This is a genomic window from Pseudomonas fulva (genome assembly GCF_023517795.1).
In the GTDB taxonomy this organism is placed as follows: Bacteria; Pseudomonadota; Gammaproteobacteria; order Pseudomonadales; family Pseudomonadaceae; genus Aquipseudomonas; species Aquipseudomonas fulva_D.
Genome location: NZ_CP082928.1, coordinates 4,308,385 through 4,366,055 on the forward strand (window position 1 = coordinate 4,308,385; position 57,671 = coordinate 4,366,055).

Annotated in this window: 44 protein-coding genes and 5 pseudogenes (2 of these 49 only partly in view); 23 read left to right on the plus strand and 26 right to left on the minus strand. The window is 58.8% G+C overall.

Annotated features, from left to right (window positions below):
• A protein-coding gene (locus K8U54_RS19885) for an IS5 family transposase (protein WP_249906677.1) occupies window positions 1-570 on the plus strand; the annotation gives its coding sequence in 2 pieces (ribosomal slippage) (window positions 1-65 and window positions 65-570; 855 coding nt in all); it begins 284 nt to the left of the window's first position.
• Window positions 571-873: 303 nt separating this feature from the next.
• On the opposite strand, the gene K8U54_RS19890 is transcribed toward K8U54_RS19885, so the two are convergent.
• Complete coding sequence (locus K8U54_RS19890; RefSeq protein ID WP_249907424.1) at window positions 874-1,767, minus strand: LysR family transcriptional regulator; 894 nt, start codon at window positions 1,765-1,767, stop codon at window positions 874-876.
• Between the two features lie 94 nt (window positions 1,768-1,861).
• On the opposite strand from K8U54_RS19890, the gene K8U54_RS19895 reads away from it, so the two are divergent.
• The 5 genes from K8U54_RS19895 to K8U54_RS19915 all read left to right on the plus strand — a co-directional run bounded on the left by K8U54_RS19895 (window position 1,862) and on the right by K8U54_RS19915 (window position 6,790).
• Entirely contained in the window at window positions 1,862-3,031 is a 1,170-nt protein-coding gene (locus K8U54_RS19895) for an MFS transporter (protein ID WP_249907425.1), read from the plus strand.
• Window positions 3,032-3,464: 433 nt separating this feature from the next.
• Window positions 3,465-3,767: an ArsR/SmtB family transcription factor gene (locus K8U54_RS19900; protein WP_070885386.1), complete on the plus strand. Its 303-nt coding sequence runs from the start codon at window positions 3,465-3,467 to the stop codon at window positions 3,765-3,767.
• Window positions 3,768-3,925: 158 nt separating this feature from the next.
• A complete protein-coding gene (locus tag K8U54_RS19905; RefSeq protein ID WP_249907426.1) occupies window positions 3,926-4,930 on the plus strand; it encodes a zinc-dependent alcohol dehydrogenase family protein in 1,005 nt (334 codons plus the stop codon).
• A gap of 10 nt (window positions 4,931-4,940) precedes the next feature.
• Entirely contained in the window at window positions 4,941-5,291 is a 351-nt protein-coding gene (locus tag K8U54_RS19910) for an antibiotic biosynthesis monooxygenase family protein (protein ID WP_249907427.1), read from the plus strand.
• 284 nt (window positions 5,292-5,575) lie between these two features.
• Window positions 5,576-6,790, plus strand: a complete 1,215-nt coding sequence (locus K8U54_RS19915) for an aldose 1-epimerase family protein (RefSeq protein ID WP_249907428.1) — start codon at window positions 5,576-5,578, stop codon at window positions 6,788-6,790.
• Window positions 6,791-7,017: 227 nt separating this feature from the next.
• Here the strand turns inward: K8U54_RS19915 and K8U54_RS19920 are convergent, their stop codons facing one another.
• The 3 genes from K8U54_RS19920 to K8U54_RS19930 all read right to left on the minus strand — a co-directional run bounded on the left by K8U54_RS19920 (window position 7,018) and on the right by K8U54_RS19930 (window position 8,713).
• Window positions 7,018-7,986, minus strand: coding sequence for an alpha/beta fold hydrolase (locus K8U54_RS19920; protein ID WP_249907429.1), 969 nt, complete (start codon window positions 7,984-7,986; stop codon window positions 7,018-7,020).
• A 189-nt stretch (window positions 7,987-8,175) separates the two neighbouring features.
• Complete coding sequence (locus K8U54_RS19925; RefSeq protein WP_249907430.1) at window positions 8,176-8,478, minus strand: LasR-specific antiactivator QslA; 303 nt, start codon at window positions 8,476-8,478, stop codon at window positions 8,176-8,178.
• Window positions 8,471-8,713, minus strand: coding sequence for a hypothetical protein (locus K8U54_RS19930; RefSeq protein WP_249907431.1), 243 nt, complete (start codon window positions 8,711-8,713; stop codon window positions 8,471-8,473). Before K8U54_RS19930 ends, K8U54_RS19925 begins: the two co-directional genes overlap by 8 nt.
• 504 nt (window positions 8,714-9,217) lie before the next feature.
• On the opposite strand from K8U54_RS19930, the gene K8U54_RS19935 reads away from it, so the two are divergent.
• The 4 genes from K8U54_RS19935 to K8U54_RS19950 all read left to right on the plus strand — a co-directional run bounded on the left by K8U54_RS19935 (window position 9,218) and on the right by K8U54_RS19950 (window position 13,158).
• On the plus strand, window positions 9,218-9,487 hold the full coding sequence (locus K8U54_RS19935) for a hypothetical protein (protein ID WP_157139337.1): 270 nt from the start codon (window positions 9,218-9,220) through the stop codon (window positions 9,485-9,487).
• Window positions 9,488-9,634: 147 nt separating this feature from the next.
• Complete coding sequence (locus K8U54_RS19940) at window positions 9,635-10,012, plus strand: hypothetical protein (RefSeq protein WP_249907432.1); 378 nt, start codon at window positions 9,635-9,637, stop codon at window positions 10,010-10,012.
• Window positions 10,013-10,140: 128 nt separating this feature from the next.
• Window positions 10,141-10,980, plus strand: a complete 840-nt coding sequence (locus K8U54_RS19945; RefSeq protein ID WP_249907433.1) for a hypothetical protein — start codon at window positions 10,141-10,143, stop codon at window positions 10,978-10,980.
• 1,170 nt (window positions 10,981-12,150) lie between these two features.
• Entirely contained in the window at window positions 12,151-13,158 is a 1,008-nt protein-coding gene (locus K8U54_RS19950; protein WP_249907434.1) for a hypothetical protein, read from the plus strand.
• A gap of 291 nt (window positions 13,159-13,449) precedes the next feature.
• On the opposite strand, the gene K8U54_RS19955 is transcribed toward K8U54_RS19950, so the two are convergent.
• From K8U54_RS19955 to soxR, 4 genes are all read right to left on the minus strand, one after another.
• Window positions 13,450-15,168: a hypothetical protein gene (locus tag K8U54_RS19955; RefSeq protein ID WP_249907435.1), complete on the minus strand. Its 1,719-nt coding sequence runs from the start codon at window positions 15,166-15,168 to the stop codon at window positions 13,450-13,452.
• A 203-nt stretch (window positions 15,169-15,371) separates the two neighbouring features.
• Window positions 15,372-16,532, minus strand: a complete 1,161-nt coding sequence (locus tag K8U54_RS19960) for an IS30 family transposase (protein WP_249906380.1) — start codon at window positions 16,530-16,532, stop codon at window positions 15,372-15,374.
• Window positions 16,533-16,697: 165 nt separating this feature from the next.
• Window positions 16,698-18,731, minus strand: coding sequence for a TonB-dependent siderophore receptor (locus tag K8U54_RS19965; protein ID WP_249907436.1), 2,034 nt, complete (start codon window positions 18,729-18,731; stop codon window positions 16,698-16,700).
• Window positions 18,732-19,058: 327 nt separating this feature from the next.
• Window positions 19,059-19,460, minus strand: coding sequence for a redox-sensitive transcriptional activator SoxR (gene soxR, locus K8U54_RS19970; protein ID WP_249907437.1), 402 nt, complete (start codon window positions 19,458-19,460; stop codon window positions 19,059-19,061).
• Between the two features lie 68 nt (window positions 19,461-19,528).
• On the opposite strand from soxR, the gene K8U54_RS19975 reads away from it, so the two are divergent.
• Entirely contained in the window at window positions 19,529-19,939 is a 411-nt protein-coding gene (locus K8U54_RS19975) for a RidA family protein (protein WP_249910483.1), read from the plus strand.
• Window positions 19,940-20,169: 230 nt separating this feature from the next.
• On the opposite strand, the gene K8U54_RS19980 is transcribed toward K8U54_RS19975, so the two are convergent.
• The 3 genes from K8U54_RS19980 to K8U54_RS19990 all read right to left on the minus strand — a co-directional run bounded on the left by K8U54_RS19980 (window position 20,170) and on the right by K8U54_RS19990 (window position 23,258).
• Window positions 20,170-21,093 (minus strand): LysR family transcriptional regulator, encoded by a 924-nt coding sequence (locus K8U54_RS19980; protein WP_249907438.1) that lies wholly within the window; start codon window positions 21,091-21,093, stop codon window positions 20,170-20,172.
• A gap of 12 nt (window positions 21,094-21,105) precedes the next feature.
• Window positions 21,106-22,083 (minus strand): MBL fold metallo-hydrolase, encoded by a 978-nt coding sequence (locus K8U54_RS19985; protein ID WP_249907439.1) that lies wholly within the window; start codon window positions 22,081-22,083, stop codon window positions 21,106-21,108.
• Between the two features lie 278 nt (window positions 22,084-22,361).
• Window positions 22,362-23,258, minus strand: a complete 897-nt coding sequence (locus K8U54_RS19990; protein WP_249907440.1) for a LysR substrate-binding domain-containing protein — start codon at window positions 23,256-23,258, stop codon at window positions 22,362-22,364.
• 221 nt (window positions 23,259-23,479) lie between these two features.
• On the opposite strand from K8U54_RS19990, the gene K8U54_RS19995 reads away from it, so the two are divergent.
• From K8U54_RS19995 to K8U54_RS20015, 5 genes are all read left to right on the plus strand, one after another.
• On the plus strand, window positions 23,480-24,229 hold the full coding sequence (locus K8U54_RS19995; protein WP_249907441.1) for an SDR family NAD(P)-dependent oxidoreductase: 750 nt from the start codon (window positions 23,480-23,482) through the stop codon (window positions 24,227-24,229).
• An 81-nt stretch (window positions 24,230-24,310) separates the two neighbouring features.
• Window positions 24,311-25,609: an MFS transporter gene (locus tag K8U54_RS20000; RefSeq protein ID WP_249907442.1), complete on the plus strand. Its 1,299-nt coding sequence runs from the start codon at window positions 24,311-24,313 to the stop codon at window positions 25,607-25,609.
• Window positions 25,610-25,620: 11 nt separating this feature from the next.
• Window positions 25,621-26,469, plus strand: a complete 849-nt coding sequence (locus tag K8U54_RS20005) for a transketolase (protein WP_249907443.1) — start codon at window positions 25,621-25,623, stop codon at window positions 26,467-26,469.
• Window positions 26,466-27,464, plus strand: a complete 999-nt coding sequence (locus K8U54_RS20010; RefSeq protein WP_249907444.1) for a transketolase family protein — start codon at window positions 26,466-26,468, stop codon at window positions 27,462-27,464. The genes K8U54_RS20005 and K8U54_RS20010 overlap by 4 nt, the downstream gene beginning before the upstream one ends.
• 159 nt (window positions 27,465-27,623) lie before the next feature.
• Window positions 27,624-28,526: an alpha/beta hydrolase gene (locus K8U54_RS20015; protein ID WP_249907445.1), complete on the plus strand. Its 903-nt coding sequence runs from the start codon at window positions 27,624-27,626 to the stop codon at window positions 28,524-28,526.
• A gap of 177 nt (window positions 28,527-28,703) precedes the next feature.
• Here the strand turns inward: K8U54_RS20015 and K8U54_RS25405 are convergent, their stop codons facing one another.
• The 3 genes and pseudogenes from K8U54_RS25405 to K8U54_RS20025 all read right to left on the minus strand — a co-directional run bounded on the left by K8U54_RS25405 (window position 28,704) and on the right by K8U54_RS20025 (window position 32,122).
• Entirely contained in the window at window positions 28,704-29,144 is a 441-nt protein-coding gene (locus K8U54_RS25405; protein ID WP_434060035.1) for a methyl-accepting chemotaxis protein, read from the minus strand.
• A 150-nt stretch (window positions 29,145-29,294) separates the two neighbouring features.
• Window positions 29,295-30,023: pseudogene (locus tag K8U54_RS25410) on the minus strand (PAS domain-containing protein); the annotation flags it as partial.
• A 311-nt stretch (window positions 30,024-30,334) separates the two neighbouring features.
• Window positions 30,335-32,122 (minus strand): sensor domain-containing phosphodiesterase, encoded by a 1,788-nt coding sequence (locus K8U54_RS20025; protein ID WP_249907447.1) that lies wholly within the window; start codon window positions 32,120-32,122, stop codon window positions 30,335-30,337.
• A 259-nt stretch (window positions 32,123-32,381) separates the two neighbouring features.
• Here K8U54_RS20025 and K8U54_RS20030 point away from each other — a divergent pair, with 259 nt between their 5' ends.
• The 3 genes and pseudogenes from K8U54_RS20030 to K8U54_RS25420 all read left to right on the plus strand — a co-directional run.
• Entirely contained in the window at window positions 32,382-34,301 is a 1,920-nt protein-coding gene (locus K8U54_RS20030; protein ID WP_249907448.1) for an ATP-binding protein, read from the plus strand.
• 598 nt (window positions 34,302-34,899) lie between these two features.
• Window positions 34,900-35,514 (plus strand): annotated as a pseudogene (locus K8U54_RS25415) (PAS domain-containing protein); the annotation flags it as partial.
• Between the two features lie 153 nt (window positions 35,515-35,667).
• Window positions 35,668-35,844, plus strand: a pseudogene (locus K8U54_RS25420) (methyl-accepting chemotaxis protein); the annotation flags it as partial.
• Between the two features lie 512 nt (window positions 35,845-36,356).
• Here the strand turns inward: K8U54_RS25420 and K8U54_RS20045 are convergent.
• From K8U54_RS20045 to K8U54_RS20065, 5 genes are all read right to left on the minus strand, one after another.
• Complete coding sequence (locus K8U54_RS20045) at window positions 36,357-37,739, minus strand: TolC family protein (RefSeq protein ID WP_249907449.1); 1,383 nt, start codon at window positions 37,737-37,739, stop codon at window positions 36,357-36,359.
• Window positions 37,736-40,831, minus strand: a complete 3,096-nt coding sequence (locus tag K8U54_RS20050; protein WP_249907450.1) for an efflux RND transporter permease subunit — start codon at window positions 40,829-40,831, stop codon at window positions 37,736-37,738. The genes K8U54_RS20045 and K8U54_RS20050 overlap by 4 nt, the downstream gene beginning before the upstream one ends.
• Window positions 40,831-42,000, minus strand: a complete 1,170-nt coding sequence (locus K8U54_RS20055) for an efflux RND transporter periplasmic adaptor subunit (RefSeq protein WP_249907451.1) — start codon at window positions 41,998-42,000, stop codon at window positions 40,831-40,833. The genes K8U54_RS20050 and K8U54_RS20055 overlap by 1 nt, the downstream gene beginning before the upstream one ends.
• Window positions 42,001-42,622: 622 nt before the next feature.
• The gene (locus K8U54_RS20060) at window positions 42,623-43,030 is read right to left on the minus strand and encodes a DoxX family protein (RefSeq protein WP_249907452.1); all 408 of its coding nucleotides are present in this window, start codon (window positions 43,028-43,030) and stop codon (window positions 42,623-42,625) included.
• A 79-nt stretch (window positions 43,031-43,109) separates the two neighbouring features.
• Window positions 43,110-43,484 (minus strand): hypothetical protein, encoded by a 375-nt coding sequence (locus K8U54_RS20065; RefSeq protein ID WP_249907453.1) that lies wholly within the window; start codon window positions 43,482-43,484, stop codon window positions 43,110-43,112.
• A 177-nt stretch (window positions 43,485-43,661) separates the two neighbouring features.
• Here K8U54_RS20065 and K8U54_RS20070 point away from each other — a divergent pair, with 177 nt between their 5' ends.
• On the plus strand, window positions 43,662-44,333 hold the full coding sequence (locus tag K8U54_RS20070; RefSeq protein WP_249907454.1) for a response regulator: 672 nt from the start codon (window positions 43,662-43,664) through the stop codon (window positions 44,331-44,333).
• On the plus strand, window positions 44,330-45,652 hold the full coding sequence (locus tag K8U54_RS20075) for an ATP-binding protein (protein WP_249907455.1): 1,323 nt from the start codon (window positions 44,330-44,332) through the stop codon (window positions 45,650-45,652). Before K8U54_RS20070 ends, K8U54_RS20075 begins: the two co-directional genes overlap by 4 nt.
• Before the next feature lie 515 nt (window positions 45,653-46,167).
• Here the strand turns inward: K8U54_RS20075 and K8U54_RS20080 are convergent.
• Entirely contained in the window at window positions 46,168-46,950 is a 783-nt protein-coding gene (locus K8U54_RS20080) for an SDR family NAD(P)-dependent oxidoreductase (RefSeq protein WP_249907456.1), read from the minus strand.
• A 193-nt stretch (window positions 46,951-47,143) separates the two neighbouring features.
• Between K8U54_RS20080 and K8U54_RS20085 the strand changes: the two genes are divergently transcribed.
• The gene (locus tag K8U54_RS20085; protein ID WP_249907457.1) at window positions 47,144-47,887 is read left to right on the plus strand and encodes an SDR family oxidoreductase; all 744 of its coding nucleotides are present in this window, start codon (window positions 47,144-47,146) and stop codon (window positions 47,885-47,887) included.
• A gap of 308 nt (window positions 47,888-48,195) precedes the next feature.
• Here K8U54_RS20085 and K8U54_RS20090 read toward each other — a convergent pair.
• Window positions 48,196-49,308, minus strand: a pseudogene (locus tag K8U54_RS20090) (efflux RND transporter permease subunit); the annotation flags it as partial.
• Between the two features lie 70 nt (window positions 49,309-49,378).
• Here K8U54_RS20090 and K8U54_RS20095 point away from each other — a divergent pair.
• Complete coding sequence (locus K8U54_RS20095; RefSeq protein ID WP_249906380.1) at window positions 49,379-50,539, plus strand: IS30 family transposase; 1,161 nt, start codon at window positions 49,379-49,381, stop codon at window positions 50,537-50,539.
• Window positions 50,540-50,549: 10 nt separating this feature from the next.
• Here the strand turns inward: K8U54_RS20095 and K8U54_RS20100 are convergent.
• From K8U54_RS20100 to K8U54_RS20120, 5 genes and pseudogenes are all read right to left on the minus strand, one after another.
• A pseudogene (locus tag K8U54_RS20100) lies at window positions 50,550-52,583 on the minus strand (efflux RND transporter permease subunit); the annotation flags it as partial.
• 34 nt (window positions 52,584-52,617) lie between these two features.
• Window positions 52,618-53,820: an efflux RND transporter periplasmic adaptor subunit gene (locus K8U54_RS20105; RefSeq protein ID WP_249907458.1), complete on the minus strand. Its 1,203-nt coding sequence runs from the start codon at window positions 53,818-53,820 to the stop codon at window positions 52,618-52,620.
• Between the two features lie 226 nt (window positions 53,821-54,046).
• Window positions 54,047-55,162: a metallophosphoesterase gene (locus K8U54_RS20110; protein WP_249907459.1), complete on the minus strand. Its 1,116-nt coding sequence runs from the start codon at window positions 55,160-55,162 to the stop codon at window positions 54,047-54,049.
• 545 nt (window positions 55,163-55,707) lie between these two features.
• On the minus strand, window positions 55,708-56,493 hold the full coding sequence (locus K8U54_RS20115) for an SDR family NAD(P)-dependent oxidoreductase (protein WP_249907460.1): 786 nt from the start codon (window positions 56,491-56,493) through the stop codon (window positions 55,708-55,710).
• A 390-nt stretch (window positions 56,494-56,883) separates the two neighbouring features.
• On the minus strand, window positions 56,884-57,671 hold the 3' portion of the coding sequence (locus tag K8U54_RS20120) for an FG-GAP repeat domain-containing protein (RefSeq protein WP_249907461.1). The gene runs 553 nt beyond the window's last position; only the last 788 of its 1,341 coding nucleotides appear in the window; its start codon lies beyond the right edge, outside the window; the stop codon is at window positions 56,884-56,886.

Genomic DNA, 57,671 nt, shown 5'->3' on the forward strand with positions numbered 1-57,671 from the left:
CACCTGGATGATCGATTCCACTGCGATACGTGCAACCCGAGCCTCTTCAGGCGCCGGGAAAAAAGGGGGCCTGAAGAACCGCTAGATCATGCTTTGGGGCGTAGTCGAGGCGGCCTTACTACCAAGATTCACATGATCTGTGACGCCAATGGTGTTCCATTACGCTTCATTCTTTCGCCGGGGCAAACCAGCGATATCGCTCATGCCCAGCCGTTGCTGGATCAGGTGCGAATTCCCGGTAAGCCGGGGCGTCCACGCAAACGCAGTCGCTGGTTACTGGCTGACAAAGGCTATGACGCGCAACACTTGCGCCATTACTGCGACCGCTACCGAATACAGCCGGTGATCCCGCTGCGTGCCATGCCCCGCAAGCCTCGGCCTGGCCTGCCCCGACTCTTTGATCGTCCAAAGTATCGGCAGCGGAACATCATTGAGCGGATGTTTGGCTGGCTGAAAGAGAACCGCAGAATAGGTACTCGCTACGACAAGCTGGCGAGAAGCTTTTCAGCCATGGTCACGCTGGCCTGCAGCCTGCGTTGCATGCGTCAGTACTTTTCGTACAAAACCTAGAACAGTGATTCAACTGTACGGCCTGTGGGAACGGGCCATGCCCGTGTTTTCGGGCGCATGGCGCCCTCCCACGAAAGGCGCATGCCGAGTGCGTAGGGTGGACGACGCTTTATTCGTCCACCATGGGGTGGTCGTGGCGCTGAATCATTAGAGCGTGATCCACAGTGCGGCCTGTGGGAACGGGCCATGCCCGTAACTCGCGCGCATGGCGCACTCCCACAAGGGCGGGGCAGCCATCAGCCCACTCAACTCTAGGTTAGGATCGCTCGCACGCTGGAGCATCAGGAGCGATCAGTTCTGCGCTTACAGCCGGTGATGCTCGATCAAAAAATCCACGAACAACCGCACCCGCGCCGGCATCGTCGGGCCGCCGACGAACACGGCGTGAATCGGTTCCCGTTCGCCGGGGTTGAAGGCCTCGAGCAGTTGCACCAGGTCGCCGCGCCCGATGTCTTCATTGACGGTGAAGGCGCCGATACGGGCGATGCCGGCACCCACCCGTGCTAGCTGCGCCAGGGCCTCGCCGCTGCTGCATTCGATATTGCCGCACACCTTCAGGGAGAACACTTCGCCGTCGCGTACGAAGGGCCAGTTGGGCTCGGCGCGGCGGAAGTTGAAGCGCAGGCAGTTGTGCTGCAGCAGGTCTTCCGGCGCCTGGGGCGTGCCGTGGCGCGCCAGGTAATCGGGCGAGGCCACCACGATCTGGCCGGTGTCGCCGATCTTGCGCGCGGTCAGCGGGCTGTCCGGCAGCGGGCCGAAACGCACCGCCACGTCGGCCTGGCCGCCGAGAATATCCACCACCTCGTCGCCCAGGGTCAGGTCGACGACGATATTCGGGTAGCGCGCACTGAACGCCGCCACCAGCGGCACGATGGCCAGCCGGCCGTGGCCAAGTGCGGCACTGACACGGATGCGGCCCTTGGGCACGCTCTGGTCGGCGATGGCGTCCTCGACCTCCGCCAGGTCGGCGAGGATGCGCCGGGCGCCACGCAGGTAGGCCTCGCCTTCGGCGGTGAAGGTGATCGCCCGGGTGGTGCGCAGCAGCAGGCGGGTGCCCAGGCGCTGCTCGGTGCGGGCGATGATACGGCTGACCGCCGAGGGCGTCATGCCCAGGGTGCGTGCCGCCGCCGACAGGCTGCCCTCCTGCGCCACGCGCACCAGCACTTCCATCTCGCCTGATCGGCCACCTACGTCCATTTGTGCCTCTGCAGCAAAGGTGTTTGCCAGAAAAGCGGTCTACCGCCCGTGAGAGCGGGATCGTAGCATTTGCGGCATAGATAAGGAGCCCTTCATGCGTATCAATCCACCTCTCGTCGCGCTCGCCATCGGTGCCTTCGGCATCGGCGTTACCGAGTTCGCCCCCATGGGCATGTTGCCCGGCATTGCCAGTGACCTTGGCGTGTCGATTCCCGCCGCCGGCCTGCTGGTCAGCGCCTATGCCATCGGCGTGCTGATCGGCGCGCCGCTGATGACCCTGACCACCGGCAGGATTCCCCGGCGCTATCTGCTGATCGGGCTGATGGCCATCTTCACCCTCGGCAACCTGATGTCCGCCCTGGCCACCGACTACACCAGCCTGCTGATCGCCCGGGTGGTCACCTCGCTCAACCATGGCGCCTTCTTCGGCGTCGGCTCGGTGGTCGCCGCCAGCCTGGTCGCCCCGGACAAACGGGCCGGCGCGGTGGCGGCAATGTTCATGGGCCTGACCCTGGCGACCATCGGCGGTGTGCCGCTGGCTGCCTGGTTCGGTGAGTTGCTCGGTTGGCGCACGGCGTTCTGGGGCATTGCCGGCCTCGGTGTGCTCACCATGCTCGCGCTGTGGTTCGCCCTGCCCAACGTCGAGCTGCCGAAGAGCGATGGCGTGCTCGCCGAAATCCGCGTGTTGGGCCGTGGCCCGGTACTCGCCGCGCTGGCGCTGACCGTGGTCGGCTCCAGCGCGATGTTCACCGTGTTCACCTACATCGCGCCGATCCTCAGCACCCAGACCCATGCCTCCACCGGCTTTATTACCGCCATGCTGGTGCTCTACGGGGTGGGCCTGACCCTGGGCAACATGTGGGGCGGCAAGGCGGCGGATCGCTCCATCGACCGTACCCTGATCGCTTCGTTGGGCGCGCTGATTCTGGTGCTGCTGGCCTTTACCGTGCTGATGCGCTGGCCGCTGCCGGCCGCCGTGGCCATCCTCATCTGGGGCATCGCCAGCTTCGCCATCGTGCCGCCGCTGCAGATGCGCGTGATGGAAGCCGCCAAGGACGCTCCCAACCTCGCTTCGGCCGTGAACATCGGCGCCTTCAACCTGGGCAATGCCGTTGGTGCCGCCCTGGGCGGCGCGGTGATCAGCGCCGGGCTGGGCTACCCGGCGATCTCCCTGGCCGGCGCGGCGATGGCAGCGCTGGGGCTGCTGATGGTGCTGGGGTTTGCCTGGCGAGCCAGAGCGGTGGCGCTGGCGGTATGCCGTTGATTTGAGTGTAAGAACCTGTCCAAAGTCTGCTGCGCGTCGGCACTGCGGCGTTAAAAACAGGCTGGATTGCCAGCCCAGTCGGGCTGCTCATTTACAGCTCGTAAACTCCGCGTCCTCGCCTGTTTTTGTGGGGCCGCCTAGGCCTTGCATTGCTCTAGCTCGCGAGACTTTGAACAGGCTCTAAGGTTGCTAGGGCGTACCTGGCAGCGTTGCGTTCGCGAAGCCGTCTTGGCAGGTGGACTGTTCGCTGGCGCTACGAGCAGCCGGCGTTCCGATCCACCCTAGGCGCCGCTGTGAACAGGGTAGGGGCCGCGGTTCGAGATGAACCGGGGCCCTTTGCGTTTGTGGCGAGGCGTGTAGCACACCAGAGCGACGGCAGTCGCCAGAAGAATCCTTAGATTGACATATCGGTAAATCTCGATATTATCGCGCCATGGACTTGATCGACGTATTCAAAGCACTCTCGAACCGCACGCGCCTTGAGATTCTCAAGGGCCTGAAGGATCCCGCGAAGAACTTCCCGCCACAGGATGAAGGCGACGTTCACACGGTGGGGGTGTGCGTGAGCAGCATTCAGGAAGGGGTGGGGCTGTCGCAGTCGACGGTGTCCGACTACCTGGCGACGCTGCAGCGAGCGGGCCTGGTGGAAGTCAGGCGCATCGGGCAGTGGACCTATTACAAGCGCAACGAGAAAGCCATCAGCGCGCTGGCCGAGCTGATAGGCAAGGAACTGTAGTTTTTCTTCATTCCTGAATATCGGTAAATCCCGATATTCCTTTTTATCGAAGTGAGGGCTTGCCATGGGCTGAGCGCGGAGCGAAATCGTCGTAAATTTTTTGTCTCAATATATCGAAAAATCCCGATATCCCTTTTTCCAGAAACGAGGAATCAGCAATGAAAGCGCAGATACTCAACGCCTTTGGCGGCCCGCAAGCATTCCAGCTGGTCGAGGTGCCCAAACCCGTGCCGCAAGCGGGGCAGGTGCTGGTGCGGGTGCACGCCACCTCCATCAACCCGCTGGATTATCAGGTACGCCGTGGCGACTATCCCGACCTGGTGCCACTACCGGCGATCACCGGGCACGACGTTTCCGGCGTGGTCGAAGCGGTCGGGCCGGGCGTGACGGGCTTCGCGCCGGGCGACGAAGTCTGGTACACGCCGCAGATCTTCGAGGGCCCCGGCAGCTATGCCGAGTATCACGTGGCTGACGAAAGCATCGTCGGCAGCAAGCCTTCCTCGCTGAGCCATCTCGAGGCGGCCAGCCTGACCCTGGTCGGCGGCACCGCATGGGAAGCGCTGGTGGTGCGCGCGGCGCTCAGGGTGGGCGAGAGCGTGCTGATTCACGGTGGGGCGGGTGGCGTCGGCCATGTGGCGATCCAGCTGGCCAAGGCCATGGGCGCCAAGGTGTTCACCACCGTACGTGAAGCCAACTTCGAATTCGCCCGCAGCCTGGGGGCCGATGTGGTGATCGACTACGCACAGGAGGATTACGCCCAGGCCATCCTGCGGGAAACAGGCGGGCAGGGCGTCGACGTGGTGTTCGACACCATCGGCGGCGACACCCTGGCGCGCAGCCCCGACGTACTCGCCCAACTCGGCCGGGTGATATCGATCGTCGACATCGCGCTGCCACAGAACCTCCTGCAGGCCTGGGGCAAGAACGCCAGCTACCACTTCGTGTTCACCCGGCAGAACCGCGGCAAGCTCAATGAGCTGAGCGCCTTGATCGAGCGCGGCCAGCTGCGGCCACACCTCGGTGCGGTGTACTCGCTGGCCGATATTCCGCTGGCCCATGCGCTGCTGGAAACGCCCAACAACGGCCTGCGCGGCAAGATCGCCATCGCCGTGGTGCCAGAGGCGCACTCGGGCACCCACACCCAACCGTCGAACCCACGCTGAGGAGGTGCCCATGGTTTATGAAATCGCGCTGCTGCCCATCCACGAGCAACACCTCGAACGCTTCAGGCAGGCATTCGCCGAGGTGGTGCCATTGCTCTGCCGGGCCCAGGGCTACGGCGGCCACCTGCTCGCGCAAGGCATCGAAAACCCGCTGCACTTCAACCTGATCGTGCGCTGGCGGTCCCTGGAGGACCACACGCAGCGCTTCGAAGTGAGTGACGACCACCAGCTGTTCATGCAGGCCCTGGAGCCGTGCTTCTCGGCAGAGCCGACCCTGTACCACATCGAAGGCGCCGCCTTTGCTAGTGAAACGTCGGGCGAGCAGGGCGGCCCCTTCGGCAGTGAATGGCCGGTGGGCTGAGGGTGTGGGCATACCGGGCGGCGTTCCGTTCGCGAAGCAGCACGCCTTTTTGTCCCGGCAGGCGGCCGTTCGCTGGCGCTACGGGCGGCCGGCGTTCCGGTCCGCCCTAGGTTCTGCTTCCGGCCGGCAGGAGCCTGTTGGGGGAGGCAGCCAGGAGCTGTCGGCGAGGTTAGGCGTGTGCCCTGCGCTCAGTGCCGAGCCCGTCGTAGCTGTCGATCTTTTAGCTTGCTGAAACGTTTCATCAAGTCTATAAAAATGGCACAACTTCAAGAAAGGCTGCTCCCATGACCCCACGCAAATTCTTCGTTGCCCTCAGCGCATTGTCCGCCGCCTCCCACGCCATGGCCTGGGATTACGTGCTGCTCGACACCGACAAGGCCGCCCAGAGCTGGCAGATCACCAGCCAGCAACTCGGCATAAAAACCGACAAACCCTTCAGCGTTAGCCTGCGCACCTTGCACGGCGGGCGGCAGGAGGGCGTCAGCATCGTCGACATCGATAACGGCACGATGAAGCTCTCAGTCGTGCCGACTCGCGGAATGAACGTCTTGCAGGCCTCGGTCGGCGATGTGCGCATGGGTTGGGATTCTCCGGTCAAGGAAGTGGTCAACCCGGCCTTCATCGAACTCAATGGCCGCGGTGGCCTGGGCTGGTTGGAAGGCTTCAATGAACTGGTCACCCGCTGCGGATACGAATGGGTCGGCCACCCCGGCGTCGACAACGGCGAACTGCTGACCCTGCACGGTCGAGCTGCCAACATTCCGGCGAGCAAAGTCACCCTGCATATCGATGAAAAACCACCCTACGCCATCACCCTGCGCGGCGAACTGAAAGAGCAGGCGTTCAAGAAGGTCGACTTCTCGGTCGTGACCGAACTGGTCACCGAACCCGGCAGCGTCGCGTTCGCGCTCAACGACACCCTGACCAACAACGGCGACTATCCCAAGGAATACCAGGCGCTGTATCACAGCAACTTCAGCACCCCGTTCCTGGAGCAGGGCGCTCGTTTCGCCGCGCCGGTCAAGCAGGTGTCGCCGTTCAACGACAAGGCCAAGGGCGATCTGCCCGACTGGCAAACCTACCGCGCACCGACCAGGGACTACGACGAAACGGTTTACAACCTGGTGCCGTATGCCGATGCGAAGGGCGATACCTTGACCGTATTGCATAACAAGGCCGGCAGCCTGGGCGTTGCGGTCGGCTTCAATACCCAGACCCTGCCGGTATTTTCCCTGTGGAAGAACACCGATACCCAAGGCCAGGGCTACGTCACGGGGCTGGAACCGGGGACGAGTTTTTCCTACAACCGCCGCTATCAGCGGCCGCTGAACCTGGTACCGACAATTGGGCCCAAGGAGCACAAGCAGTTCCACATCCGCTACAGCCTGCTGGCGGATAAGGCGGCGGTGGACAAGGCCTTGAAGCAGGTGAGCGCGATTCAGGATGGGCGGGAGACCGAGGTGCGGCAGACACCGTTGGTTGACCTGACCAAGGAGTGACAGCGGCTGGAGCACTGTCGACCGACAGTGCAGCCCTCGGCCAAGCGTTCGCCTCTGATCCCGTCGGCTTGTTCAAGGTTCGCCAGCGAGCGACCGTGAGCAGTCGACGGGCTGCTTGCAGCCATTCGGTCACTGCCCGGTTAGCAGGGCGGCCAGAAGGCGAGGCGGCTGCTAAGCCATGGCCGACATGCTTGTAACAGGGCCGGCGTTCCGGTCGGCCCTACGCGCTAATGCCTGGGAAACAACCGCTCGGCGACGACATCCCGCGTGAGCAGCCTGGCCGCGTCATGCCCCACGCCAGCGACGGTGATCTGCGGGTGATGGATGGCGACGCCCCACTGTTGCGAGAGAAAGGCCTCGTAGCGCAGGTAGTTGAGCTGGCGTTGCAGCCGATTGGGGCCTTGCAGAGCGGCGGCGCAGGAACGGTCCAGCACACGATGCCCGGGATCGTTGTCGTGCTCGCCGACCATGAGGGTCACGTCGCGCGCGGCGTAGCGGCGAAACAGCTGCTCGGCGCTCAGGTGTTGGCGCGACAGGTAAGGCGGTGCGGCCTCCAGGCCGTAGCGGTAGCGGTTGTAGTCCGGGCAGTCGGCAGCAGAAGCAGGTCCTACAGTGCCCGCCTGCACGCGGTTGCCGTCGAGATACACATACGAAGACGGGCTGGAAATCACGTAGCGCACCGCAATGCCCTGGCTCGCCAGGTGTGCATCACCCTGGCCCAATACGGCGTAACGCTGCATCAGCTGGCCGCCGGCCGAATGGCCGATCAGCACCACCTCTTCCAGCGCGGGGAAGCGCTTGCGATCCGCCAGGTACGCCAGCACATCATCCAGCACCGCGAACGCCTCGATGCCCGACCGGCCTTGCTCCGAGGCCGTGCCATGCATCCATTTGTCCCGCGCCCACAGGGGCATGTCCTTAGCGGCGCGGCGATCCTCGGCGGTGAGGAAGTTGAGCGACAGCAGCAGGTTGTCGCGGCCATCGAGGCCGGCCCTGCTCAACAACTGCAGGCCCGTTTCAAAGTAGTCGTCGGCATTGCGCCGCACACCATGCACAAGCACCACGGCCCGTGAGGCCTGGCTGGCGCCCGTCATATCGGCATTGGCGTAGGCGAGGAAGTGATAGGGCGCCTCCTGGCCCAGGCGCAGTACATAGGGTTTGGCGCTGCAGAGCCCGCCATATAAGGCCGTTGCCAACAGCGAGAGGGCCAGCAGTACCCCTTTGCAATGGCCTGGCTTGTGCCTGGCGCATCGGCACCCCGGATCGTTACGCGGCATATCCACCTCGGGAAAAGAGCTGCCTCACTCTAGCGCTTGGATGGCGGCGCCGATACCCGAGCGAGCAGCAAGCGGTGGGCTACCTACCGCAGCCCACCGCTTGCCGGCTTACAGGCGCAGCTCCGTTCGCCTGGCCAGGTGCCCGCCACCCAGGGGCGAGCACAGGCGCTGGTGGATACGGCTGAGAAAGCCCAGCTCGAAGGCATGGCGCTGCGCACCGGCCGGGAACTGCTGGCGCTCCAGCAGCAGGCCCGTCCATAGCCAGCCGCTGTTGCCGTCGTCCAGCCAGGCCTGGGCCTGTTGGGCGCCGTGGGTGAAGCTCGCCTGGCAGTTCTCGCTCAAGCCGAAGGTGGCCGCCTCGTGGCCATCATGGGCCGGCAGGTAGGCGAAGTGTTGTTGGCGTTCACTCATGCCCGGCCCTCCCTTGCGCCTGGTTGATGGCCTGGCGATACAGCACCACCAGCTCGCTGAGCATCGCGTTGCTGATATCCGCCAGCTCCTGCTCCGGCATACGCCTGAGCAACTTGGCCAGCAGCGCAGCCCGGTACTCGGCGGCGGCCAGCACCGAATAATCATCGGCCACATGGCTGAGCAGTGGGTTTGGCGGTGTAGGGAAGGGGATAACGACGGATTCAGATCGGCTCATGCGGCACCTCCAGAATGGAGGCGGACAAGACGACGTGCAGCCCAGGGCGGTGCCCTTGGGTAAAAGGGGGATAGTGCATTTTCCTTATGCTCCTTCGTGAATTTAAGGAGCCGCGTTCCATTCGCTACCACACGATATGGAGGCGGACCGTGCAAGGGTGGTAGACCGACTCACGAAGGAAGGCCGGCCAGGCCGAAGCCTGCCTCACACGGCCCGCCATAACTGCACGAGAAAGCAACAGGCACAAAAAAGCGCCTGCTCTCGGCTATGGCGCTACCGCGCCTTCGTGTGAATCGGGCTACCACACCCGGTCACGGGATTTACCGTGACGGGTGGGACTGTAGCGTGGGGGGGAGGGAGGAGGCAAGTTTGGGCAGCGACGTTATGACTGGCTGCTTTCGGCCAGGAGCTGCCCCTTCATGGGCGAGTTATCTGTGAGCGCTTGTGGATGAAAAAGAATGACAGAGCCACTACTCTCAGACGTACCTAGCCTCAGGTCATGCCATGAACCTTAACCCGATTGAGTCCTGTCCACGCTGTGGCTCCTTCCAGCATGTCAGATCAAAAAGAATTCTGATTGGAGCAGCAAGCCCGAAGAAACGTTTCGATGGGGAAGAAAAAGTAGGCTACCAACGCTTGGATCAGCTAGCGGTTGATGAATGCAAGCCCGCCCTCCTGAATGCGACACCGCTCGAGCAGCTAGTAGATGGTTTTTACTGCGATCATTGCGGGGTGGGGTTTGTAACAAGCGAACTTTTACGAGGTTTAGAATGATCTTGAGCGACCGCATTTGGCCGATTGCAGCTAGTAACCACGGGCCGCTATCGGCCAATAGCTGCCTATCGTAATGACCGCTGCCAGACAGTAGCTATTCATCAAATGCTTTGGCACTCTGCATCTAACCAGAAAGGATGATCAGCCATGGAGCACAAAAAGTTGCGCAATGCTGGGGACTTCAAGAACAAGTCGGTTGTCGAGTACGCCACGATTAGAGTCGAAATTCCCAGTAGATTGGTTCCTTCGAACCTACGTGATGGTCACTATCGGGACGACGACGTTGTGAAAGGCTTGTATTCGACACCTACTGGCCGGCTCTCATACAAGACGCTTTATCTCGATAGTCGTGAGCTGGCAGAGCAGTTCGCTGAGCATCTAAACCGTCTCTTTCAAAGCAGGCCTTACAGTGACGACTTTGAGATAAAGCTTGAGGTTCTGACGACTACGCAGACGGTCACAGCAACAAAGGGAAAGATGAAACATTCTGCAATTGTAAGGGAGAGAATCTCCAAGCCTGAATGAGATGAGAGTAGCTTCGATTGGAGCTGCCACTATCCACAAGAAGCAGCTATATATGCAGTGCCATATATCGGAGCCTGCTAGTAAAGTCCGATACATTTCGCTCAATACGTTTAGTGGAGAATTGGTTGGTGAGCCTACTAGATAACGCCATTCGCTCAATTCAAATTGGTCTAGATGACTATCAATCTGATGAGCGATTAGTCTCTAGTGTTAGGAATATTTACGCAGGTATTTTACTACTCTTCAAATACAAGTTATTTTTATTAAGCGGAAAGGAAACCAATGCGGCTTTGATCAAACAAAGTGTCGCGCCTACTATAGATTCTCAGGGAGCGGTGATCTGGAAGGGGGTTGGTAGCAAAACTATTGATGTTGCTGGAATTAAAAGTCGATTTAAATCTCTTGGAGTTCATGTCGAGTGGAATATATTTGATCGTATCAGCAAGCATCGCAATGAGATAGAGCATTTCTTTAGTCATCTGTCCGAAGATGAAATCTCTGAGCTATTGGCGGACTGCTTTATAATAATCAGTCGATTTTTATCGCAAAATTTAAATCTAGATGCTAGGGAAGTACTTGGTGACGAAGCTTGGCAGATCCTTCTGCATGCCTACGAGGTATATGATTATGAAATTGAAAAAAACTCTCGAGCCATAGAGCTTCTAGAATTCCATCACGAAGTTATCAAAAAAATATTCTTGGAATTTTGCTGTATTAGCTGCTCGTCGCCCCTTGTGCAGCCAACTCAACCAGGAGCGGCAGAAGAAGTAAGTTTTTGCTGCGCTGAGTGTGAAAGCAAATACAGCTACGATGATATTTGCAATATGGGGGTGTCTGACTTGTACATAAGCTCATTTCAGGCTGAGTTCGAAGAGCTTAACCGCCCTTTTTCTAACTGTAAAATTTGTAGCCAAGGGTTATATTTAAAAGAGTATCGCGTCTGCACCGCATGCGGATGCATCGACTAAGTGTGTAAGCGCGGTGGCCTGGGTAGCCGTTGGTGGAAAACACTTCTCTGTATACCACCTTGCACGTACTTCAGAGCTATGTAGGGTGGACAACGCTTTATTGTCCACGATTTTCTACGACTGACTGCGAAGGGGCGTATCCTGCCACTCGCGACCAGCAGCAGTCGGCCAGGAGCGGACGCTCACAGGTTGGAGCGCTTAATCCATACCCGACCATAGACACACTACCCAGCGATTACGTAGCCTCGGAGCAGGTCTTGTCGCTTCTGCTCCATGATTCATTGTCACGCTTCAGACGTTCAACTTAATGGGATCAAGGGGTTACGCAGGGACAGGGAGCGTTATGCGACAGAAGTGGCGTAATTTATTACGCCACTTCTGTCGCCTACTTATGGTTAGCTTCCTCATCGAGAATCACGGAGAAACCAATGGCCCAAGTTCAAATTGAAGAGATCGTTGATCATCTAGGTACTGAGATGCGCAAAGCGCTAGAAGAAGCCGTTCGCAGTGTTGCGCCAACAGCGTAGTTTGACTCAACAGCCTTATTTAAAGCCTTCCGAAAAGCGGTTGGCCGAAAGTGCAATACATGGGGGGTCTGTAACAGACTTCTATGTTAAGAATTAATTACTGTAGGAGTGTATAAATGGAGTGAGCATAGGAGCGCGGGAGAGTGGTTTTTGCTGTTAGTCGTTGCTTATGATTTCTGGGTAACACTCATCATCAACAATCCGCTCTACGGTTCAATTCCGTCAATCAAGGAGGTCTTTATGGCCAAGTTCAATGTGCTGTTCAATACCGCTGTGAAAACTTCTCATGCTGTCTTGTCTCACTGGGTAACAAAAGCCTCTCTCCTTGCGCTGGGTATCTGGTGCTTCCCCCCGCGACCCTATGCTCATTCCTGCATATCAGAAGCTAACAACTGGTTCAAGCCGTTCGCTGCGCTCACTCGGGACCGGCTAAAGCCGGCCCCTTAACCAAACGTTAGTGTCCGCTATTGGCCGAAGCTGGACAAGTCATCCACTTCGCTTCACTGACAATTAAGAATACGGTAGGCTGGACGGTGTGCCGTCTCGGGCAGCAATATTTCAGCGAGATCCAGCGCTGGCTGTGTGCCCCGTCCTCCTATCGCGACGCCTGTAGCGAGAGGCAAATTTAACCTAGCGAGCATCAATGAACAGAGGCTTCTTTTCTTTTGTGGCCACGACTGAGGCCTATAGAAATGCGGAAAAGGAGTGGGTCGTCGAATTGCAGCGATACCACATGTATTGGTATGACTTGGTAGTAAACCCCCAAGAGGTGGCCGAATACTTCGATACCAGGCAACTGATTGTGGATTATCTCAAGCGCGTGAAAGCGGAAGTCGAGGCCGAGCTAGAAAAGCGTTTCGTATACTTGATTTGCTCCCGAGAGCGGGTTCGGTTTAATACCGCAAAAGCGACTTCCTATAATCCATTCACTCGGGCCACCAAGCTGCACGTGTTGATAGGGCGAGAGCGAACGAAAAAAACTATTCGCTGCAAATTTTTTGACGTGCAACGCCAGAGGTTCTGCAACCCGAGGGTAGAACTAAGCGAAAAATACATTACCATCACAGACGCGCGGGGCGACCAGGTCACGCTCTCGATCCACGACTTCCTAGAGGCCACGGATATTTCCCTTGGCTTGGATAGCCGCGTCGAATACGTAGGTTATACGAAGAACCCTGAGTCACGGCCCACGAATGGCGGGCATACCGGGCTCAGCGATACGCTCCATAGGCTGGCGGACGATAGCCGGGATTCGTTTATCTACTTCAATCTCTTCAAGGTCATCACGCGGGCGAGCGACGAGATGTCCATGCTCAACTTCGCGTTTGCAAATGCCATGACAGATGAGGTTGGCGTGGAGCTGGAGGGTAAGATCCTCGAAAAATGCCTTATCTTTTATTTTGACGCGGCAGGCCAAAACAGAAACAAAAAAAATGAGCTAGCAGAGCTTGAGAAAAGCCTTCGAAAAATATTTAAAGAGCAAAAAATAAATAAAATCCGTGTGCACTACGAATTTGAAAAACCGACGGAATATGGGTTTTTTTCTTCTTCAAAGGTTCAGCGAAATGCACGTCATGTGTTCACTGTTCAAGCAACTGAACATGGAGTTGAAATAACTGAGGAGGGGGGCCAAGTTCGAGCCCTTACTTAAAATCAAGCGAAGCGCATACGCTTTAGGCGCCGCCAACAGTGTTTATGCCAGCCGCGCGCCGCCTAGCACATCTGCGTATTGGAAGGCCGCTTCTGGCCAAATGCAACCGGTCAGGCCCGGAGCAAACGTCTGCTGGTCACGAACAGAAGAGCTCGCCCGTGAACGTTGATTACCTGAACCGGTGAAATAGCTCAATCCGTTTTCGGGTAAACCATATCACTATGGCCGTAATTGCTCCCCCAGAGCGGGAATCTTCACGAGCGCGCCAGCAGAAAGATGCCTAACTAAAAACTAACGCACAGTAATAAGAAATTTCTGGTGATCGGGCACATCAGAGATATCGAGTGTGTCGATGAATCGATAGCCTGTCCTCAGCGACTCCTCTTCCAAACTTTCAAGTTGGCCATCGGAAAGGTAGCTGTTTTGCTCAATATTGATGTAGCTTTTGATGCGAGGAGTGCTGAATTTTATCGTAACGGCCTCTAAATGAAGCGAGCCATGTCCTTCTTCGTAGGTAGCGGTGATGTACCGCTGCATGTTCCAAAGGTGCCACAAGATAAATTTTGTATCGCCATCGCTTCGGGATACGATGTGTTTGAGCATAGTGTTGTTCAGTATGGCGGTTGCGCGATCTGGGAAAAATACTCCCATACTTTGCGAGGTAACAATCAGGAAGTCGATCGTAATGCAATAGCCTGTAGGGAAAAGCTTTTGGAAATCAAGATGAGAAAATTTCTTCTGAATGAGCCCTTGCAAGAGGTCTATGCCCTGAGAAGTTTTCAGGAAGTTTTTTAGTTTTTGAGCCTGCTCTAACGCTTTTGTGATGGCGCCTTTTTTGCCTTTCGTTTTCAGATATTCCTTGGCCCACGTCGCAGGCAGGTTATTTTTTACCTCGCAGACAAATGCATGAAACCCTAGTGATGGTTCGTAGGACAATGCAAGAACGTCAATGTCTGGTAAGGATGGATCGTAGTTCTGGAGGAGGATTTCCTTTTCGGTTTTAAAATTTCTAAACTGAGAAAAAAGCTTGGATATTTCCTCTACCAACGCGTCGCCAATGATGATGGCAAATTGACCAGAGAATCGATCGCTATCTCTACTGGCATACTGCTTTAGCATGGACGATATGCCATCTTTCAAAGAGAAGCTAAAAGGCAACAAAAGATACTTTTGTTGAGATGGCAAGTAGTTAAAAGTGCCGCGTGAACTGCTGGAAATATCCTTCAGGATAGTCACGCAATTCCCCAGGGGGACTTCAGTAACTTTACTTATATGCTCGCTTATTTCAGTCTCGGCCAAGGTAATAACGCATGAAAGCTGATTGGCAGAGGCATGGTATCTTTCATACATAGAAAACAGCAAGAGGTTGTGATAAACCTTGTAAAACTCACAATAGCTGTAGTCACCGAGGCTAGCCTCACTACTTTCAGGTACGTAAGAAAAAAAGTGCTCTATTTTTATATTAGTTTCGGATGTAACATGGGCCAGTATTTTTTCCATATCAGGGTTGGCATGATCCCAGCGGTCGGTTGTGCTGAGTAGTCCGTATAACTCATCTCTCGATAAAGGCTTTTCTCTAGGGAGAACGGCTGAGCTGAGTGCGAATAGGTGATGCTCATAGACGATCTGCTCAGTGAAGCTAGTATCCCGAAGCGTGATAGTTATAGTTGAGTTGGCTTCAGACCACTCAACAGACTCTGGATTATCGTACGATAGATAAATAAGGTCGCGTAGATCATAGTAAGCCGATGAAAAGGAAAAAATGCTTGACCAATCAAACGTCCCTAGGCAGGAAAAAGTGGATTCAGGTTTGAGACCCTTAATTATCTTCGACGTATAAATATCGAGAGCGGGACGTAAGCTTTCGCCTGCTCGGAAGTCGCCGCGACTATATTGCTGCTCTACTAATTCGAACAAAAACTTGAGAGTTTCTTCTGTTGGGCCCAGCAAGGTAATGTTTTTTTCAAGTTCGGCATCTATTAGTGTATCGACGCGTGTTCTCAGTTCCATTGATCACCTAGATTTTCCAGTGGTATAATTTGAATCCGCTGCGCGCAGGGGTATCCGGAGCAGTCAATCGATGTTTGTTAAGCATTTGCAATCCGACATCCTCGAATTGTATCACCTCGATAACCGGTACTTTTATTGGTTATAAAAGTCTGAATTTCCCGACGAGGGAGCTCTGCGTTCAATGTCCACTTTTGGCGGCGGATTCAACCGGTCGACGCAACGTACTGATTAAAGCACTCGGCAGGAGTCGCAAAGTCGAGTGTTTTACGTGGTCGCTCATTTAATAGTCTTGCTACCTCATCGAGCTTGTCTTGAGAGTACTCAGATAGATTCATGCCTTTGGGAAAGTACTGCCTCAACAGCCCATTCGTATTTTCGTTTGAGCCACGTTGCCATGGGGACTTGGGGTCGCAGAAGTAGACTTGGATGTTCGTTGCCAAGGTAAATCGCTTGTGCGCAGCCATCTCTTTGCCCCGATCCCAGGTCAGAGATCGATAAAGCTCTTGAGGTAGCTTTTGAGCATTTTCTATAAGCGCATCGATTACCGTAGCCGTATCTTTGCCGGCTACTTTCACCAACATCAGATAGCGGCTGTGACGCTCGACAAGCGTGGCGATCTGGCTGTTCTTACTGCCACACAGTAGGTCACCTTCCCAATGACCAGGTACAGCACGGTCAGCTACTTCAGCGGGCCTCTTACTGATAGAGACCGTATCAAGAATTTGCCCGTGGTTATCTGTTTTTTGGGTGTGATGGCGTGAGCGACGCATGGCTCGAGTGCGCCGTAAATGCTCAAGCAGCTCTTTTTTCAAGGCGCCACGTGCCTGTATGAAAAGGCTGCGATAGATCGTCTCGTGGGACACGTGATAGCTCGGCTCATTTGGGTAAGTACGCTGTAGCCAACCAGCTATTTGTTCTGGTGACCACTGCATCTGCAACCGCTGAGCCACAAGTTGCGCTAACTGCGGAGCTTGGACAAGTTTGCAGACCTTAGGGCGGCAGGCTCGATCCCATGCAGCTTGATCTGCATAGCTGGCTCGATAGTGATGCAACCCGCCGTTGCGGCTTATCTCCCGACTAACTGTCGAGGGCGCTCTGCCAAGTTGTAGAGCAATCAGGCGAATCGAATGCCCTGCAACGAGAGATCTCGATATTTCCTCACGCTCTGCCATCGTAAGCGCGAGCCTTGAGCGTTTACGTATCGGCGGTCGTATCCCTCCTGTCTGCGCCAAAATGCGCTGTATCGAGGAGTGGTTGCGATCAAAGAGCTGGGCGATCTGCTGGAGAGAGTCTCCTCTTCTCCAGTGCGCCCACATCAGCGCTTTCTGGCTTTCGGTGTAATAGATTCGAGGTCTTTGCTTCATCTGCAACACTCCTACCTGCTTACACAGGAATTATGGTGTTGCGTTGACCAATTGAATCCGCCGCCGATAGCAGCCAGTCACTGGTCGCTCAAGCAAGGCAACGCCTAAGGTGTTCTTGCGTCCCACGGATCCACACTAAGCTACCCCCTTGATCCCTCGCAACCGCTACAACGCCGTACGCATCACCAACGCGAAACTTCGCGGTTCGCCATAGGTGTTGTAAGTGTTGAGGTTGCCGACCCGTGCGTAGTAATGGCGGTCGAACAGGTTATTGCCCATCAGGGCCAGCGAGGTCTTGCTACTGAATTCATAACCGACCTGGGCACTGGCCAGGGCATAACCGCCCTGGCTGCGTAGCGGGGTATCGCTGCTGCCATCGGTGCCGCTGCTGATATGCAGGCCGCCCCCCACGAACAGGCCCTTGAGGCCGCCGTCCAGCAGGCGGTATTTGGCGTAGGTCTTCAGGGAGTGGCGTGGCTCGTAGAGCGAGAACTTCTCGCCGGGCAGGAAGCGGTCCTCGAGGTACTGGCTGGTCAGGTAGCTGTAGCCGATGGAGAGGTTGAGGCTGTCGCTGGGCTTGCCGCTGATTTCCATTTCCCAGCCTTCCACCTGCACCTCGCCAGCCGAAACGAAGAAGCCTGGGTTGTTCAGGTCGCTCATGGCCCGGTTCGTGTCGTTGGTGCGGAACAGCGCAACGGAGGCGTCCACCGCGCCGTCGAGAAACGAGGCCTTCAGACCGGTTTCCCATTGCGCGCCGATTCTTGGTTCCAGGCTGGTGCCGCCGACCGTCTGCTGTGCCTGGGGGATGAAGAGGTCCGAGTAGCTGAGGTAGCCGTTGAGGTTATCGGTGAAGGCGTAGATCACCGCGCCGTAGGGGGTGAACTCGCCGGTTTCCTTGCGCGAGGCGTTCCAGGCGCTGGGGGTGGAGGGCGCGACGCTACGGCTGCGGTATTCGAAGTCGCTGCTGCGCCCGCCGAGCACCACCGTCAGTGGGTCGGTCAGGGACAGGCGCAACTGCCCGTAGATACCCCGCTGGGTGGTCTCGTTCTCGGAACCGTTGGTAAATACGAAGTCGGGTTCCGGAACGACGTCCGGATCGTTTATCGGCACCCGGAAAAAGGCCGCCGCATTGACGCTGCGCGACTGGTTCGCCTGGCGATCCTGGTTGTAGCCCAGGGTGGCATGGTGGTTTCGGCCCAGCGCGGAGAAGGGGCCGGTGAGGTATAGGTCGAAGGCGTTGCGCTCGGTGTCGCCATCGTTCTTGCGGCGGTTGTAGCGGGCGATCATGCCGCTGTCCGGATCGACGCCTGCGCCTGCCCCTGGTGCGGGAAAGGCATCCTTCCAGAATTTGTCCTGGGTGCGCTGGATCAGCTTGCTCTTGAGCTGCCAGCCGTTGGCGAAGGCGTGCTCGAGGTCCAGGGCCATTTCCGTGGTTTCATAGGCGAAGCGTGCCCACTCGGGGTACACGTGGGTCGAGCGCGGCACGTCGAGAAAGCGGCCGTCCGTGTAGGCCGGCAGGCCCATGCTCGGCGAGTCCATATGGTCTTCCTGGTGGCTGCCGGTCAGCGATACCACGGTGTCTGGGGTGAGCTGGTAGTCGAGCGTGGCATAGCCGAGCCACTTGTCCTTGTGGCTCACATCCCAGAAGTAATCCTGTTCCTGCCAGGCAGCAACCACGCGGCTGCGCAGGCGGCCGTCTGCATCCAGCGGTGCGCCGGCGTCGACCATGACCCGATGGTTGTTCCAGGAGCCGACCGAGGTGGTCAGCGATACCCCGGGCTCGTACAGCCCGCGTTTGCGCACCATGTTGACCAGCCCACCACCGCTGCCGGAGCCCATGAACAACGCGGCCGGCCCGCGCAGTACTTCCACGCGCTCGTAGATGGCCATGTCGTATTCCTGTATTCCCGAGCTGCCGCCGTACACCGGTACGCCGTCGTAGGCCATGTCCAGGCTGTAGCCGCGGGAATAGTACTGCTGGGTGATGGAGTCCCAGGGCGCCACGGATACCCCGGTCACTTCGTTGAGCACATCGCCGATGGTGGTGAGGTTCTGGTCGTCCATGCGCGTGCGGGTAATGGCGCTGACCGACTGCGGAATGTCGATCGGTGCCAGGGCGCTCTTGGTGCCTACCGTCAGCGCTTCGGCCTTGTAGCTGGCGCGCTCTTCGACGGAGCCGGAAACCTGGGTAGGCGGCAAGATGCGGGTTGCGGTTTCAGCCCAGGCCTCCGTTGTCAGGGATGCCAGAGCGGTAAAGGCCAGGAGGCGATAGGGAGGCTGGTTCATCGGTAGTGGCGCCAAAAGGAGGGGCGCAGAGATTAATCGTAACGTTATTATGTAACATATGATTAATGTAACAAGTTGTGTCTATGGTCGGCCGTCACGCCGGGCTTGCTCGGCCTGGGTGAGGCGAGGGCTATCGGCCTGTTGCCGGGCTATCGACGGTGATGAGCGGCGTCAGGCGCCTGCTCCATTGCAGGCCGCTGCCGTTGTATGGAGGGCGTTGGGGTTGCGCGGCTGTATCGGCTAGGCCCGTAGCGGGCAGTCCTTCAACGACAGGCAACCACAATCGATGCAGGAGTCCAGCTTGTTTCTCAGCACCAGCAGCGACTCGATGCGATCATCCAGATCGGACTGCCAGTGCTGGGAAAGCGCGCGCCAATCCGCTGCGGTCGGCGTACGGCTTGCGGGCAGCGCAGCGAAGCGCTCGCCAACTTCAGTCAGCGACATGCCGATCTGCTGGGCGATCTTGATGATGGCGATCCGGCGCAATACGTCCTTCTGGTAGCGGCGCTGATTGCCGGCGCTGCGGTGCGCGCTGATCAGCCCCTTCGCTTCATAGAAATGCAGCGCCGACACCTTGATGTGGCACTGTTCGGCGACCTCTGCCGGGGTGAGCAGGGCTTTGCTGGCTTTCGGTTGGGACATGCTTGACCTCAACTTAACTTGAGGTCGGATACTAGCCGCCTCAACCCAAGGAGCGATACATGAACGCGATGACGGCTCAACCTGCCTTCCAGCTTTTCAATCCCGACGCGCTTTACGATCCAACGGCGAATGGGTATTCCCATCTCGCCCAGGTGCACGGCGGCGCCCAGCTGTTATTCGTGGCCGGCCAGGGCGGCGAGGATCGCAGCGGTCGCTTGTCGGCATCGTTTTCCGAGCAGGCAAGGCAGGCGCTTGCCAATGTGCAGTCGGCCCTGGCCCACCGAGGCGCCAGCCTGCACGACGTTTTCAAGCTGACCTTGCTGATCGTCGATCACTGCGAAGAGAAGCTGCAGGCCTGGGTGGAGGCGGCCGACCGCGCCTGGGGCGGGCAGATGAAGCCGGCGTGCACCCTTATCCCGGTACCCTGCCTTGCGCTGCAAGGGATGCAGATCGAGATAGAGGCCATTGCGGCCCTGTAAGGTCAGCCCTGGACCTGTGGCTTTATAGCCGAGCGGGTCAGGTCCCACACGGCGAGTGCTGGCTCAGCGAGCTCCAGCCTGTTGCGGTACGCGAATGGGCAGGCACTAGGACCCGGCGCCGTATACACCGTGATCGGCGCAAAGAGGGGCGCGCGCTCATCGGCGCACGGCATCGCGACAGGCGAGTTCGGCCGGATCGGCCACGAACCGCGGGGCTGCCCGAAAGCCGATCAACCCTGTTTTCGGTCCCTCACGCCGGCGGCCCGGAGGATCTGCTCGCGCAGCCAGATGCTGGCGGCGTCCTCATGGTTGCGAGGGTGCCAATAGGCACTGAGGGCCAGCGAGGGCAACTCGATCGGCGGCTCGAACAGATCCAGGGTAGTGGTGAACTGCTGCAGCAGACGGCGGGGCAGGGTGCAAAGCAGGTCGGTGCCGGCCACCAGCGGTGGCGCCATGGCGTAGCTCTGAGTCGACATCACCACCTGGCGGCTGTTGCCGAGCTCGGCCAGTACGCGATCCACGATGCCGGCAAAAGGGTCGCCGGCCGATGACACCAGCAGGTGCGGCGCAGAGCAGAATGCCGCCAAATCCAGCTCACGCTGCCCGCGGGGATGGCCTTTGCGCTGTGCGGTGACGAACTGGTCGGTGAACAGCTGGCGGCCCACCCAGCCCTCGTTGACCGACTCACCGATACCAATGAACACGTCGATCTCGCCGTGCTCCATCTGCCGGAACAGCGTGTCGGGGTCGGGCAGGGCGAAGCGCAGGCGCGCCAGCGGCGCCTGCTCGCGTATCCGGTTGAACAGGTTGGCGCCGAGCATCAGGGCCGGGTTTTCGTGCAGGGCCACCACGAAGGTGCGCTGGCTGGTGGCGGGGTCGAATACCGCCGGCTCCAGCAGGGCCGACATGCCGCTCAGCACCTGCTGCAGGGTTGGCCGCAGCGCCAGCGCGCGGGGCGTCGGCAGCACGCCGCGACCGGTGGGCGCGGCGATGAACAGGCGCTCGCCGAACACCCGGCGTAGCCGTGCCAGCCGAGCGGACATCGCCGGCTGGCTGATGCCCAGGCGCGCTGCGGCGTGCGTGATGTTCTGCTCGTCCAGCAAGGCGTCCAGGGTCAGCAGCAAATCCATGTCGATGCCGGATGGCAATTTCATGCCGGTAATCTCCTAGCGCTCCTCGCGGTCGGTGTAGGTAACGGGCACCCAATCATAGCCGCCAGAGGCGCTGGTGCGCAGGTGGCCCATTCCGGGGTACGGCAGGTGGGGCGCGGCGATCAGGGCTCGCTGCCGGGCGAACGAAGCGAACTGCGCTTTACGCACGGCCGCCGCCTTGGCCTGGTTCTGGTCGAAGGTGATGGTCACCCCGGGCATGGGGAACTGCACCGCTGCCACGTGAATGAGGTCACCGACGAAGGTCAGGCTCTCGCCAGCGCTGGTCAGCGTGAAGAACGCCGAGCCCGGCGTATGCCCGGGGTGGAGCGTGGCGGTGATGCCCGGCAGGACCTGCTGGGTTGCCGAGAAGGTCCGCACCTTGCCTGCATCCAGGTAGGGCTTCAGGGTCAGCCGGGCAATGTCGAAGTACTTCTGTTCGTAGCCTGTTTTCTTCTGGTTGCGTTCATCGAAGAAGAAGTCGACGTCGGGTTTGCCGACATGCACCGTGGCGTTGGGGAAGACGCGCTTGCCATCCTTCACCAGCCCGCCGGAATGATCCGAGTGAGCGTGGGTGAGCAGCACGTCGGTCACCTCTTCCGGCCGCACGCCCTGGCTGGCCAGGCTTTCCAGCAGGCGTCCGCCTGTGCCCGGGCCGAACAGCTGGCCGGCGCCGGTATCGACCAGCACCTGGTGGCCGGGCAGGCTCACCAGAAAGATATTGATCGAGGTTTCCAGCGGGTTGCGTAGGAAGTTCTTCATCAACAGTTTGTCGATGTCCTCGGGCGTTGCCCCTCTGAGCAACGCGTGCAGGTCGATGGGAACCGTTCCATCGCTGAGCGCGGTCACCCGCACATCGCCGATGCGCACGCTGTAGCCCGCAGCCTGCTGCTGCACGGCGTGGCTGGGTACGGGCATTTGCTCGGCATGTGCCAAGGGGAACGGCAGCAGGGCAGCTGTCAGTAAAGCGGCGGCGAAGCGTCTGTTGATCTGCATGGTGATGCCTCCTGTACATGGAGGCACCAGCGTAGGCGTGGGCCAGGTATCCAACCAGGCAGCTGAAACCTATAAGACCTATCCGTGATATGGATGGCTCAGTGGGCAGTGGGCTGCTTGAGAACAAGTCCGTAGGCCGCCCCTCACCCGCTCGTGCGCTATGAACGAAAACGGCCTGCGGCACAGCGGCCTGCTGACTGGGTTCTGCAGCAGGGCCGTGCAGGGGGCATTCAGCTGCCGCGGTATACCTGACCGCCGCCTTTCATCCGGTGAGCCGGTCAGTCGTAGTTAAGCTCGTGGCCGAGCTGCTCCTGCATCCAGGCAAGAAAACGTCGCAGACGTGGCAGGTTGGAACTCGTGCGCGGAAATACCAGGTGGTGGGCGCTGACGGCGCTGCTGCGCGTGTCGTCGAACACCGGAACCAGGCGGCCCTGGCGGATGTACTCCTGGGACAGCAGGGAGCTTTCCAGCGCAAAGCCAAAGCCGTGGCTGGCCGCTTCCAGGCTCATGTAGGAGCGGTCGAAACTCAGCGCGAAGGGCGCCTCGGGTAGCGACACGCCCTGCTGCGCGAACCACTGGGGCCATTGCACCAGGGCGGCTTCGGAGAGGATGAGTTTCTGGTCGAGCAGGTCCTGGGGTTCGTTGATCGGACAGCGTTCCAGCAGGGCAGGGGATGCCAGGACGGCCAGGCGCTCGTGGCGGATGGTGCGCACTTCAAGGCTGGGCCAGTTGGGGTAGCCATGGCGGATGTCGAGATCGATCTGGTTGCGGCCGAAGTGCAGCGATTCGTACGAGCACGACAGGTTGATCTGGATATCCGGGTGGCTCTCGCGAAAGCGTTCCAGGCGCGGCAGCAACCACAGCAGGCCGAAGCTTGGCGCCGAGTGCAGGCGCAGGCTGTCGGCACTGATTTCGTTGCCCGCCCGTTCGGTGGCCAGGGCCAGGCTCTGCAACACGCCGGTCACGTCGCGCAGGTATTGCTCGCCCGCCGGGGTGAGGGTCACGCCGCGGGCGTTGCGCAGGAACAACGGGCGGCCGATCAGGGCTTCGAGGTTGGCGATCTGGTGGCTGACGGCCGAGGGTGTGAGGTTCAGGTGTTCGGCTGCCCGGGCGACGTTGCCAAAGCGCGCCACCTGTTCGAAGGACTGAATGGCTTTCAGCGGTGGTAGGGACATCGGCTGGTTACCGGGTTATTGAGCGGGGCATTGGTGGCAAGAAGCCTGGGATCCACTGCAATCCTACTGCGCCGCTTTGCCTGTGCGTTACTGGCGTGCTGAATTTTTTTCAGCATTGGTTGAAGCCAGCTGCGTTGCTCCACCTGCGCATCGAGCCGACTCTCTGCCCATCGGTTCGTCATGAGCCGCCACCCATAAAAACAAAAGTCGGAGCACAGACCATGCTACTTCAAGGCAAAATCGCAATCGTCACCGGTGCCGCCTCGCCGCGCGGCATTGGCCGCGCCACCGCCCAGGCGTTCGCCGAGCAGGGTGCCCGCGTCATCATCCTCGATCTGGATCTCGCTGCCGCCCGCGAAGCCGCTGCACAGCTTGGCGAGGGCCACCTCGGCCTGGCCGCCAACGTTGCCGACGAAGCCCAGGTGCGCGATGCGGTGGCCCAGACGCTCGGCCTGTACGGGCGTATCGACGTGCTGGTCAACAATGCCGGTATCACCCAGCCGGTGAAGACGCTCGAGATCACCGGCAAGGACTACGAGCGCATTCTCGACGTCAATCTGCGTGGCACCCTGCTGATGTCCCAGGCCGTGCTGCCGACGATGCGCAGCCAGCGGGCCGGCAGCATCATCTGCATGTCGTCGGTGTCGGCCCAGCGTGGCGGCGGTATCTTCGGCGGGCCACATTACAGCGCCGCCAAGGCCGCCGTGCTGGGCCTGGCCAAGGCCATGGCGCGGGAGTTCGGCGCCGACAACGTACGGGTCAACTCGCTTACCCCGGGGCTGATCCAGACCGACATCACCGGTGGGCTGATGCACGACGAACGCCGCCACGCGATCATCGACGGCATTCCCCTGGGGCGCCTGGGCGAAGCGCGGGACGTGGCCAATGCCGCACTGTTCCTGGCCAGCGACCTGTCCAGCTATCTCACCGGCATCACCCTGGATGTGAACGGTGGGATGCTGATCCACTGACGCCATAGGCCGTTCGTTCTGTATCTGCAGCCTGGCGCTCGCCCGCCAGGCAGATGAATAAAAACAAGAGATCAGATCACCATGACCACCATCGCCCTCGATGCGGCCTCGACCGCTCGCAGCAATGCCTACCGCAAGACCGCCTGGCGGCTGATGCCGTTTCTGATGCTGTGCTACCTGTGCGCCTACCTGGATCGCGTCAACGTCGGCTTCGCCAAGTTGCAGATGATGGATGACCTGGCGCTGAGCGAGGCCGTCTACGGCCTGGGTGCCGGCATGTTCTTCATCGGTTACTTCCTGTTCGAAGTGCCCAGCAACGTGATTCTCCACCGTGTGGGTGCGCGCCGCTGGATCGCGCGGATCATGATCACCTGGGGCATCATTTCTGGGCTGTTCGCCTTCGTGGAGACGGCCACGCAGTTCTACGTGCTGCGTTTTCTGCTCGGCGTCGCCGAAGCCGGCCTGGCGCCCGGGCTGCTGTTGTATCTCACCTACTGGTTTCCGTCCTACCGACGCGCCAAGATGACCGCCCTGTGGTTCGTGGCCATTCCGCTGTCGGGCATGATCGGCGGGCCGCTGTCCGGCTGGATCATGGAGCGTTTCGCCGGCGTGCACGGCTGGGCCGGCTGGCAGTGGATGTTCGTGCTGGAAGCCATTCCCACCGTGCTGGTCGGGATCCTGGTGCTCAGTTACCTGAAAGACAGCGTGGACCAGGCCACCTGGCTCAACGCTGAAGAGAAGGCGCTGATCCGCCAGGAACTGGCCGAGGACAATCAGCACAAGGTTCAGCACGCCTCGGCTGGTGCGTTTATCCGCGACCGCCGTCTGTGGTTGCTGGCCGGCATCTATTTCTGCGTGGTGATGGGCCAGTACGCGATCACCTTCTGGCTGCCGACGCTGGTGCGCAATGCCGGTGTCGCCGAGCCGCTGCACATCGGCCTGCTCACCAGCCTGCCTTACCTGTGCGCCATCTTCGCCATGCTGCTGGTGGCGCGCAGTGGCGACAAACACCAGGAGCGCCGCTGGCACCTGGCGATGCCCATGCTCGCCGGTGCCCTGGGGCTGAGCCTGGCAGCCGCGCTGGGCAGCAACGTGACCCTGTCGATCCTCAGTCTGTGCCTGGCGGCCTCCGGGATTCTCGCCGCCTCCTCGCTGTTCTGGATGCTGCCCACCACCCTGCTGGGCGGGGTGTCCGCGGCCGCCGGCATTGCCGCCATCAACAGCTTCGCCAACCTGGCCGGCTTCTGCTCGCCGTACCTGATCGGCTGGGTCACCACCACCCTCGGCAGCAGCGCCGTGGGCATGTACCTGATCACCGGCGTGCTGGCATTCGGCGCGTTCCTGGTGTTCCGCGTCCCCGCCCGTCAAGTCAATCGCTAAGGAGTCACCCCATGAATTCCGCATCCACTGCCACGGGCGTACCGTCGCTGGCCAAGCGCGCCCACAACATCCGTCGTCATGCCCTACGCATGGGGCAGGTCCAGGGGCAGGGCTATATCGGCCAGGCGCTGGGCGCTGCCGACATGCTGGCCGTCGCCTACTTCCATGCCCTGGCTTATCAGCCTGCCAACCCGGAGTGGGAAGGGCGTGACCGCTTCTACCTGTCCATCGGTCACTACGCCATCGCCCTGTATGCGGCGCTGATCGAGGCCGGCATCGTCCCCGAAGACGAGCTGGAAACCTACGGCAGCGACGACAGCCGCCTGCCCATGTCGGGCATGGCCGCTTACACGCCGGGCATGGAGATCACCGGTGGCTCGCTGGGCCATGGGCTGGGTATCGCGGTGGGCGCCTGCCTGGGCCTCAAGCGCAAGGGCTCGGACCGCTTCGTCTACAACCTGCTGTCCGACGGCGAACTCAACGAGGGCTCGACCTGGGAGGCGGCGATGTCCGCTTCGCACTGGCAGCTCGACAACCTGATCGCGCTGATCGACGTGAACAACCAGCAGGCCGACGGCCACTCCAGCGAGGTGCTGGCCTTCGAGCCCATCGTCGACCGCTGGCAGGCGTTCGGCTGGTTTACCCAGCGCGTCGACGGCAACGACATCGCCGCGCTGGTGGCGGCGTTCGATGCCGCCCGCCAGCACCCCGGCCCGCAACCGCGCGTGATCATCTGCGACACGCGCATGGGCAAGGGTGTGCCCTTCCTCGAAAACCGCGAGAAGACTCACTTCATCCGCGTGGATGAAAGCGAATGGGACCTCGCCCTGAATATGCTCGACGCCGGGAGCCAGCCATGAATACCGCCACCACCGCCAAGAAGCGCCTGACCACCTCGGCGATGATCGCCTCCATCGCCGCCGAAGGGCAGGCCACGCGTGCGGCGCCCTTCGGTCACGCCCTTGCCGCGCTGGCCGAGCAGCGCAAGGACATCGTCGGCTTGTCGGCCGACCTGTCCAAGTACACCGACCTGCACATTTTCGCCAAGGCCCACCCGGACCGCTTCTACCAGATGGGCATGGCCGAGCAGTTGCTGATGAGCGCAGCGGCAGGCATGGCGCGTGAAGGACTGACGCCGTTCGCCACCACCTACGCCGTGTTCGCGTCACGGCGCGCCTACGACTTCATCTGCATGGCCATCGCCGAAGAGAACCTCAACGTGAAGATCGTCTGCGGCCTGCCGGGGCTGACCACCGGCTACGGGCCCAGCCACCAGGCCACCGACGACCTGGCGATCTTCCGGGCGATGCCCAACCTGATGATCATCGACCCTTGCGATGCCCACGAGATCGAGCAGGCCGTGCCGGCCATCGCCGCGCATCAGGGGCCGGTATACATGCGCCTGCTGCGTGGCAACGTGCCGCTGGTGCTGGACCAGTACGACTATCGCTTCGAGATCGGCAAGGCCAAGACGCTGCGCACCGGCCGCGAGGTGCTGATCATCGCCACCGGGCTGATGACCATGCGGGCGCTGGAAGCGGCGGAAAAACTGCAGGCCGATGGCGTCGACGTCGCCGTGCTGCATGTGCCGACCATCAAGCCCCTGGACGAGGCGACCCTGCTGGCAGAAGCCCGCAAGCCAGGGCGCCTGGTGGTCACGGCCGAGAACCACTCGATCATCGGTGGGCTGGGCGAGGCGGTCGCCGGGGTGCTGCTGCGCAACGGCGTGACGCCGACCTTCCGGCAGATCGCCCTGCCGGATGCCTTCCTGGACGCCGGCGCATTGCCGACCCTGCACGACCGTTACGGTATTTCGACCGATGCAGTGGTTCGTCAAATCAAGGGTTGGTTGTAAGACGCAGCGGCTTCTCGGGCCACGAGCACGAACTCGGCGAGCCGGTGTACAGGGTTCGTCGGGTTTTTGGCATGGACGGCGCGCGATGGCGGTCCTATCCATCAGCCCGGAACCGATCCTGGAGGTACCCCTGTGAAGCACTATCCATTGAGCGAGGCCATGAGCGCGTTCGTGAGCAAGAGCGCCGAGTTCGTTGCCAGCGACGCGAGCTTGCCGTCACGGCGTCATGCCTTCCTGCGGGCGTGTCGGCATTTCACCCCGCAAGCACCCGCCGGCTGGCTCATCGAGAACCGGCGTGTCGATGACCTGCTGCTGCGTATCTACAAGCCATCCTCGCCGACGCCCGAGGGTGGCTGGCCGACCTTGCTCTATCTGCATGGCGGCGGTTGGGCGTTCGGGTGCCTGGACAGCCATGACTGGTTCGCTTTCGCGATGGCTCGCCGGGTGCCGGTCGCGATCGTGGCGGTGGATTACCGCCTGGCCCCGGAGCATCCCTTTCCCGCCGCCCTCGACGACACCCTGACGGCTTGGCATGCGTTACGGGCCGGGCGTGTCGGTTCGGGGCTGAGCCGCGAAAAGCTGGTGGTCGGTGGCGACAGTGCCGGAGGCAATTTGGCGGCCGGGCTGTGCATCGCCCTGCGCGACGCGAACGGGCCTCAGCCGCTGCTTCAAGCGCTCGTGTATCCCGTTCTCAGCGCTAGCGGGGATCAGCCCTCGATGCGCGAACATGCCGATGCGCCCATGCTCACCGCAGCCGAGGTCACCGACTCGATTGCGGCCTATCTACCGGCTGCGGGCATGCGCGCAGCGGCCAGGGCCATGCCCCTGGCTGCTGCGGACCTCACCGGCCTGGCTCCTGCTTTCATCGCCGTGGCTGAATACGACCCGCTTCGCGATCAAGGCTATGCCTATGCCGAGGCCCTGCAGAAAGCCGGCGTCGAAGCCACGCTGCACGTCGGCGAGGGTCTGGTTCACGGCGGCCTTCTCGCTGGCGAGGTGGAGGAGGCCTCGCAAGTCTACGACGCGCTGGCTGAAGCAATCGGGCGAAACCTCGCAGATTGATAGCGGCAACGTCGCTGCCTTGACCCGGGGGCAACCCTGCCGGTTCACCTCCTCGAGCCTAGGTCGGCTTTCGGCTGCCGATTGATGCCGTTCACGACCGTCATTGATCGGCCAGCAGTGCCAATGGTTAACCCTGCACCCAGGTGAGTGCCAGGGACGGCTGCCTCTGTTCCTGGCCTAGTCCTGGACGGTCTGCCGGAGCTGGCCGACTGCGTTCACCACTCGCCGTGCCTCGGCGCGGATTTCCAGCATCACCTCTCCGGCCTGGCCGGCCAGGTCAACCCCTTTCCTCACCTTGTCCTGGCTGCCCAGCATGCTCGCCACGGCGCTCTGGGTCAGGTTCTGGTTCAGTTGAACGACTTCGTTGATTTCCACGGTTGCCTGGCTGGTTCGAGAGGCCAGGTTGCGCACTTCATCCGCCACTACGGCAAAGCCGCGGCCAAGTTCGCCCGCTCTTGCAGCCTCGATCGCGGCATTGAGGGCAAGCAAATTGGTCTGATCGGCGATGCCTCTGATGACCTGGACGATGCTGTTGATGCGCTCCGATTGGGTACTGAGCGCGCGGATCTGCTCGGAGACCTTGTCGAGCTCCTCGGAAATCCCGCGAACCACCTGCATCGTCTCGTCCACCGTGGCAGCGCCCTTTACCGAGCTCTCGTCCGTTTGCCGGGCTATTTCATAGGCCAGCTGCGCCGCCTCCGATTCGGCGTTGCGGCGTTCCACCTGTGCGGTGATGTCGCTGGCAAATTTAACAACCCCATACAGTTTGCCGGCAACATCATAGAGCGGGTTATACGTGGCCCTGAGCCATACAACACGGCCGTGTTTGGTAACCCGCTTGAAAACTTCGTGGATATAGTCGCCTTGATTCAAGCGCTGCCAGAAACGCCGGTAGCCATCGCTGTTGACCTCCGCGGGCTCGCAAAACAGGCGATGGTGCTTGCCACGGATTTCGTCCAATCGATAGCCCATGGTGGCCAGGAAGTTTTCGTTCGCTTCGAGCACCTCACCGTTCAGATTGAATTCGATCACGGCCATTGACCGGTCGATGGCGCTGAGCATGCTGGTCTGTTTGTTGTCGGCCCGTATCTGCCGGGTGATATCGGCTGCGATCTTGATAACGCTCACCACCTGACCTGCGCCGTCGTGGACGGGCATATAGGTCGCCTCGAGCCAGATCTCGCGGCCTTCCTTGGTGAGCCGCATGAAGCGGTTGCTGAAACTTTCCCCCTTCGAGAGACGACCCCAGAACTGGCGATACTCCGGGCTGTTGACCAGGCTTGCGGGACAGAACAGCCGATGGTGCTGGCCTACCACCTCTTCGAGGCGATAACCCACCACGTTGAGGAAGGCCTGGTTCGCATCCACGATTTCACCAGCGGGGGTGAACACAATCATCGCCATGCTGCTGCGTATCGCCGCCATTTTCTGATCGATGTTCTCGAAGCGATTTTTGTAGGCCTGCAATTCATCGCGAAGATGTGAAGAGCCGAACATGATGACCTCTGTGCAATGGCTGAGGGGCGGAGAATTGTTCTTTTCGGATTATCGTCCGAAGGTCGTCAAAGGTGAGGCGCTGGCGATGAAATTCATGTGGCGAATGCACCCCGAGCAGGCGTTGGTTCGATGGCAGAGCGGCTGCACTCGGTCTTGGCTTCGCTGTCGATCATGTTGAGCTGGAGCTTCCATCCTTGTTGATAGGGGAGATGGGGCACGCCTGCGACCCGGATGCCCACAACTTGATCAACATCACGCCTGCATTGATCGGACGCGACGTGGATTCTCAATCTCGTCGGGAAGGTAATACCTCAGCCAGGCTGCCCGGACAGCCAGCCTCCCGCGTCGAACCAGGCGAGCAGGGCGACCGGGGATAACGGCTTGGCGAAGTAATAACCCTGGCCCTGCTGACAGCCCCAGCCTCGCAGCAGGTGGTAGTGCAGCTCCGTTTCGACCCCTTCCGCCACCACGGTCAGGCGCAGGTCACGCACCAGGCTGATCAGGCCGCGGATGATGTGCCACTCGCTGTTACCCGGCTGGAGATCGGCCAGCAGCGAGCGATCGAGTTTGACGCTGGTGGCCGGAATCTGGCGCAGGTAGGCCCAGTTGCTGTAGCCACTGCCAAAGTCATCGATGCCGATGGCCACGCCCAGGTCGCGAAAGCGTTGCAGTTGAATCCGCACGGCCTGGAAGTCGGTGACCAGGACGCTTTCGGTGAATTCGAGCTCGATGAATCGGGGGGTCACCTTGAACGCTTGCAGGGCCTCGACCAGCTGATCGAACAGGTGCCCGTCGGTCAGATCCAGTGCCGAGACGTTCAGGGAGACGGTCATTTCCAGACCCTGAGCGCGCCAGGCCGACAATTGCTCGCAGACGCGCCGCACCACCCAGCTGGTGATATGACGAATCGAGGCCGTGGTTTCGGCCAGCGGAATGAATTCAGCGGGGCTGATCTCCCCGAGGGTGGGATGCGCCCACCGCAGCAGTGCTTCGACGGCAACGCACCGGTTGCCCGCCAGGTCGACGCGAGGTTGGTAGACCAGCCTGAACTGGTCGGTGGCGGCCAGTGCCGCCTCGATGTCATTGAGCAGCGCGGTGCTGCGCCGCAGGCGCGAATCGATGGCCGGATCGTAATCGAGCCAGCGCCGCTCGCTTCGGCGTGCCGCATCGGTGATGCTGGACATCAGGCGCAGGATATCCGTCGGCGCGCCGGCTTCGCGCTCGAGCTGCAGCACGCTGATCCCTGGGTCGGAGAAAACCGGAATATCCGCGCAGTACAGCGGCCGTTCGAAGGCGTGCACCATGCTGTCGACCAGGCCGGACAGCGACTGTGCCCGCCCGCTGAGCAGCGCGACGAAGCCCAGGGTACCGGAACGGTACAAACGCGCCCCGGCGGGTAGCAACTCCAGCAGCAGCTCTTTGACCGCCAGCATGAAGTGGGTGAAAAACTCGCTGCCGAGCGACTTCGCCAGGCTGTCCATCCCCGTGGCGGAGAGCGGCTCGACGAGGATGGCGACCCGGTCCTGCTCGAGCCCCTGCAGAATGTCCGCCTCGAAGCGCTGCCGGTTGGGCAAGCCGGTCATCGGGTCGATGAAGTGCGAGCGATGGATGGATTCCAGTCGCGCCACCACCACCTGGGCCGCGTTGCGCAGCAGGGTCCGGCCTTGCTCGTCCATTGGCGCGTGGGCTTCATGGTCGATCACGCAGAGCCTGCCCAGGTTGCGCCCTGATTGGATGGTCAGCGGGGCACCCGCGTAATAGCGGATGAACGGCGCGCCTGTCACCAGGGGGTTGCCCGAGAAACGCGGGTCGCTGACCGGGTCGCATATTTCCAGCACCGCCCCTTCGTCGAGACCGTGCACGCAGAAGGACATTTCCCGCGACGTCCGTTCGGGCTCCATGCCCACACGGGCTTTGAAAACCTGATAGTCGCGTTCGATGATGCTGACCAGCGAGATAGGCACCTTGAAATAGCTGGAGACCATCGCCACGATACTGTTGAGCACGGGGTCCGAGCCGCTTTCCAGGTCAGCGGTCAGGCGGTCTACATCGACCAGCCGTGCCCGTTCTTCTTCGGGCGATGAATTGCACGTGGTCATGTCGGCTACTATGGGTGATGGAGCGGCTGGAAACACCAGGCTAAGGTGTCAGGGAGTGCCTTGAGCTTACCATCTCCCCCTATCTCCACAATTGTGCTTGGTCATCGGGCTGTTAGTCAGAGACTATGGGCACTGGCGGCGAACCGCTTAAAGCTGCAGGGGCGACTGCCGATAACCAGCTGCGGTGCCAACCCTTTGCCGTATCCACTGCCGGCGATTCGCATCCGCGCTCTCCGACCTGGCCCCAACGGAGCCACATTTGATCAGTATTCTTTCCCGCAGCCTTGAGCTGGTGCGCCGACTGGCGCGCATCCAGCCAAGCACGCCGGTTCGCTACGCGGGCACCGTCATGGTGATCGCGCTGTGTGCCGCGGTGCGCGTGCAGCTTCCCTTCACGGCACTGCCCTACCTGTTCTTCATACCGGGGCTGATGCTGGTGGGTTTCTGCTTCGGTGTCGGCCCGTCCATCCTGGGCTGCGTTCTGGCGGTGCTCACCGCACACTATTTCTTCATCGGCGAGATCGGCTTCAACGATGGCCTGACCGCCTGGATCAGCAGCGCCAGTTTCGCCCTGGTCACCTTCGGCATGGCCGTTGTCTGCGCCCTGTTCCGCACGACCCTCAACGCGCTTTCCGATGTCAACGATCGCCTGGAACAGGAGGTCGAGCGTCGTACCCTGGAGCGCGATGGCATCTGGAACGTATCCCCTGACCTGATCTGTACGCTGTCCGAGGGCGGCGACGTGGTGGCGATGAACCCGGCCTGGCAGACCGAGACCGGGCATACCGACCAGCAACTCAAGGACGGTGCATTTTTCAGCTTCATCTCCCCCTCGCAACTGGCCGATGCGCTGCGCACCCTGGGCAAGGGGGCCATCGCGGAGCTCGATACCCAGGGTTTTCGCGCCGATGGCAAAGCGTTGCACCTGAACTGGCGGATTGCCCGTCGACAGGGCCTGTACTTCGCGGTGGCCCGGGACATCACCTTGAACAAGGAGCGCCAGGACGCGCTCGAGAATGTCAGCTCGCAATTGCAGCAGAGCCAGAAGATGGAAGCCGTGGGCCAGCTGACGGGAGGCCTGGCCCACGACTTCAATAACCTGCTGACCGTGATCACCGGCAGCCTGGACATGCTGGAGCAGCGTATCGTCCAGGGCAACCAGGAGGATCTGCCGCGTTACGTCGGGCTTGCCCGCACTGCTTCTGGCCGTGCGGCCTCGCTGACCCACCGCCTGCTGGCCTACGCACGGCGTCAGCCGCTGGCCAGTTCAGTGGTCGACCTGGGGGGGCTGGCCCAGGACATGAGAGAACTGATCAGCAGGACCCTCACCCCGCGGATAGAACTGCAGATACTCGCACCGGAAAATGCCTTGCTGTGCTTCTGTGATGCCCACCAGCTGGAAAACGCGATACTGAACCTGTGCATCAATGCACGTGACGCCATGCCCCATGGCGGCCGCCTGCAGATCGAGATCAGCCAGACCCGCCTCGATGCCGGCCAGGCCACTGCGACCCTGAACGCCGGGCAATACGCGCTTTTCCGGGTGACGGATACCGGCATGGGGATGCCACCAAGCGTGCTCGAGCGGGCGTTCGAGCCCTTCTTCACCACCAAACCCCTGGGCTCCGGCACGGGCCTTGGTCTTTCCATGGTGTATGGCTTTGCCCAGCAGTCATCGGGTGAGGCCCGCATCGAATCGGTGATGGGCGAGGGCACTACTGTGAGCCTGCTCCTGCCGCTGCATCACAGTCAGGCCGTCATTCCCGATGCCGGCCTGTCCACCGGCGTGGAGCAGGATTTCCAGGCAGATAACGCCACCATACTCGTGGTCGACGACGAGTCGGCCATTCGCGACCTGATTGCCGAAGCGCTGGAAGAGGTCGGCTATCGGGTCACCAGGGCCGGCACCGCCGCACAGGCACTCCGGGAACTGGAAGGCGGATCCGAGGCAGCGCTGCTGATCACCGACATCGGCCTGCCCGGTGGGATGAGCGGTGATGAGCTGGCCGTGATCGCGCTCGACAGACGCCCGGCGCTCAAGGTCCTGTTCATTTCCGGCTTCGTGGAAAATGCCGTCCCGGCGATCGCGCTGAAAAGCGGCCAGACCGAACTGTTGCTCAAGCCCTTCGCCGTGAAGGAGCTGAAGGCCACGGTTCAGCGCCTGCTCTCCGGGCGCTGAGCCGGTTCGCCACCTCAAGGACGAGCTGCACCGTCGGTCAGCGATGCCGTAGTTACTGCCCGCACGGATCGATATCATAATGATGGCAAAAAAGGCGCAACCTTTCCGCTGCAGCGCCAGTCCTACCCGACGCTGACAGCTCATCCATCCCCGGCACAGCGTTGCCAGCCAGCTGAAAAGCACACCCGTTCGCCATGGATTCGGCATTTCTCGCATCCCCTTTGAGTACCGAACCATGCTCCATCTCTTTCGTCCGCGCAGTGAGCTCCAGGCTCTCAAGCAACTGAGCGCTTCGCTCCCGATCTCCGCCCAGGGCGCGGCCAGCCGTGGCGCCGCCAACTGGGCAGAGGTGCAGCGTGAATGGACCTCACGCGAACAGAAGGCCGTGCAGAGCGACGTGCGCATCGCCGAACTCGAGCGTGAGCTGGAAGCCGCACGGCTCATGCTGGCCGAAGCCGACGCCAACGCACGGGCTTCGGAAACGCGTTTCGACCTGGTCAACCGCGCCTCCAGTGAAGGCCTCTGGGACATGGAAGTGATCGCCGGTGACCCGGTCAACCCGCGCAACCGCTTCTGGTGGTCGCCGCAGTTCCGGGCCATGCTGGGTTTTCGTGACGAGCGGGACTTTCCCAACGTGCTGGCCAGCTGGGCCGACCGCCTGCACCCCGAAGACAAGGCAGCCACGCTGGATGCCTTCGCCCGCCACCTGAACGACAAGTCCGGCATGACTCCCTACCGGGTCAGGAACCGCCTGGCCATGAAGGACGGCACCTACCGCTGGTTCTTCGCCCAGGGCGAAACCCTGCGCGACGGCCGTGGCGTGCCGCTGCGGGTCGCCGGCGCGCTGCGCGATATCCACGATGAACTGCAGCGCGAGCAGGAGCACGATGTGATCATCACCCGCTTCGAGCTGGCCCGGGAGATGCTCTCGGACGGCCTCTGGGACATGGAGGTGATCGCCGGTGACCCGGTCAACCCGAAGAACCCCTTCTGGTGGTCGCCGCAGTTCCGTCGCCTGCTGGGCTTCGAGACGGTCGAGGAATTCCCCGATGTGCTGGACAGCTGGGCATCGCGCCTGCATCCGGAAGACAAGGCCTACAGCCTCGAGGCGTTCCAGGCCCACCTGAACGACCGTAGCGGCAAGACGCCCTTCGATATCGAATACCGGCTGAAGATGAAGAGCGGCGAGTACCGCTGGTTCCGCGCACGCGGGCAAACCAAGCGCGACGCCTCGGGCGCGCCGCTGCGTGTGGTCGGTGCCCTGGTGGACGTCGATCTCGAACATCAGCAGAGCGCCATGCGTGAGACGGAAGCGGCGCACCAGCGCACCCTGGAAGCCAACATCGTCAAGCTCACCCAGATCGTTGGCACCATCCAGAGCATCGCCAGCCAGACCAACCTGCTGGCACTGAACGCGGCGATCGAGGCGGCCCGAGCCGGGGAGGCGGGCAGAGGTTTCGCGGTGGTGGCCGATGAGGTGCGCAAGCTGGCGACCAGGACCACGGAAGCCACTCAGCAGGCGGCAGAAATGATGCAGGCATAGCGCAGAGGCATCAGTGATTTTGCTTCGAACTGAAGCCCTTTGCGCGGCATTGTTAACGTTTCTCTCTCGGACGCGCCCGCGCCGGTTCTTTCGTGGGGCGGGCCGGTTCCGGCGGACTTGTAGCATCCCACATCATCTTGGGGCACACGAGTGCGAATATTGGTGGGCTACATGAAGCATCGAGCAACGCCGTATGGCGCAAACATAGGCCAGGCCCTGAGGGGCCACCTGGGTTGTGCTGAAAAGCTCACCAGGTGTCGTAAAGGGAGGGCGCAGACGGCCAGTCCACTCCCGTGGCCCTACGCCTTGCGGATAGCCTCTTGGCCTGGCGAGAGGCAGCGCGGCTCGCTCACCGTCACTGCCGGGCCCTTCTTCGTGGACGTATAGTCTTCGGGCATGCCACGCCAGGCCGCTTGGTTTCAATGCCATGATCAGTACAGTCGACTCTGCGATGGGGCCGTCGCAATGCGCTGCGCTCAAGGGCGAGCCCGGAGCGCTGGTTAGCTACGCGCTCAATCGAGTTCGTTGGTTGGCCCTTGTGGCGTCTGCGCGGCGATTGCGGCTGGTACACGGCCAAGGGCGCGGTTCAGTTCCACCCAGCTCAGGACGATATCCACCTCGACCTGCGCCTGGATGCCCTGAATCTCGAACAGGCTACGCTCTGCATCCAGTACTTCCAGAGAAGAGGCGGTGCCAGCGTCGAACTGATGCTTGGCCAGTTCTACCGATTGTTCGGCCGCGCGTAATGCCTCGCCCAAGCGATCTCCCCGTTCGCTGGCATGACTATAGGTCTTTGCAGCGGTGCGGGTTTCACTTAGTGCTCGCAGCAGGGTGTTCCGATGTCCCAGGCGCGCCTGGGCCAGACGCGCATCGCTGGCCTCGATCCTGGAGCCGGTGCGACCGGCGTCGAGCAGTGGCTGAAGCAATCCGCCTGTGACACTCCACACGGGTGAGACCAACCCCTGTTCGAAGCCGGCCAGAGCCCCTAGAGAAAGCTGCGGGTAGCGCGCCGCCCGGCTGGCGGTGAGCTCGGCTTCGGCGGCGTCCAGACGCCGTTCGGCCGCGCGTACGTCCGGCCGATTACGCAGCACCTCGGATGGCAGGTCTGCCAGCGCGGCCAAGTGGGGCGCTTGGGGTGGGCTGAACACATGGGGCTGCCCTTCGAGCAGGGCGCTCAAGGTGGCCGGCTCCGAGCCGAGCAAATAGGCCAGGCGATAGCGTGCGGCATCTGCCCTTTGCCGGGCGGCAGGCTCCTGGGCGCGTGTTACTGCGAGCAGTGATTCGGTACGGCGCAGATCCAGGAGGGTAAGGGTTCCCAGTTCGAGCCGAACCCGGTTCACTTCGGCGGTTTGTGACTGACCCGCGCTCGCCTGAATGGCGATGCTCTCCAGTCGTCGTGCCAGGCGATATTCCAGGTATGTGGCCGCGACCTCTGCCGCCAGACTGATCTGCAGTGCCCGATGATCTTCCTGGCTGGCTCCAAGCAGAGCGCTGGCCTGGTCACGCAAGGCGCCCAGGCGGCCGAAGAGGTCCAACTCCCAGGCAAGGGCTACGCCATAAAAGTATTGATTACCCTCCTGCTCGCCAGCCGACGCGTCCGTATAGGTACCGGACAGCATGAGATTCGGCAGGCGCTCGGCACTGCTCGCACGCCGCAACGCACGCGCCTCGCGGATGCGCTCGGCGGCCAGTGCCAGGTCAAGGTTGTCCCTCAGGGCGGTCTCGACCAATTGCTGCAATACCGGGTCTGCAAATTCCTCCCAGCTGTGTAGGGGTTGGAGGGCAATGTGCGGATCTGCCGCGACGGTTTCCGGGGCCGCGCCGTGATCGACGAGGCGGCTGCAGCCTGCCAGCAAAAGAGCGCAGGGCAGCAACAAGGTGTACAGGCGCTTCATACTGATGCCTCCCGGGGTGCTCCGCTGCGCTTTTTGCAGCGCTCGGCCAGTTTTTCGAGGGTGAGGTAGATCACTGGGGTGGTTAACAGAGTAAGCACCTGGCTCAGCAGCAAGCCGCCGACGATGGTGACGCCCAGGGGTTGCCGCAATTCGGCGCCAGTGCCGAAAGCGAGCATCAGGGGCACGGCACCGAGCATCGCGGCCAGGGTGGTCATGATGATCGGTCGGAACCGCGCGAGGCAGGCCTGGCGTACGGCTTCCTCGGGAGTCAGTCCCTGCTCGCGCTGCGCGGCGAGCGCGAAGTCGACGATCAGGATGCCGTTCTTCTTGACGATTCCTATGAGCAGGATGAGCCCGATCAGCGCCATGATGGTGAAATCCAGCTGCCACAGCCACAGCAGCAAGATCGCTCCGATTCCCGCGGCGGGGAGGGTGGAGAGGATAGTAAGGGGGTGCACCAGATTTTCGTACAGCACGCCCAATATGATGTAGACCGCCACCAGCGCGGCGAGAATCAACCACGGCTGGCTGGCTAACGAGTCCTGGAAGGCCTGTGCTGAACCTTGGAAGCTGCCATTCACCGAGGAGGGTACGCCAAGTTCCAAGGAGAGGGCCTCCACAGCGGCCACCGCCTGGCCAAGGGAAACGCCAGGCGCCAGATTGAACGAGACGTTGGCGGCGGGCAGCATGCCGTTGTGATTGATCACCAAGGGCCCACTACGAGGCGGCCCGGCTTGGGCGAAGGCGCCAAGGGGCACCAACTGGCCGTTCAGCGGCGAGCGTAGATGGAAAAGGTCCAGGCTGTCGGCGTTACCACGTTGTGCAGTATCCAGTTCGAGGATCACCTGGTATTGGTTAGTCGGCGTCTGGAACTCGACGATCTGCCTCTGGCCAAATGCGTCATACAGCGCGTTGTCCAGGTCAAGGGCACTGAAGCCGTAGCGGGCGCCTTCATCGCGGTCCAGGGTGATGGGGGTGACGTTGGCATCCAGTTGCAGATCATGGGATACGTCGCGAAACAGATCGTTGCCGCGCAGACCATCGGTCAGGCGAGTGGCCCAGATCCCCAGATCCTCACTGTTTTGGGCGCGCATCACGTACTGATACTGGGCGCGCGGCTGCCCTGTACTCAGGTTGATGTCCTGTGCCGCGCGCAGGAACACCTGAATGCCGGTCACCTCCTGCAGCTCGTCACGGAGCCGGTCGATGATCTGGCTAACGGTTTCGCTGCGTTCGCCTGGGTCGTTGAGTACCAGCCAAAGGCGACCATTGCCCATGGAATCGGAGGTGTTTCCGCCGACTGAGTGGTTTGGAAAGATTATGTTCGGGTCACGAGCGAGGATCGCCTCGATCTGGCGATGTTTCTCGACCATTTCCTCGTAAGAAATATCCGAGGATGCGCGAGTTACTCCCTGAATGAAGGCGGTGTCCTGAAGAGGGAAAAAGCCCTTCGGGACCATCATGAAACTGCCCACACTGATGACTACCGTGGCCATGAACAGGAGCAGGGTGGTACCGCGGTGCCGCAACACCCAGTCGAGTACATGGGCATAGCCTGCAATAAGCCGAGGAAAGAAACCGCGACCATCGTCGCTATGGTGCTTGGGCGCACTCATGAATAGAGATGCCAAGGTCGGGGCGAGGGCCAGGCATACGGCCACCGAGATCAGAACCGCCGCGGTGGCGGTGAGTGCGAATTCGCGGAAAAGGCGACCGATGATGCCGTCCATGAACAGCAGCGGGATAAACGCTGCCACCAGCGATACGCTGATCGCCACCACGGTGAAGCCAATTTCGCTCACGCCCTTGAGCGCTGCAGCCCGCCGGCTTTCACCCGCCTCGAGATGACGGTGGATGTTCTCCACCACCACGATGGCATCATCCACCATGAAGCCGACTGCCACCACGATTGCCACGAGCGTGAGATTGTTCAAGCTGAACCCAGCCAGGTAAATCACCGCGAAGGTGAAGGTCAGTGATACCCCCAGAACGGTGGTGACAATAAGCGTCGCGGCCCACTGGCGCAGGAAAATCGCCATGACGCCAATCACCAGCACGACGGCGATGAGTAGGGTCAGCTCGACCTCCTGCAGAGACGCGCGAATGGTGCGCGTACGGTCGTTGATCACCTCGACCTTGACGTCCGCCGGCAGTACCTCCTGCAATGCTGGGAGCGCAGCGTGGATACGGTCGGCGGTGGCGACGATGTTGGCGCCGGGTTGGCGGCGTATCACCAGCGACACTCCCAGGGTGCCGTTGGGCCAGTTGAGGGTGTAGTCGTTCTCCGAACCGGCAATCACTGTCGCCACATCCCTAACCCGAACCGGCGCGCCGTTGCGGTAAGTCACCACCACATCGCCATACTCCTCCGGCTCGAACAGCTGATCGTTGACATCCAGCGTCGAGATCCGGTCGCCGCCATACAGCGCGCCTTTGGGCAGGTTGACACTGGAGCGCTGGATCGCCTCGCGAATCTCGGCCAGGGTGACATTCGCTGCGGTCAAGGTCTCCGGCTGGGCCTGGATCCGGATCGCCGGTCGACGCAGGCCGACGATGAAGCTGTCGCCGACGCCATCGATTTGGTTGAGCTGCCGGGCGATGACGGTCTCGGTCAGATCGCTGACCTCTTCAAGGGAGCGGTCCGGGGAGGAAACTCCGATGATGATAATGGGGTTGTCCGCCGGGTTGACCTTGCGCCATGTCGGCAGGCTGGGCATGTCGGCAGGTAGCCTGGAAGCCACTGCGTTGATGGCTGCCTGAACCTCCTGGGCGGCGGCGTCGATGTCTTTATCCAAGGTGAACTGCAGGTTGAGGGTGACGCGTCCAAGTGCGCTTGTCGACGTCATCTCGGTGATGCCGGGCACAGTGCTGAGTTGCGCTTCGAGCGGCGTGGCGACCGAAGAGGCCATGGTTTGAGGGTCGGCGCCCGGCAGGTTGGCGGTGATCATCAGCGCGGGAAAGTCTGCCTCAGGAAGTGGCGCCATGGACAAACGTGGGTAGGCGATCACCCCCAGTAGCACCAGCGCGAAAATAAGCAGCAGCGTGCCGCGGGGATGATCCATGCACCAGGTATAGAGATTGCCGTTCTTCATTAGCGGGCACTCCTTGAGGCCTGAGTGTCTACGCTGTCGGCGGCGGGCTGTTCGCGAACAACGACGCCGCGCTGCAGGCGCGAATAGCCGTCCACCACCACGTGCTCTCCAGGGCTTATACCTTCGGCTACCACGGTGTCCGCGTCGGCGTGGAGTATCTTTATGTCGCGCGGTTGCGCTTTACCGTCCTCCACAAGCCAGAGATAACTGCCATCCAGACCTTGGCGTACCGCTTTGCGGGGAATGGTCAGGGCGTCACTCAGCATCTCGGTCTGGATATCAATGACCACTGATTGGTCAGGCCAAAGCTGGCCGTCCGGATTAGCGAATGCGGCACGTACTCTGATGGTGCCGGTCTCGCTGGAAACCCGGTTGTCGATCATGGCCAGCCGCCCTTCGCCCAGGCGGGCGCCGTCATGGCGTTCGTAGGCTTCGACCGGTGTGGCCGATTGCGCTTCTGCCAGCAGTGCTCTGAGCTGCGGTAACCATTGCTGTGGCAGGGCGGCCTCCACGCTGATAGGGTCGAGCTGCACGACCGAGAACAGGGCCTGGCCATCACTGGCTCTTACGTAGCTCCCTGCGTGAAGGTCGTGGATGCCGACGCGACCGTCGATGGGTGACTTTATAAGGGTGAAGCCCAGTTGCACCTCATTGGCGGCCACCGTAGCTTGGTGACTCTTCAGCGAGGCCTCCAGCTCTGCCACCAGGGCTTGCTGCTGGTCGAGCGTCTGGCTCGAAACCGCCTGGCGCTGGATTAGCGAACGATAACGTCGCAGCTCGGTGCGTGCTGCGGCCAACTGTGCGCCCACCACATTCAACTGCGCCCGGGCCTGCTCCAGTTGCGCCTTGATGGCCCGATCGTCGATTCGAGCAAGAAGGTCTCCGTTCTTGACGCGATCTCCTTCGGCGGCGAGTACTTCGACCAATTCGCCATCCACTTGGGGCCGTATTTCGATGCTGCGTAGAGAACGAACTTGCCCGACGCTGCGTACCAGTACCGGTACGTCCCGTTGTTCGACCTGAGCGGTCTGCACAGGAACGGCCGTGGATGCTGACGTGGATTCATCGGTGTTGCTCGCCGGCCAAAACCAGTAACCACCGGCGACCAACAAAACCATGACCACCGTGCAGCTCGAGTACAGGGTCAGAGGACTTAGTTTCATTGACATCGTAGCGAACTCCTTAATTAAAGCTGTAGACGGTGGGGCGACGCAAAATTAGGACGCGCAGGCGATGCTCCCAGGTAATAGCCCGAACCAGATTTGGCTCTTCGGATGAAACTACAGAGAGATTACGGCGGAACTTAGGCGCTTACAGTCTGCTCCGATACCGCCCGGCTCGACGTGCACCAATCGTGGCCATGTATTCATTGGTTTATCTGGCCGTTGTCTATCTTTCTAGGATCTTTCTTCAAATGGAAAAGCTAACAACCAGTCGCAGGCCAGAGATGAGTTTGAATAAAACTTGCCGCCGTACTAGGGGCAGCGGAACTGGCGATGTAGGCGGATTTCTTATTCAAAGTTCCAGCTTGCGTTTAAACGGAAGACACTTAACGCAGGGAAGAGGTGAGCTTCACTGCATCACTTGTCCGTTTATGATTTCCAACGACTCCATATCTCAATTCATGTTTTAAACGTAAGCGTACTGGTAATATCGCTCAATGTTGTGAGCTATCGTCCTCGGAGTGCGCAGAAGGAAGTTCTGTCAGCTCATGGTAATAAAAAGGAGGAGCGTAGAGTGTACGCTCCCCAAGGGAGACTCTGATACCAACTACGGTTGAGGGGGCTACTTCTATTGTGGAAGTCTAGGTTGGCTCCGGAGTGAGTCGATACTGAAGCCGCCTGCGCCTGAGACTGCTACCTGCAGTAGCCCGCCACAAATTGCCAGGTTTTTCAGAAAGGCGATTACCTGGCCCCTGTCGGAGAAGTCAAAGTGAAACGCCAGCGCCGCAGCCAGGGTGAAAATGCTCATGCCGATGGCTACCCATGCCGTGCGATAACCGACCAGTAGGGCGACTGCCAGCACCAGTTCGACGAACAGGGCGGCCGCATAGCCTAGTTGAGCGAATGGCAGCCCTGTATTGCTGATGTAAGCGATGGTCGCTTCAGGCGCGATCAACTTGCCAATGCCGCTGTAGAGAAAGATCAAACTCAGCAGCAGCCTGGCAAACAGCGAGACATAGGCATCTTTATGACTCATTAGTGAGTTTTCCATTGTTTCTCTCGCGGGGGTTAATGTTTGTTTAATAGGCCAGACATTGCCTGGCCTGGGTCGACGCCTAAATGATGCGCTCGCCGAGTAAGTTACCCTCGTCGTCAAATAATTGCAGAGCTTTGTTTGCACCTCTTTCAGCCAAGTTGATCCTGTAGGTGGCGGCCGAGGTGAACTCGGAGAAGTCGATGCTGGCGAATTTATGCATCGTCGACTCCTGCCCCATATCGGCCACGACAAGAACCTCCAGCGTATTGTGCCCGGGCGAGACTTTGAAGTAGTGGCCGTGATCAACCGCGCGTCCATTTACTTTGCTAGCAACTAGAACGCTCGTCGGGTCAGAGGAAAATATAACCAATGCACTTTTTTCTTCAGGCTGAGGGATGGCTGTGGCACAGGCTGACAACAAAAGCATCGTTGCGGCAATCAGTAGATTTTTCATGACATCCTCGGGGTACTTGAGTTGAAGGAGTGGTGTCATGATGAGCGGATAGGATTAAGAGTGAATTAAGAGATTCGTCTAGTCTGGCGAAATAAAGTAAATGGCCGGTAAAAATCTTAATTTTGGCTTAACCTGTAGAGCGTTAGGATATTCACATTTTTCTACAGCGAGGTTCTCATGCGTATATTGCTTACAGAGGACGATACGCTCATCGCTCAAGGTGTCGTGGCTGGCCTTTCTGCCCAAGGCTTTAGCGCCAGCCACGTAACGACTGCGTCTGCAACAGAAGCGCTGCTGCTAACCGCGGAGTTCGATGTGCTTATTCTGGATCTGGGGCTTCCCGACAAGGATGGCCTTACGCTGCTCCGGCGCCTGCGACAGCGCTCCATCCATATTCCGGTGTTGATCCTGACGGCGCGCGACTCCATCAATGACAGGGTCGCGGGGCTCCAGGCGGGGGCAGATGATTACATGCTCAAGCCATTCGATCTCCGCGAGCTGGCGGCCAGGCTGCATACCTTGAATCGCCGGTTCCTCGGGCGAAGCAGCAACGTCATCCATCATGGAAACCTTACTGCCAACCCCACGACCCGAGAGTTCTTTCTCGACGGAGTGCGGGTGAATCTTTCTAAAAAAGAGCAGGCCATACTTTGTGCTCTACTCAATAGCAAAGGAACCCTCACAACAGACAGCTTGAAAGACGCGGTGTATGGCTTTTCCGAGGACGTGGAAAGTAACGCATTGAACGTGCACATTCATAACCTGCGGCGCAAGCTTGGCAATGACATTATTCACACCATTAGGGGGGTCGGTTACCGATTGGGCCCGACACAAAGCGAGGCGTCATGAGCATCAGATCGGGCTTGGTACTGCGCTTGGGAGTCAGTTTTGTCCTGCTGTGGGCTCTGGCTGCTACTTGGATGTTGCGTGACTTACAGGTAAACATTGACCGGTCGCTTGATGAGCGGCTTGAGGCATCTGCGCGGCTTGTGGTCAGCTTGCTCAGTCTGCCCGCCTTTTCGCCAGTAGGACAGGAGCCTGAACCCTCGAAGAGCTTTAGCATGAAGGACGTTGCTTCGATGGCGGGCATGGCATGCCAGGTCTCCTCGTTGAAGGGAGAGATCTTAGTCAAGAGTCGTAATTCTCCCGACGAGAAAATGGGTGACCTTGGCGTTGGACATCACACTCAGGTTGCCGACGGTACTAGGTGGAGGACGTTTACCCTTGAGGTCAATGGGGTGCGGGTCAGCACCGCAGACCGCATCGAACAGCGCTCGCAGCTCAAATACTCCATTTTGAAGGCGGCTGCGGTTCCGGTTGTCGTCGCGTTGATTGGTGGTCTTCTGGTGCTATGGATTGGGGTGGGGCAAGGGCTAAGGCCTTTGACACGAATAACCAATGCGCTCTTTTCACGCAATGCACAGTGCCTGGATCCGCTCGATGTATCAGAGCTCCCCAGGGAGTTGCGTCCACTCGCGATGTCTCAAAACGAATTGCTGTCGCGTATTTCTCATGCCATCGAGCGAGAGCGACGATTTACCGGAGATGCTGCTCATGAATTACGCAGCCCGTTAACGGCGGTCAAGACCCATATACAGGTTGCCCAACTCACCGAAGGCGAGGCGTCTCAAACGGCATTGGTGCGAGCGCAGCAAGGTGCCGATCGTCTACAGCGCATTCTTGAACAGCTTTTACTGTTGGCGCGGGTAGAGGGTAGCCTTTCATTCGATGATGGCACGCAAGCACTCCCGACTGATGTGGCCAGGCAGGCGTTGGATGATTCGGAGCAGGACAGTGGCATCAGGATCCAGCTCCAGAAGAACCTGGACGTCTATCCAATCGCAGTTCCCTCTGTCCTTGCCACAGCCGCACTGCGTAATCTCCTCGATAACGCATTGCGTCATACGGCTGCAGGCACGAAGGTCGATCTTCTCGTCTCCATCGAAGAGGGCATGGCATCCTTCTGTGTACGAGACAGGGGGCCGGGCATACCTGAGGAAAATCTGGCCGAGGTGGCCAAACGTTTTTGGCATAACGGAAATCAAAGTGGGAGCGGACTTGGGCTGGCCATAGTTGACGCGATAGTCGTTCGCTTCCGGGGGGAGCTGAGTTTCCGCAATACCGGTGATGGTCTGGAAGTCTTGATGAAGCTACCTTTGTTGAAGTGAGCCCCGTCCCAGCACTAGGGTCTGTCTGAAAAGTCTCCGAGCGAAGGTCAGGCGAGGCAAAATCGGTGAGGAACGGGCTGGGCTCGCATTCGAGTTTACGAGCTGTGAATGAGCATTCCGACTGGGCTGGCAATCCAGCCGATTTTTAACGAAGCATCACCGAGCGCAGGTACTTTTCAGACAAACCCTAAGGAAGTGTGATCTCATGGTGATAGACCGCTTACTCAGGTGGTTAAGGCGTGACCCTGTTGGTTATGGAGCCTTGCTACCTACGAACCTCGTTCAGTAAGACCCTCACCATAAGATTGCCGGACGCGCTTAGGTGTATGATCAGGCGATGAAATGGGCTCAGTCTTTCGTAGCGCTGCCAATCAGCGTGTGAAATTTTGTAGAGCTGGATATGAAAGCAGTTTCACCAATCTCGATGGTTTTGCGAAGGGTGTTGTCAGTGTGGGATTGCGGTGTGGGCATGACGGCGGCTATTGGCGCCGCCGTCGTACTGCTTCTTGCTTTTCTTACTGCAGGCGAGCGTTTTGTGCGTGACGCTGCGCTTTGACTGTTTCAGGTGTGGTGCGATTGTCGATGGCCTGTTGCTTGGTCTCGTCGTCACCGCCGACCACGTGGTCGACATCATTCATCAAGGCTTCAACCCCTTGTCTTGCAACTTCAGTCTTGTCGTTCTTCTTCGACTGACCAATTTTGCTATTGGCCATGCCGGCATTATTGTGAAATTCGCTGTCTGTAGCCCCAGGGAGGAGCGCTGTAACCGTTACGCCCGTTCCTCGGAGTTCTTCGCGCAGCGACTCCGCAAAGGAGAACCCGAACGCCTTTGAGGGCCCGTATACCGTCTCATAGGGAGTCGGTTGCGTCGCAGATATCGAAGAGGTAATCAGGATACGACCGCATTTGTTAGCGACCATATGGATTGCGACCCGCTTGGCCATATGTACCGTACCGGTGATATTGATGGCGATGAGCTTGAAGTCATCCTCAAGCCTGTTGTCGATGAACGCTCCGCCTTGACCAATCCCGACGTTAAGAGCCGCTGCTTCCAGAGGGCGCCCCAGGGATAGTACGTGGTTCCAGAGCCCTTCAACGCCTTCATATGTGGACGCGTCCGCTTGGTACGGATAGCACTCTACTCCCATCGACTGGATGGCCTCGGCAGATTTTTTCACTTTGTCGCTGGAGCCAGAAATGACTAGGTCGAACCCGTTCTGGGCGAACTGTTTAGCTAGTTCAAAACCGATTCCCGAAGAGCCTCCGGTGACCAATGCAAGAGGACGGCTGGAAGTCATGTATTTTCTCCTAATTTAATAAAAAAGCCCCACGCCGCACTCGATTGGGGGCGGGGACGCTCCGTCATCGGAAAGTGTGTATCCAGCTTTTGATTCATGAGCTTTATTCATTGCTCCGTGTCGCTGGATGCAAGGTCAAGCACGATTTTGGGAAGTCCGAATCTGGGCAAGCTTTTCCCAACCAGGAGTGGATATGTCCAAATTGAAAGGTGCTGTCACGGTAATCACAGGCGCGTCATCCGGTATCGGAGCGGCGACAGCGATCAAGATCGCCAGCCTTGGCGGGGTTGTCGTGCTGGCAGCTCGAAACGAAGAGAGACTTCAGGCGATCGTCAGTCAGATCAAGGAAGCGGGCGGAGAGGCGTCTTATCACATCACTGACGTGTCAAAACGTGAAAGCCTGCAGAGCTTGGTGCAGTTTGCCGAGGCTACATATGGCAAGGTCGACGCACTGGTCAATAACGCGGGGCTGATGCTGTTCTCAGATTGGAAAGATGTTGCAGTCGATGACTGGGAAAAAATGATAAGCACCAACATCCAGGGTTACTTGAATACGATCGCAGCTGTGCTCCCTAAAATGCTCGATCAGGGGCATGGCAAGATCCTGAACATGTCCTCAGTAGCGGGCTTACATGTTGGCGGCTCAAGCGGGGTCTACAGCGCGACGAAGTTTTTCATTCGTGGCATCACTGAAAGCTTGAGAAAAGAGGTGGGCGTGCATAACGGAATTCAGGTCTCCATGATCAGTCCCGGTGTGATTGATACCGGCTGGGCCGACAAGGTGAACAATGAAACAGGCCGCAAGGCTGCCAAGACGCTAAATGAAATCGCAATTGCACCCGAGCAAATTGCGGACGCTGTCGCTTATGCACTTGATCAGCCAGCTAATCTCACCGTCAACGATATCGTCATTCATCCGACCAAGCAGGACTGGTAACCGTGGCCGGCGGCCTTTAGATAAGGCCGCCGTTAGCTTGCTGCTGCCCTTTTAACTCGTTGCAGATCTTCCCGGCGCGCAGGCAACATGCCTCATACAAGGGTCGAGGCAGATGTCGGCGAGCATCAGTGTGATGTGACTGACGGCAGGGCAACTGCCGTAGCCATCACGGGAGCACGCTCGTCGCAAGCTCCCAGCTTCGGATCAATTTGGTCATCCCTCCGTCCACCAAGTTACACACACCTGTCGGATCGCTCCCCAAATACCTTCCTTTCTCCGCTACGACCCGCACGGGTGGAGCTCTCATGTCAGTTCCCCCCTTCGAGTCGCGGTATCACGGTCTCGGGGTGATTCACTTTGCGAGAATAGCGCTGCGCCAATTTACTGATGATCACGAAAAATAGCGGCGTCATGAAGATCGCTAGGAAAGTTGCCGCCAGCATGCCGCCGATGACGCCGGTACCGATTGCATTGCGGCTTGCGGAGCCCGCTCCGCTGCTGAATACCAGCGGCAGTACACCCAGTATGAATGCGAGCGAAGTCATTAGAATTGGGCGTAGACGAAGTCGAGCGGCCTCGATGGAGGCATCCACAACGTCCATTCCTTTAGCGACCAGCTCTCTCGCAAACTCGACGATCAGGATCGCGTTCTTGGCTGCAAGCCCCACCGTGGTCAGGAGAGAAACCTGGAAGAACACGTCGTTTTCCAGCCCACGCAATAGCGCGGCCCCAAGAGCGCCGAGAATCCCAAGGGGCACAACCATCATCACCGCAATTGGGATCGACCAGCTCTCGTAGAGTGCTGCCAGGCACAGGAAGACAAAGAGGATGGATACCGCGTAAAGGAAGGGGGCTTGAGAGCCGGATTGTCGCTCCTGATAAGACAGTCCAGTCCACTCGTAACCGATGCCTGGCGGCAAATTCCCTACGATCGATTCAATTGCGTCCATCGCATCGCCAGTAGAGTACCCCTCAGCAGGGCTACCGTTGATCTGGACTGCTGAGACACCGTTGTACCGTTCCAGCTTCGGTGAACCATAGATCCACTCGCCACTGCCGAAGGCGCTGAATGGAACCATCTCGCCTTCGTTATTACGCAGGTACCAGTCATTGAGGTTCTCTGGCGTCATGCGCCATTTGGCATCCGCTTGTACGTAGACACGTTTGATGCGGTTGTCCAAGTCCAGGAAATTATTGACATAGGACGAGCCCCAGGCGACCGAGAAGGCCTGATCGATGACGGACGCTGTGAGCCCCAGCGCACTGGCTTTCTCCCGATCAATGTTGACCTTGAATTTGGGCGTATCGCTGAGTCCGTTTGGGCTGACATTCTGCAGGACAGGGTGCGCGTTCGCTTCGTCGATCAACTGATTCTGCGCTTGGATTAACGCGTCATGCCCCAGGCCCCCATTATCTATCAGCTCCAGGTGGCGGATTCAATTGGTCAACGCAACACCATAATTCCTGTGTAAGCAGGTAGGAGTGTTGCAGATGAAGCAAAGACCTCGAATCTATTACACCGAAAGCCAGAAAGCGCTGATGTGGGCGCACTGGAGAAGAGGAGACTCTCTCCAGCAGATCGCCCAGCTCTTTGATCGCAACCACTCCTCGATACAGCGCATTTTGGCGCAGACAGGAGGGATACGACCGCCGATACGTAAACGCTCAAGGCTCGCGCTTACGATGGCAGAGCGTGAGGAAATATCGAGATCTCTCGTTGCAGGGCATTCGATTCGCCTGATTGCTCTACAACTTGGCAGAGCGCCCTCGACAGTTAGTCGGGAGATAAGCCGCAACGGCGGGTTGCATCACTATCGAGCCAGCTATGCAGATCAAGCTGCATGGGATCGAGCCTGCCGCCCTAAGGTCTGCAAACTTGTCCAAGCTCCGCAGTTAGCGCAACTTGTGGCTCAGCGGTTGCAGATGCAGTGGTCACCAGAACAAATAGCTGGTTGGCTACAGCGTACTTACCCAAATGAGCCGAGCTATCACGTGTCCCACGAGACGATCTATCGCAGCCTTTTCATACAGGCACGTGGCGCCTTGAAAAAAGAGCTGCTTGAGCATTTACGGCGCACTCGAGCCATGCGTCGCTCACGCCATCACACCCAAAAAACAGATAACCACGGGCAAATTCTTGATACGGTCTCTATCAGTAAGAGGCCCGCTGAAGTAGCTGACCGTGCTGTACCTGGTCATTGGGAAGGTGACCTACTGTGTGGCAGTAAGAACAGCCAGATCGCCACGCTTGTCGAGCGTCACAGCCGCTATCTGATGTTGGTGAAAGTAGCCGGCAAAGATACGGCTACGGTAATCGATGCGCTTATAGAAAATGCTCAAAAGCTACCTCAAGAGCTTTATCGATCTCTGACCTGGGATCGGGGCAAAGAGATGGCTGCGCACAAGCGATTTACCTTGGCAACGAACATCCAAGTCTACTTCTGCGACCCCAAGTCCCCATGGCAACGTGGCTCAAACGAAAATACGAATGGGCTGTTGAGGCAGTACTTTCCCAAAGGCATGAATCTATCTGAGTACTCTCAAGACAAGCTCGATGAGGTAGCAAGACTATTAAATGAGCGACCACGTAAAACACTCGACTTTGCGACTCCTGCCGAGTGCTTTAATCAGTACGTTGCGTCGACCGGTTGAATCCGCCCTCGAAACCAGACACGTTGCCGAGCTCTGGAATCGAAGGCGCGCTACCTGCAGATATGACGGCATCCTTGTACGGAGCGAACCGCTCATTGACCCGCTGTATGAGTGCAGGAATTTTCTGCTCGTCATCAGTCCTTTCATCGAAATCCTTCATCTGCAGAAAAATTAGTCCGGAGTTTTGTGCCCGTCCTGCGAAGCTGAAACCATTGACCTCCCATGTAGATTGAACGATGTCTTTTTCGTCATTACGCAAGTAGTTGCTTATATCCTTGAGAACCTCCGCCGTGCGCTCCTGTGTTGCACCCACAGGCGTTTTTACGATGACGAACATCGTTCCCTGATCCTCATCAGGAAGAAAGGAGGTTGGCAAGCGCATGAACATAAAGACAACAGCGGCAAGGAGTAGGGCGTAAAGCATCATCGTCCGCAAAGGGTGTCGGATGATGCTTTTCACGCCCCCGTCATACTTGATCTGGCTCCGTTCGAATGTCCGGTTGAACCAGCCGAAGAATCCTGTCTTGGCTTGGTGATCATGCGAAAGAGGCTTCAGGATGGTCGCGCACAGCGCGGGAGTAAGGATCAGCGCCGCGAAAACGGAAAGCGCCATGGCAACAACAATGGTTAGAGAAAACTGCCTGTAGATGACCCCGACCGAGCCGCCCGAAAACGCCACCGGGATGAATACAGCTGCAAGCACCACACCGATGCCCACAAGGGCTCCGGTAATCTGTCCCATCGCTTTGCGGGTTGCTTCGCGCGGCCCCAGGCCTTCTTCGGCCATGATCCGCTCGACGTTCTCCACGACGACAATCGCGTCATCGACCAGAAGTCCGATCGCAAGCACGAGTCCGAACATGGAAAGCGTATTGATCGAGAATCCTGCAACTGCCATCGCAGCGAACGTGCCGAGCAGTACGACCGGAACCGTGATTGTGGGAATGAGCGTCGCCCGGAAGTTCTGGAGAAACAGGTACATCACCAAAAACACCAGGACAATGCCTTCGATGAGGGTGCTGAGCACCCCAAGGATCGACTCGGTTACGAAAGGCGTAGTGTCATAGGGGTACTGGGCAATCATTCCGGGGTGGAAGAACGGTTCGAGCTCAGTGATCCGCTCTCTGACTGCTTCTGCCACGTTCAGTGCATTGGCTCCGGTCGCGAGCTGGATCCCAATTGCGGCTGCAGGCTGCCCGTTGTATTCGGTTCGATAATTATAGTTTTCACCACCAAGCTCAACCGACCCTACATCTCGGATTCTGACTTGAGATCCATCCGGATTGACCTTCAGCAGGATGTTGCCGAACTCTGTGGGTATACGGAGCAGGGTTGCTTCGGTAATGGTTGCCTGGAGCATCTGCCCCTCTAAAGAGGGCGTTCCGCCCAGCGAGCCGCCAGCGATTTGGACGTTCTGCGCGGTGATCGCATCCGTCACATCGGTCGCGTTCAGCTTGTAGTTATTGAGCTTGGAGGCATCGAGCCACACACGCATCGCAAACTGCGAACCAAAGAGGCGAACAGTGCCTACGCCATCCAGGCGGCTTAGTGGATCTTGGACATTGGCTGCCAGGTAATTCGCAAGCGCGTCGCGACTCATGCTGCCGTCTTCGGACACAAAGCCAATAGCGAGAAGCATGTTGTTACTGGACTTGGTGACCGAAAGGCCGCTCTGCTGGACACTCGCCGGCAACTGCGGGGTGGCCAGTTGGAGCTTGTTCTGCACCTGCACCTGCGCAATGTCGGGATTGGTTCCTGGGGCGAAGGTCAGCGTGATTTCGGCGGTACCGAAATCGTCGCTTGTAGAGGACAGGTAAAGCAGGTGGTCGAGGCCACGCATCTGCTGTTCGATTACCTGAGTCACGGTGTTCTCGACAGTGCTCGCAGAGGCGCCGGGATAATTCGCTTGAATCTGGACGGTGGGAGGGGCGATGACGGGGTACTGGGACACAGGCATTGTGAAAATTGCGCCTATGCCCGTCAGCATCAAGATGATGGCCAACACCCACGCGAATATCGGTCGATCGATGAAGAAATTAGCCATGCGGTAGGGGCTCTTTATTCAATTCTGAGAAGACCTAGGAGGCGGAGCCGAGGCGTGGGCCGCTTTCATCAGGTGTAGAGTCAGCTGCCGTAGATTGCGCAAGCTCGGCGGGAACGGCCTCGACCACTGCGCCAGGGCGGACTTTGTCTGTTCCCTGAACGATTACTCGATCACCAGGGCTCAGCCCGCCAGTAACGATCCAGTCAGCTCCTCGCGTCCCGGAAGTGGTGAGCACCGTTTGAGAGACCTTGTTGTCAGCGCCGACGAGCAATGCAACCGGCTGACCGGCCTGGTTGTGTGTGACCCCTACTTGGGGCACGAGCATCGCGGTGTTGTTGGTGCCTTCGTGTAAGCGAGCCCGGACGAACATACCTGGCAGCAGAACGTTGTCCTTGTTGGGGAACACCGCCCTTACCGTTACCGATCCTGTCCCTTGGTCGACGCTGACGTCAGAGAACTGCAGCTTCCCTTGCTGGCCGTAAACTTTGCCGTTCTCAAGCGTCAGCTCGACCTCGGCAGCGTCCTCGCCTTGGGACTGAATCCTGCCTTCCTGAATATCGATTCGAAGCTTCAGGCCCGCAGCACTGGATTGAGTTAGATCGACATACATGGAATCAAGCTGCTGCACGGTGGTCATCAGGGTTGCGCCGTTTGCCTGTACGTAGGCGCCTGGCGTGACCTCTGACAGGCCGATGCGGCCGCTAATCGGCGAGACAACGTTGGTGTAGCTCAAATCGATCTGTGCTCGTTCCACATCCGCTTTGGCGGCAGAGACATCAGCGGCAGCCTTGCCCTGATTGGCGAGGGCATTGTCATAGTCCTGCTGACTGATAGCCCGGCCGGCGACCAGCAATTCATACCGATCAAGCTGCGCTTTCTGGGCGACCAGATTGGCCTCGGCCCGAGCTAATGCGGCTTTCGAACTGTTCAACGCCGCGATATAAGGGGCTGGATCAATCTTGTAGAGCAGTTGACCTGCTTGGACGTTGGCCCCTTCAGTGAACTCCCTGCGTAAGACGATTCCGTCCACACGGGCCCTGACCTGGGAAACCAGGTAAGCGTTTGTTCGCCCTGACAGATCGCTGTACACCGGCACTGGGCTAGCGGCCACCGTGATGACACCAACCTCGAATGGCGCGGGAGGCTTCGATACGGTTTGGTCATCGCATCCAGCTAGGGCTATAAGCAGCCAGAACACTGCGCTAGCTGCAACAGTACTAAACCTAAGCTCGTACATTCCGTACCTCTGACTGTAGTTGTGAAGCGCTAAGCATTGGTAGAAGGGTTCGTTATGCCAATACAACGGCTCGATGCCCGCAGTTACACGCAAATGCTTCTCGCGAGAAACACTTGACCTGATGAAAACTGACAGAACAAAAGACCTAATCGATTGTGGTTTCTTACTCTTAGACGCTGGCCTGAAACAGAGCAGGCAGTAAGGTCATAGTTTTTATGATTAAGGATTATTGTTTAGGGCGCAGGGTGAACTCGGTGATTTCGGACGGAACGCCTAAGCGTATCGGGAAGCCTATCCACAGCCCAGTGCCATTACTAACGTAAAGCTTCATCCCATTAACCTCATAGTCACGGGATACGAAACCTTCGTTGGCAGGCCCGGCCAGGAACCTCAGAAATCGAATCATTCCGCCATGTGTATGGCCTGAGAGTTGAACATCTACACCGGCTGCAGCATTGGCTATAGAACCTTCGGGTCGATGGCTTAACAGAATGGTCGGAGCATCGGTAGGGGCGCCATCTAACGCTCGCTCCAGATCTGGGCCGTTAAAATCGTAATTAGTGGCCGCTGCGTCAGTCACGCCAGCTATCAGCAAGTCAGATGTGTTGGGGCGAAGCACCATGTGCTCGTTGGTCAGCATCTTTATTCCAAGCGACTCAAACTTAGGTGCCCACTGTGTATAGTCGAAGTAGTACTCATGGTTGCCTGGAATTCCAATGACCCCATTTGGCGAATGAAGATCACCCAGAGGAGCGACGTCCAGCTCGCGAGCAGCAACAGAACCATCAATCAAATCGCCAGTGATTACGATCAGATCTGGCGATAGCTCATTCGTGCGTTCTACGACACCGCGTACCCATGGAGCCTGAAAAATTCGGCTTATATGAAGGTCAGTTAACTGGACAAAGCGAAAGCCATCGAGATCGGGTGGAAGTCCACTTATCTCCAGCTCGACTCTGTGAACCTCAGGAAGCTGCACCGCCTGGTATACCCCTAAAGCGGCTGCTAAAGACGCTGCACAAGCGGCACTAAGACGAACTCCTGTACCCAGTTTCCTATGTATAGCCCGGCTGGTCGCAAAAAATCCTAAGAGGAGGATAAAATCACTGATGATTGTAAAGATGAAAAGTAAAGCAAACGAGCAGAATAACCAGCCAAGCGCAACAACTGCGGCATAAGGCAGCTCGGGTGACCACATGTTTCCAAACACAAGCTCTGTAATAAAGTGATATTTGGCAGCAAATAGAATGAAGATGCCAAGGAGAACACGCTTGCCGAGTGATATCGGCAGTGGATAAACAAACCGTACGGCAACGTATAGAAATGCAATTGTCGTATACATGGTTATCTCTTCATCAGCCTGTCGGTGTAGATAGGGTCATTTGATCCGCGCAAAGTGATCATCTCTGAGCAAGATTTCATAATACCCAGTGGGTCTGGATATGATCGTTTAGTAGAGTTGCACGTCGCCATGAATAGCGCTCATCAGTGCTGACACCCTATTTCAGGGGCTTTGCGCCTGTGGATGCTGCAAGATCCGCAAAATTCGACAACTTTTGTAACCTAACCCCGATGAGCCGGCCGGAGGAAAACCGTCTCACAGCGGCGTTGAGTAAAGTTCACTGTTAGATGCTGGTAAGCCGACTCAGTAATCGTTTGAGCGTTGAGTTCTGAGGGACGTGTTTTTACAGGTTCAGTGGCTTTTCAGGTTTGGTGCCCAAGATCCAATTGATGCCATGGTGCATTGACGCCCGTCATCGATCCAGCTTTAACGGTTTGACCTAGAATTTAGTTCTGCGGCAAGTATCTCTGTTAGATCGCTTGCCGCAGAACCAGGCGCTTCTTTTTTTAGGATCTTGAAATCACATACGTCATCGCGGTTGGGTTTTAGCTATCAATTCTCACGTTCTGTGCGTGCCGTGCGGCTTTCACGGTTTCCGGAGTCGTTCTGTTTTCAATAACTCGTTGCTTTGTATGGTCGTCGCCGCCAACCACATGGTCGATGTCGTTCATTAGCGCCTCGAAACCTTGTCTGGCGACTTCCGTTTTATCGTTTTTCTTCGCTCTGCCAATAGGGCTGTTGGACATGCCAGCATTTTTGTGGAAGTCGCTATCCGTTGCTCCTGGTAGCAACGCCGTGACCGTCACGCCTGTGTCCCGAAGTTCTTCACGCAATGATTCGGCGAAGGAAAATCCGAATGCCTTTGACGGGCCGTACACCGTCTCGTAAGGAGTAGGCTGTGTAGCTGATACAGACGATGTAACCAATATTTTTCCGTGTTTATTGGCAACCATGTGTTGAACAACACGCTTGGCAAGGTGCACCGTCCCAGTGATATTGATTGCGATCTGTTTGAATTCATCTTCCAGGCTATTTTCTACGAATGCTCCGCCAATCGCGATTCCTACATTGAGCGCGGCAGCGTCAAGAGGCCGATTCAGCGTTAAGAAAAACTGCCACAAACCTTCAACGCCTTCGTACGTCGATGCGTCTGCGCGATGACTAAAGCAGTTAACACCCAAGGCTTTAACTTCTTCAGTTGCTTTATGAATTTTTTCACTTGACCCTGAGATAATCACATCGTAATTGTTAAGTGCGAATTGCTTGGCGAGCTCCAGGCCAATTCCGGACGATGAGCCGGTCACAAGCGCTAGGGGGCGTTGAGTCGTCATGTTGTATTCTCCACATGCATATAAGTGAGTGATGTATCGCACAGCAGGCGAGGTCGCAGACCTTATGGTTTTGTTCGTGGAGATCACTTTAATCTCCGGTCACGTCATACCCATTCGATCAACGTGAAATACAGCTTTTAAGACGCTGCGTAGTGCTATAGGTACTATGATGGTTCCTCAATGCCGCCTTGTCTGATTCTCAACATTGTTCTGCGCGCCATTGTTTGTGTGGCTCGCGCAATGTGGAAAATGGGCAGCTAAATATTCAACCTATCCGATCAATACCTTTGGATACGCCGCCGTCACTTACGCATTGAGTTTTTAACTTGTGGTGGAAGGTAGGCGGACAGAGCTCTCTGCCCGCAACTACCTCGATTTTCAGTTTTCCGATTACTGCGCCGGCTCTAAATGAGGCACAGCAGGAAGCGACGACAGATACCCATCTTTATCAGTTAGAAGCAGTCGTGCCTGGGTTCCCCAACCTCCGACCAAAACATCGGTCTTACCGTCACCGTCGAGATCGCCTTGCCCCATGCTCCAGCTGCGCCCAACCGTTATTCCCGGGACAGCCTCGAGGGTTACATCTTTGAAATGGCCCTTGCCGTCGTTTTGCCACGCCCGCAGCTGCAAGGGAACGAACCCAGGAACCTGAATAGCTCCGACGAGCAGGTCTGGAGCACCATCACCATTGAAGTCTACGACTGTGCCCGCCCAGCTTGAGAAACGATGAGATGGAAGGCGTTCCTCCGTCTCATCTCGAAAACGGCCATTGCCGTCATTTACCAGGAGCCTTGTTTGTGGATCTTTATCCCAACCGAAGTTGTTGCTGGTGATGTTGCAAAACACGATGTCATTGTGACCGTCTTGATTGACGTCTAAGACATGTACCTCGCGAGTTTCCATAGGCACCAGCAGCTCGAGACGATCCGAGGCATCTGTAAATCGGCCTTTGCCATCGTTGAGCAGCAGGCGATTTGGATGCGCTGGGCTAGCAAGAACCATGTCGAGATCGCCGTCTCCATCCATATCGGCCAACGCGACACTTTCAGTCTGATCATCCGTCTTGGGCAGGTGTGTCTCGGTCGCATTGATGAAATGGCCTGGCCGCTTGGCGTCGTTAATGAACAGCAAATTGCGCGCAGGCTTTATCCCTGCGTCTGGCCCGTAGCCCAGCTCGC

What these genes read in the sequence shown, in the direction of transcription:
- K8U54_RS20010 (WP_249907444.1), top strand. Translation starts at nt 26,466, where the DNA reads ATGAATACCGCCACCACCGCCAAGAAGCGCCTGACCACCTCGGCGATG.
- K8U54_RS20060 (WP_249907452.1), bottom strand. Translation starts at nt 43,030, where the DNA reads ATGAGTCATAAAGATGCCTATGTCTCGCTGTTTGCCAGGCTGCTGCTG.
- K8U54_RS19890 (WP_249907424.1), bottom strand. Translation starts at nt 1,767, where the DNA reads ATGGACGTAGGTGGCCGATCAGGCGAGATGGAAGTGCTGGTGCGCGTG.
- K8U54_RS20075 (WP_249907455.1), top strand. Translation starts at nt 44,330, where the DNA reads ATGAGCATCAGATCGGGCTTGGTACTGCGCTTGGGAGTCAGTTTTGTC.
- K8U54_RS19935 (WP_157139337.1), top strand. Translation starts at nt 9,218, where the DNA reads ATGAACCTTAACCCGATTGAGTCCTGTCCACGCTGTGGCTCCTTCCAG.
- soxR (WP_249907437.1), bottom strand. Translation starts at nt 19,460, where the DNA reads ATGTCCCAACCGAAAGCCAGCAAAGCCCTGCTCACCCCGGCAGAGGTC.
- K8U54_RS19940 (WP_249907432.1), top strand. Translation starts at nt 9,635, where the DNA reads ATGGAGCACAAAAAGTTGCGCAATGCTGGGGACTTCAAGAACAAGTCG.
- K8U54_RS19905 (WP_249907426.1), top strand. Translation starts at nt 3,926, where the DNA reads ATGAAAGCGCAGATACTCAACGCCTTTGGCGGCCCGCAAGCATTCCAG.
- K8U54_RS20110 (WP_249907459.1), bottom strand. Translation starts at nt 55,162, where the DNA reads ATGTATACGACAATTGCATTTCTATACGTTGCCGTACGGTTTGTTTAT.
- K8U54_RS19985 (WP_249907439.1), bottom strand. Translation starts at nt 22,083, where the DNA reads ATGCAGATCAACAGACGCTTCGCCGCCGCTTTACTGACAGCTGCCCTG.
- K8U54_RS19955 (WP_249907435.1), bottom strand. Translation starts at nt 15,168, where the DNA reads ATGGAACTGAGAACACGCGTCGATACACTAATAGATGCCGAACTTGAA.
- K8U54_RS19910 (WP_249907427.1), top strand. Translation starts at nt 4,941, where the DNA reads ATGGTTTATGAAATCGCGCTGCTGCCCATCCACGAGCAACACCTCGAA.
- K8U54_RS19980 (WP_249907438.1), bottom strand. Translation starts at nt 21,093, where the DNA reads ATGAAATTGCCATCCGGCATCGACATGGATTTGCTGCTGACCCTGGAC.
- K8U54_RS20045 (WP_249907449.1), bottom strand. Translation starts at nt 37,739, where the DNA reads ATGAAGCGCCTGTACACCTTGTTGCTGCCCTGCGCTCTTTTGCTGGCA.
- K8U54_RS19960 (WP_249906380.1), bottom strand. Translation starts at nt 16,532, where the DNA reads ATGAAGCAAAGACCTCGAATCTATTACACCGAAAGCCAGAAAGCGCTG.
- K8U54_RS20015 (WP_249907445.1), top strand. Translation starts at nt 27,624, where the DNA reads ATGAGCGCGTTCGTGAGCAAGAGCGCCGAGTTCGTTGCCAGCGACGCG.
- K8U54_RS20025 (WP_249907447.1), bottom strand. Translation starts at nt 32,122, where the DNA reads ATGACCACGTGCAATTCATCGCCCGAAGAAGAACGGGCACGGCTGGTC.
- K8U54_RS19975 (WP_249910483.1), top strand. Translation starts at nt 19,529, where the DNA reads ATGACGGCTCAACCTGCCTTCCAGCTTTTCAATCCCGACGCGCTTTAC.
- K8U54_RS19925 (WP_249907430.1), bottom strand. Translation starts at nt 8,478, where the DNA reads ATGAGTGAACGCCAACAACACTTCGCCTACCTGCCGGCCCATGATGGC.
- K8U54_RS20085 (WP_249907457.1), top strand. Translation starts at nt 47,144, where the DNA reads ATGTCCAAATTGAAAGGTGCTGTCACGGTAATCACAGGCGCGTCATCC.
- K8U54_RS20000 (WP_249907442.1), top strand. Translation starts at nt 24,311, where the DNA reads ATGACCACCATCGCCCTCGATGCGGCCTCGACCGCTCGCAGCAATGCC.
- K8U54_RS20070 (WP_249907454.1), top strand. Translation starts at nt 43,662, where the DNA reads ATGCGTATATTGCTTACAGAGGACGATACGCTCATCGCTCAAGGTGTC.
- K8U54_RS20095 (WP_249906380.1), top strand. Translation starts at nt 49,379, where the DNA reads ATGAAGCAAAGACCTCGAATCTATTACACCGAAAGCCAGAAAGCGCTG.
- K8U54_RS19915 (WP_249907428.1), top strand. Translation starts at nt 5,576, where the DNA reads ATGACCCCACGCAAATTCTTCGTTGCCCTCAGCGCATTGTCCGCCGCC.
- K8U54_RS19990 (WP_249907440.1), bottom strand. Translation starts at nt 23,258, where the DNA reads ATGTCCCTACCACCGCTGAAAGCCATTCAGTCCTTCGAACAGGTGGCG.
- K8U54_RS20105 (WP_249907458.1), bottom strand. Translation starts at nt 53,820, where the DNA reads ATGTACGAGCTTAGGTTTAGTACTGTTGCAGCTAGCGCAGTGTTCTGG.
- K8U54_RS19950 (WP_249907434.1), top strand. Translation starts at nt 12,151, where the DNA reads ATGAACAGAGGCTTCTTTTCTTTTGTGGCCACGACTGAGGCCTATAGA.
- K8U54_RS20050 (WP_249907450.1), bottom strand. Translation starts at nt 40,831, where the DNA reads ATGAAGAACGGCAATCTCTATACCTGGTGCATGGATCATCCCCGCGGC.
- K8U54_RS25405 (WP_434060035.1), bottom strand. Translation starts at nt 29,144, where the DNA reads ATGCAGGTGGTTCGCGGGATTTCCGAGGAGCTCGACAAGGTCTCCGAG.
- K8U54_RS20065 (WP_249907453.1), bottom strand. Translation starts at nt 43,484, where the DNA reads ATGAAAAATCTACTGATTGCCGCAACGATGCTTTTGTTGTCAGCCTGT.
- K8U54_RS19895 (WP_249907425.1), top strand. Translation starts at nt 1,862, where the DNA reads ATGCGTATCAATCCACCTCTCGTCGCGCTCGCCATCGGTGCCTTCGGC.
- K8U54_RS19995 (WP_249907441.1), top strand. Translation starts at nt 23,480, where the DNA reads ATGCTACTTCAAGGCAAAATCGCAATCGTCACCGGTGCCGCCTCGCCG.
- K8U54_RS20005 (WP_249907443.1), top strand. Translation starts at nt 25,621, where the DNA reads ATGAATTCCGCATCCACTGCCACGGGCGTACCGTCGCTGGCCAAGCGC.
- K8U54_RS20055 (WP_249907451.1), bottom strand. Translation starts at nt 42,000, where the DNA reads ATGTCAATGAAACTAAGTCCTCTGACCCTGTACTCGAGCTGCACGGTG.
- K8U54_RS20080 (WP_249907456.1), bottom strand. Translation starts at nt 46,950, where the DNA reads ATGACTTCCAGCCGTCCTCTTGCATTGGTCACCGGAGGCTCTTCGGGA.
- K8U54_RS19900 (WP_070885386.1), top strand. Translation starts at nt 3,465, where the DNA reads ATGGACTTGATCGACGTATTCAAAGCACTCTCGAACCGCACGCGCCTT.
- K8U54_RS20115 (WP_249907460.1), bottom strand. Translation starts at nt 56,493, where the DNA reads ATGACGACTCAACGCCCCCTAGCGCTTGTGACCGGCTCATCGTCCGGA.
- K8U54_RS19930 (WP_249907431.1), bottom strand. Translation starts at nt 8,713, where the DNA reads ATGAGCCGATCTGAATCCGTCGTTATCCCCTTCCCTACACCGCCAAAC.